The 56,992-nt window shown below is 51.9% G+C and carries 57 protein-coding genes and 1 tRNA gene (2 of these 58 only partly in view); 30 read left to right on the top strand and 28 right to left on the bottom strand.

Translation table 11 applies throughout. From position 1 onward, the window contains the following. Both J0X12_RS16780 and J0X12_RS16785 read right to left on the bottom strand, forming a co-directional pair. On the bottom strand, positions 1 to 17 hold the start of the coding sequence (locus J0X12_RS16780) for a CaiB/BaiF CoA transferase family protein (protein WP_207047596.1). Its footprint begins 1,126 nt before the window's first position; 17 of the gene's 1,143 nt are visible here — the first part of the coding sequence; it begins with the start codon at positions 15 to 17; its stop codon lies off the left edge, out of view. Between the two features lie 78 nt (positions 18 to 95). Continuing rightward, entirely contained in the window at positions 96 to 1,262 is a 1,167-nt protein-coding gene (locus J0X12_RS16785; protein WP_207047597.1) for an MFS transporter, read from the bottom strand. A 165-nt stretch (positions 1,263 to 1,427) separates the two neighbouring features. Here J0X12_RS16785 and J0X12_RS16790 point away from each other — a divergent pair, with 165 nt between their 5' ends. From J0X12_RS16790 to J0X12_RS16800, 3 genes are all read left to right on the top strand, one after another. Continuing rightward, positions 1,428 to 2,267, top strand: a complete 840-nt coding sequence (locus J0X12_RS16790) for an AsmA family protein (protein ID WP_207047598.1) — start codon at positions 1,428 to 1,430, stop codon at positions 2,265 to 2,267. Positions 2,268 to 2,292: 25 nt separating this feature from the next. Continuing rightward, the gene (locus J0X12_RS16795) at positions 2,293 to 3,165 is read left to right on the top strand and encodes a mechanosensitive ion channel family protein (RefSeq protein ID WP_207047599.1); all 873 of its coding nucleotides are present in this window, start codon (positions 2,293 to 2,295) and stop codon (positions 3,163 to 3,165) included. A 267-nt stretch (positions 3,166 to 3,432) separates the two neighbouring features. After that, a complete protein-coding gene (locus J0X12_RS16800) occupies positions 3,433 to 3,891 on the top strand; it encodes a DUF3237 domain-containing protein (RefSeq protein WP_207047600.1) in 459 nt (152 codons plus the stop codon). Positions 3,892 to 3,902: 11 nt separating this feature from the next. Here the strand turns inward: J0X12_RS16800 and J0X12_RS16805 are convergent, their stop codons facing one another. Continuing rightward, a complete protein-coding gene (locus tag J0X12_RS16805; RefSeq protein ID WP_207047601.1) occupies positions 3,903 to 4,526 on the bottom strand; it encodes a hypothetical protein in 624 nt (207 codons plus the stop codon). Positions 4,527 to 4,869: 343 nt separating this feature from the next. Between J0X12_RS16805 and J0X12_RS16810 the strand changes: the two genes are divergently transcribed. Next, entirely contained in the window at positions 4,870 to 5,412 is a 543-nt protein-coding gene (locus J0X12_RS16810) for a hypothetical protein (protein WP_207047602.1), read from the top strand. A 127-nt stretch (positions 5,413 to 5,539) separates the two neighbouring features. On the opposite strand, the gene J0X12_RS16815 is transcribed toward J0X12_RS16810, so the two are convergent. Further along, a tRNA-Val gene (locus J0X12_RS16815) sits at positions 5,540 to 5,616 on the bottom strand. A 108-nt stretch (positions 5,617 to 5,724) separates the two neighbouring features. Continuing rightward, positions 5,725 to 6,096: a response regulator gene (locus tag J0X12_RS16820; RefSeq protein ID WP_207047603.1), complete on the bottom strand. Its 372-nt coding sequence runs from the start codon at positions 6,094 to 6,096 to the stop codon at positions 5,725 to 5,727. A 121-nt stretch (positions 6,097 to 6,217) separates the two neighbouring features. Here J0X12_RS16820 and J0X12_RS16825 point away from each other — a divergent pair, with 121 nt between their 5' ends. From J0X12_RS16825 to J0X12_RS16835, 3 genes are read left to right on the top strand one after another with little or no spacing between them, the layout of a single operon-like run. Continuing rightward, entirely contained in the window at positions 6,218 to 7,093 is an 876-nt protein-coding gene (locus J0X12_RS16825; protein ID WP_237688211.1) for an N-formylglutamate amidohydrolase, read from the top strand. Between the two features lie 11 nt (positions 7,094 to 7,104). Then, the gene (locus tag J0X12_RS16830) at positions 7,105 to 7,617 is read left to right on the top strand and encodes a GNAT family N-acetyltransferase (protein ID WP_420497103.1); all 513 of its coding nucleotides are present in this window, start codon (positions 7,105 to 7,107) and stop codon (positions 7,615 to 7,617) included. A gap of 42 nt (positions 7,618 to 7,659) precedes the next feature. Further along, positions 7,660 to 8,361 carry a transglycosylase SLT domain-containing protein gene (locus tag J0X12_RS16835; RefSeq protein WP_207047606.1) on the top strand — a complete coding sequence of 234 codons (702 nt, stop codon included), beginning with the start codon at positions 7,660 to 7,662 and terminating at the stop codon, positions 8,359 to 8,361. A 6-nt stretch (positions 8,362 to 8,367) separates the two neighbouring features. On the opposite strand, the gene J0X12_RS16840 is transcribed toward J0X12_RS16835, so the two are convergent. After that, on the bottom strand, positions 8,368 to 9,426 hold the full coding sequence (locus J0X12_RS16840) for a bifunctional transcriptional activator/DNA repair enzyme AdaA (RefSeq protein WP_207047607.1): 1,059 nt from the start codon (positions 9,424 to 9,426) through the stop codon (positions 8,368 to 8,370). Positions 9,427 to 9,527: 101 nt separating this feature from the next. After that, positions 9,528 to 9,794: a hypothetical protein gene (locus J0X12_RS16845; protein WP_207047608.1), complete on the bottom strand. Its 267-nt coding sequence runs from the start codon at positions 9,792 to 9,794 to the stop codon at positions 9,528 to 9,530. A 122-nt stretch (positions 9,795 to 9,916) separates the two neighbouring features. On the opposite strand from J0X12_RS16845, the gene J0X12_RS16850 reads away from it, so the two are divergent. After that, complete coding sequence (locus J0X12_RS16850; RefSeq protein ID WP_207047609.1) at positions 9,917 to 10,783, top strand: hypothetical protein; 867 nt, start codon at positions 9,917 to 9,919, stop codon at positions 10,781 to 10,783. On the opposite strand, the gene J0X12_RS16855 is transcribed toward J0X12_RS16850, so the two are convergent. From J0X12_RS16855 to J0X12_RS16870, 4 genes are read right to left on the bottom strand one after another with little or no spacing between them, the layout of a single operon-like run. Next, positions 10,769 to 11,989, bottom strand: coding sequence for a CCA tRNA nucleotidyltransferase (locus J0X12_RS16855; RefSeq protein ID WP_207047610.1), 1,221 nt, complete (start codon positions 11,987 to 11,989; stop codon positions 10,769 to 10,771). The two genes, J0X12_RS16850 and J0X12_RS16855, sit on opposite strands and share 15 nt — an antisense overlap. A 7-nt stretch (positions 11,990 to 11,996) precedes the next feature. Beyond that, complete coding sequence (locus J0X12_RS16860; protein WP_207047611.1) at positions 11,997 to 12,278, bottom strand: DUF6111 family protein; 282 nt, start codon at positions 12,276 to 12,278, stop codon at positions 11,997 to 11,999. Beyond that, a complete protein-coding gene (locus J0X12_RS16865; RefSeq protein WP_207047612.1) occupies positions 12,275 to 12,928 on the bottom strand; it encodes a CoA pyrophosphatase in 654 nt (217 codons plus the stop codon). Before J0X12_RS16865 ends, J0X12_RS16860 begins: the two co-directional genes overlap by 4 nt. Beyond that, positions 12,909 to 13,493, bottom strand: coding sequence for a DUF1285 domain-containing protein (locus J0X12_RS16870; RefSeq protein ID WP_207047613.1), 585 nt, complete (start codon positions 13,491 to 13,493; stop codon positions 12,909 to 12,911). The genes J0X12_RS16865 and J0X12_RS16870 overlap by 20 nt, the downstream gene beginning before the upstream one ends. A gap of 110 nt (positions 13,494 to 13,603) precedes the next feature. Here J0X12_RS16870 and J0X12_RS16875 point away from each other — a divergent pair, with 110 nt between their 5' ends. From J0X12_RS16875 to J0X12_RS16890, 4 genes are read left to right on the top strand one after another with little or no spacing between them, the layout of a single operon-like run. Further along, positions 13,604 to 14,602 (top strand): AAA family ATPase, encoded by a 999-nt coding sequence (locus tag J0X12_RS16875; protein ID WP_207047614.1) that lies wholly within the window; start codon positions 13,604 to 13,606, stop codon positions 14,600 to 14,602. 3 nt (positions 14,603 to 14,605) lie between these two features. Continuing rightward, a complete protein-coding gene (locus J0X12_RS16880; RefSeq protein WP_207047615.1) occupies positions 14,606 to 15,511 on the top strand; it encodes a DUF58 domain-containing protein in 906 nt (301 codons plus the stop codon). Further along, positions 15,511 to 18,279 carry a DUF4159 domain-containing protein gene (locus tag J0X12_RS16885; protein ID WP_207047616.1) on the top strand — a complete coding sequence of 923 codons (2,769 nt, stop codon included), beginning with the start codon at positions 15,511 to 15,513 and terminating at the stop codon, positions 18,277 to 18,279. The genes J0X12_RS16880 and J0X12_RS16885 overlap by 1 nt, the downstream gene beginning before the upstream one ends. Beyond that, a complete protein-coding gene (locus tag J0X12_RS16890) occupies positions 18,276 to 20,366 on the top strand; it encodes a hypothetical protein (protein WP_207047617.1) in 2,091 nt (696 codons plus the stop codon). Before J0X12_RS16885 ends, J0X12_RS16890 begins: the two co-directional genes overlap by 4 nt. Here the strand turns inward: J0X12_RS16890 and J0X12_RS16895 are convergent. After that, positions 20,334 to 20,918: a GNAT family N-acetyltransferase gene (locus J0X12_RS16895; protein ID WP_207047618.1), complete on the bottom strand. Its 585-nt coding sequence runs from the start codon at positions 20,916 to 20,918 to the stop codon at positions 20,334 to 20,336. The genes J0X12_RS16890 and J0X12_RS16895 overlap by 33 nt on opposite strands. 295 nt (positions 20,919 to 21,213) lie before the next feature. Here J0X12_RS16895 and J0X12_RS16900 point away from each other — a divergent pair, with 295 nt between their 5' ends. Next, complete coding sequence (locus tag J0X12_RS16900) at positions 21,214 to 21,828, top strand: flavin reductase family protein (protein WP_207047619.1); 615 nt, start codon at positions 21,214 to 21,216, stop codon at positions 21,826 to 21,828. A 15-nt stretch (positions 21,829 to 21,843) separates the two neighbouring features. Here the strand turns inward: J0X12_RS16900 and J0X12_RS16905 are convergent, their stop codons facing one another. Next, a complete protein-coding gene (locus J0X12_RS16905) occupies positions 21,844 to 22,545 on the bottom strand; it encodes a DUF1194 domain-containing protein (RefSeq protein WP_207047620.1) in 702 nt (233 codons plus the stop codon). Between the two features lie 139 nt (positions 22,546 to 22,684). Between J0X12_RS16905 and J0X12_RS16910 the strand changes: the two genes are divergently transcribed. Then, the gene (locus tag J0X12_RS16910) at positions 22,685 to 24,697 is read left to right on the top strand and encodes an AsmA family protein (protein WP_207047621.1); all 2,013 of its coding nucleotides are present in this window, start codon (positions 22,685 to 22,687) and stop codon (positions 24,695 to 24,697) included. A gap of 37 nt (positions 24,698 to 24,734) precedes the next feature. On the opposite strand, the gene J0X12_RS16915 is transcribed toward J0X12_RS16910, so the two are convergent. Next, a complete protein-coding gene (locus J0X12_RS16915; RefSeq protein WP_420497104.1) occupies positions 24,735 to 25,139 on the bottom strand; it encodes a rhodanese-like domain-containing protein in 405 nt (134 codons plus the stop codon). A gap of 118 nt (positions 25,140 to 25,257) precedes the next feature. Here J0X12_RS16915 and J0X12_RS16920 point away from each other — a divergent pair, with 118 nt between their 5' ends. After that, positions 25,258 to 26,463, top strand: a complete 1,206-nt coding sequence (locus J0X12_RS16920; RefSeq protein WP_207047623.1) for an acyl-CoA dehydrogenase family protein — start codon at positions 25,258 to 25,260, stop codon at positions 26,461 to 26,463. A gap of 40 nt (positions 26,464 to 26,503) precedes the next feature. Then, entirely contained in the window at positions 26,504 to 27,250 is a 747-nt protein-coding gene (locus J0X12_RS16925) for a sulfotransferase-like domain-containing protein (protein WP_207047624.1), read from the top strand. On the opposite strand, the gene J0X12_RS16930 is transcribed toward J0X12_RS16925, so the two are convergent. Next, on the bottom strand, positions 27,247 to 27,696 hold the full coding sequence (locus J0X12_RS16930) for a DUF1499 domain-containing protein (RefSeq protein ID WP_207047625.1): 450 nt from the start codon (positions 27,694 to 27,696) through the stop codon (positions 27,247 to 27,249). The genes J0X12_RS16925 and J0X12_RS16930 overlap by 4 nt on opposite strands. Before the next feature lie 94 nt (positions 27,697 to 27,790). Here J0X12_RS16930 and J0X12_RS16935 point away from each other — a divergent pair, with 94 nt between their 5' ends. Beyond that, complete coding sequence (locus tag J0X12_RS16935) at positions 27,791 to 28,462, top strand: gamma-glutamylcyclotransferase (protein WP_207047626.1); 672 nt, start codon at positions 27,791 to 27,793, stop codon at positions 28,460 to 28,462. 39 nt (positions 28,463 to 28,501) lie between these two features. After that, positions 28,502 to 29,308 (top strand): glycosyltransferase family 25 protein, encoded by an 807-nt coding sequence (locus J0X12_RS16940; RefSeq protein WP_207047627.1) that lies wholly within the window; start codon positions 28,502 to 28,504, stop codon positions 29,306 to 29,308. Between the two features lie 45 nt (positions 29,309 to 29,353). Here J0X12_RS16940 and J0X12_RS16945 read toward each other — a convergent pair whose 3' ends face one another. From J0X12_RS16945 to J0X12_RS16955, 3 genes are all read right to left on the bottom strand, one after another. Continuing rightward, a complete protein-coding gene (locus J0X12_RS16945; RefSeq protein WP_207047628.1) occupies positions 29,354 to 30,583 on the bottom strand; it encodes an amino acid permease in 1,230 nt (409 codons plus the stop codon). A gap of 68 nt (positions 30,584 to 30,651) precedes the next feature. Beyond that, on the bottom strand, positions 30,652 to 31,509 hold the full coding sequence (locus tag J0X12_RS16950; RefSeq protein WP_207047629.1) for a universal stress protein: 858 nt from the start codon (positions 31,507 to 31,509) through the stop codon (positions 30,652 to 30,654). Beyond that, the gene (locus tag J0X12_RS16955; RefSeq protein ID WP_207047630.1) at positions 31,502 to 33,946 is read right to left on the bottom strand and encodes an AAA family ATPase; all 2,445 of its coding nucleotides are present in this window, start codon (positions 33,944 to 33,946) and stop codon (positions 31,502 to 31,504) included. Before J0X12_RS16955 ends, J0X12_RS16950 begins: the two co-directional genes overlap by 8 nt. 248 nt (positions 33,947 to 34,194) lie before the next feature. Between J0X12_RS16955 and J0X12_RS16960 the strand changes: the two genes are divergently transcribed. The 6 genes from J0X12_RS16960 (at position 34,195) to J0X12_RS16985 (ending at position 41,015) form a co-directional block, all read left to right on the top strand. Continuing rightward, positions 34,195 to 35,799 carry an ABC transporter substrate-binding protein gene (locus J0X12_RS16960; protein WP_207047631.1) on the top strand — a complete coding sequence of 535 codons (1,605 nt, stop codon included), beginning with the start codon at positions 34,195 to 34,197 and terminating at the stop codon, positions 35,797 to 35,799. A 110-nt stretch (positions 35,800 to 35,909) separates the two neighbouring features. Further along, positions 35,910 to 36,869 carry an ABC transporter permease gene (locus J0X12_RS16965; RefSeq protein WP_420497105.1) on the top strand — a complete coding sequence of 320 codons (960 nt, stop codon included), beginning with the start codon at positions 35,910 to 35,912 and terminating at the stop codon, positions 36,867 to 36,869. Next, entirely contained in the window at positions 36,866 to 37,801 is a 936-nt protein-coding gene (nikC, locus tag J0X12_RS16970; RefSeq protein WP_207047633.1) for a nickel transporter permease, read from the top strand. Before J0X12_RS16965 ends, nikC begins: the two co-directional genes overlap by 4 nt. Further along, entirely contained in the window at positions 37,798 to 38,652 is an 855-nt protein-coding gene (locus J0X12_RS16975; protein WP_207047634.1) for an ABC transporter ATP-binding protein, read from the top strand. The genes nikC and J0X12_RS16975 overlap by 4 nt, the downstream gene beginning before the upstream one ends. Further along, positions 38,649 to 39,410, top strand: a complete 762-nt coding sequence (locus tag J0X12_RS16980; protein ID WP_207047635.1) for an ATP-binding cassette domain-containing protein — start codon at positions 38,649 to 38,651, stop codon at positions 39,408 to 39,410. The genes J0X12_RS16975 and J0X12_RS16980 overlap by 4 nt, the downstream gene beginning before the upstream one ends. A 39-nt stretch (positions 39,411 to 39,449) precedes the next feature. Further along, on the top strand, positions 39,450 to 41,015 hold the full coding sequence (locus J0X12_RS16985; RefSeq protein ID WP_207047636.1) for a bifunctional aminoglycoside phosphotransferase/ATP-binding protein: 1,566 nt from the start codon (positions 39,450 to 39,452) through the stop codon (positions 41,013 to 41,015). 40 nt (positions 41,016 to 41,055) lie between these two features. Here J0X12_RS16985 and J0X12_RS16990 read toward each other — a convergent pair whose 3' ends face one another. The 6 genes from J0X12_RS16990 to J0X12_RS17015 all read right to left on the bottom strand — a co-directional run bounded on the left by J0X12_RS16990 (position 41,056) and on the right by J0X12_RS17015 (position 47,437). Further along, positions 41,056 to 42,342, bottom strand: coding sequence for an ABC transporter permease (locus tag J0X12_RS16990; protein ID WP_207047637.1), 1,287 nt, complete (start codon positions 42,340 to 42,342; stop codon positions 41,056 to 41,058). Then, complete coding sequence (locus J0X12_RS16995; RefSeq protein WP_420497100.1) at positions 42,339 to 43,271, bottom strand: ABC transporter permease; 933 nt, start codon at positions 43,269 to 43,271, stop codon at positions 42,339 to 42,341. Before J0X12_RS16995 ends, J0X12_RS16990 begins: the two co-directional genes overlap by 4 nt. Positions 43,272 to 43,277: 6 nt before the next feature. Then, positions 43,278 to 44,390, bottom strand: coding sequence for an ABC transporter ATP-binding protein (locus tag J0X12_RS17000; RefSeq protein WP_207047639.1), 1,113 nt, complete (start codon positions 44,388 to 44,390; stop codon positions 43,278 to 43,280). Positions 44,391 to 44,504: 114 nt separating this feature from the next. Further along, the gene (locus J0X12_RS17005; RefSeq protein WP_207047640.1) at positions 44,505 to 45,674 is read right to left on the bottom strand and encodes an extracellular solute-binding protein; all 1,170 of its coding nucleotides are present in this window, start codon (positions 45,672 to 45,674) and stop codon (positions 44,505 to 44,507) included. A 306-nt stretch (positions 45,675 to 45,980) separates the two neighbouring features. Further along, on the bottom strand, positions 45,981 to 46,973 hold the full coding sequence (locus J0X12_RS17010; RefSeq protein WP_207047641.1) for an LLM class flavin-dependent oxidoreductase: 993 nt from the start codon (positions 46,971 to 46,973) through the stop codon (positions 45,981 to 45,983). Next, complete coding sequence (locus J0X12_RS17015; RefSeq protein WP_207047642.1) at positions 46,970 to 47,437, bottom strand: Lrp/AsnC family transcriptional regulator; 468 nt, start codon at positions 47,435 to 47,437, stop codon at positions 46,970 to 46,972. Before J0X12_RS17015 ends, J0X12_RS17010 begins: the two co-directional genes overlap by 4 nt. A 130-nt stretch (positions 47,438 to 47,567) precedes the next feature. On the opposite strand from J0X12_RS17015, the gene rocF reads away from it, so the two are divergent. From rocF to J0X12_RS17045, 6 genes are all read left to right on the top strand, one after another. Continuing rightward, positions 47,568 to 48,497 carry an arginase gene (gene rocF / locus J0X12_RS17020; protein ID WP_420497106.1) on the top strand — a complete coding sequence of 310 codons (930 nt, stop codon included), beginning with the start codon at positions 47,568 to 47,570 and terminating at the stop codon, positions 48,495 to 48,497. Between the two features lie 2 nt (positions 48,498 to 48,499). Continuing rightward, complete coding sequence (locus tag J0X12_RS17025) at positions 48,500 to 49,558, top strand: ornithine cyclodeaminase (protein WP_207047644.1); 1,059 nt, start codon at positions 48,500 to 48,502, stop codon at positions 49,556 to 49,558. A 286-nt stretch (positions 49,559 to 49,844) separates the two neighbouring features. Continuing rightward, a complete protein-coding gene (locus J0X12_RS17030) occupies positions 49,845 to 50,732 on the top strand; it encodes a fatty acid desaturase (protein WP_207047645.1) in 888 nt (295 codons plus the stop codon). A 77-nt stretch (positions 50,733 to 50,809) separates the two neighbouring features. Beyond that, positions 50,810 to 51,253, top strand: coding sequence for a MarR family winged helix-turn-helix transcriptional regulator (locus tag J0X12_RS17035; RefSeq protein ID WP_207047646.1), 444 nt, complete (start codon positions 50,810 to 50,812; stop codon positions 51,251 to 51,253). Positions 51,254 to 51,304: 51 nt separating this feature from the next. Further along, complete coding sequence (locus tag J0X12_RS17040; protein WP_207047647.1) at positions 51,305 to 52,666, top strand: MATE family efflux transporter; 1,362 nt, start codon at positions 51,305 to 51,307, stop codon at positions 52,664 to 52,666. 59 nt (positions 52,667 to 52,725) lie between these two features. Beyond that, a complete protein-coding gene (locus J0X12_RS17045) occupies positions 52,726 to 53,316 on the top strand; it encodes a LysE family translocator (RefSeq protein WP_207047648.1) in 591 nt (196 codons plus the stop codon). Between the two features lie 24 nt (positions 53,317 to 53,340). Here J0X12_RS17045 and J0X12_RS17050 read toward each other — a convergent pair whose 3' ends face one another. The 4 genes from J0X12_RS17050 to J0X12_RS17065 form a co-directional block, all read right to left on the bottom strand. Further along, positions 53,341 to 54,627, bottom strand: coding sequence for a TRAP transporter large permease (locus tag J0X12_RS17050; RefSeq protein WP_207047649.1), 1,287 nt, complete (start codon positions 54,625 to 54,627; stop codon positions 53,341 to 53,343). Continuing rightward, a complete protein-coding gene (locus J0X12_RS17055) occupies positions 54,627 to 55,154 on the bottom strand; it encodes a TRAP transporter small permease (protein WP_207047650.1) in 528 nt (175 codons plus the stop codon). Before J0X12_RS17055 ends, J0X12_RS17050 begins: the two co-directional genes overlap by 1 nt. Before the next feature lie 27 nt (positions 55,155 to 55,181). Continuing rightward, on the bottom strand, positions 55,182 to 56,174 hold the full coding sequence (gene dctP / locus J0X12_RS17060; protein WP_207047651.1) for a TRAP transporter substrate-binding protein DctP: 993 nt from the start codon (positions 56,172 to 56,174) through the stop codon (positions 55,182 to 55,184). 76 nt (positions 56,175 to 56,250) lie between these two features. Beyond that, positions 56,251 to 56,992: the 3' portion of a CaiB/BaiF CoA transferase family protein gene (locus tag J0X12_RS17065; RefSeq protein WP_207047652.1), read on the bottom strand. The gene runs 401 nt beyond the window's last position; 742 of the gene's 1,143 nt are visible here — the last part of the coding sequence; its start codon lies off the right edge, out of view; it ends in the stop codon at positions 56,251 to 56,253.

Genomic DNA, 56,992 nt, shown 5'->3' on the forward strand with positions numbered 1-56,992 from the left:
CCAGATAATGGCCCCATTATTTTTTCCCTTTTTAATTATTATAGACCTAAGTGATTCCAGCTAATTTATACCGTTCCAGATTGAACTGTCATCCCTTAAAGTTGCAGAGACTCTGGCGCACGCCTCAAATACTGGCATATCAACAAGGCCATGGCGCAACTTCCCGCCATAAAGAAATAGGCCCCGACTGAAAAGCTTTCATAAAGATAGCCTGAGAAGAACAGGCCTCCGCCCATTATCAGCCCGAGAGATATGGCCGAATAAAGACCCTGTGCCCGCGCCGACATCTCAACAGGTATTTTTTCCGTGATAAACCGCATAGCACCCAGATGGGCTGCCGCAAAGGTTACGCCATGGAGCATTTGTATGAAAATTAAAACGGGAACATCCGGTGACAATCCCATTACTGTCCACCTTATCATGCCCGATATGCCGCCGAGGACAATAAGCTGTAGCGGGCTAAAGGATTTGAACAAATGTTTGGCAAAGGCGAACAGAATTATTTCGACGATCACCCCTTCCGCCCACAGAAATCCAATCGTTGCATCGCTAATTCCCTGCTTTTGCCAATGAAGGGTCCCGGCTGCGTACAGAATGGCATGACTTCCCTGAATTAACCCGGCGGCCAGGAGAAAGACAAGAAAGGGCGGGGATTTCAACAAGCGACGAAGGCCTTTTTTGCCTTGTTCACTGGGACTTATATGCACTTCGGGAAGCAGCAGACAGCACAGAAACAAAAGCAGAAAGGCGGCGGAGAGCATGACCGGGATGAAATCAGGAGTCCGTTCAGCCAGTAGCAGGCCACCAAAGAAGGACCCGCCAATAAAGGAAATCGACCCCCAAAGGCGAATGCGCGGATAGTCTATATTCCGAGTTCTCCCGAGAGTGAGAACCAGGTTGTCGCCAACGGCACTAAAGGAAGAAATTAGAATTCCGATAGACAAAGCCACCGCAAAAATCTGCAGAAACCCATCAACAACGAAATACAGCTGAAACAGTGCAAGAGAAAGCGCGGACATGATCACCAGTGGGGCACGCCGCCTGCCAAAATAATCCGCAAGGGAAGTAATCATCGGGGTGAACAGAATTTTGGACCACACGGGCGCAGAAAGAACAATGCCAATTTCTTCCGCTGATAGCCCCTTAAAGGAAAGCCAGACCGGCCAGAACGGTAATTGAAGCCCGACAATTAGAAATAGCGCGGCATAAAACGGCGCCAGCCGAATGGACAGGAAAAAATCGTTAGAAGTGAACGGAGGCACGTACGGCGTCTTTCTGATTACAGCGTCAAGTTATTCCTAGGGGAGTTAGACGATAGTGTAAAGCAGGCGTCATTTAGAGGGATAAATATTTGCCTATACAGATATTCTCTGGCTTAATCGGCCATCAAGAATTTGCATGAGATGAAGCAAAGGGGCGAGAGGGAAATGGGTAAAATAGTCGGCGGAATTGTAGTCGGTCTTATTGTTATCATAGCCGTCGCTGTTGGCGTCTTCTATTTCAACCTGGATAAAATGATTATTGCTGCGGTTGAAAAATATGGCTCTGAAGTCACGAAGACGGAGGTTGTCCTGAAAGAGGTTGATCTGGACCTGAAAAGCGGTAAGGGCGCACTCAAAGGCTTCAGCGTCGGCAATCCTGAAGGTTTCGACGAAGATCATTCCATTAAACTCGACAGCATCGCAGTGGAAGTTGACATTTCGGATACGAGCGAGGAAATTATTCATATCCGCGAGATCCGGGTCGAAAATCCCTCGATTATCTATGCCGTAAACCAGACCACCAATAACCTGGATGCCATTCGGAACAATGTCGACACCTTCCTGAAGGAAAAAGGCTTGTCGGGCGGCGATAAAAAAGATGAGGGCAGCGATGAAAGTGGTCCGAAACTCATCATTGATAATATATTCATCAATGGTGGACAGGTTTCCGTGATATCGCCCGTGCTTGCCGGCAAGAAAATCGACGGCAGGTTACCGAATATTCATATGACCAATATTGGTAAAGACGAAGGAGGGGCAACCCCCGGACAGGTTGCGGCAAAAGTTGTTAACGAGCTGACCGGCAAGGCCATGACGGTCATCACCGGCCTCGGGATCGGCAAAAACCTTGGTAGTTTGCTTGAAAACGCAGGCGACCTTGTCCTTAAGAAAGGCGTCGGAAAAGCCGCAGGCGAAGCCGGGGTGATCGCTGAGGACGCGGCCAAGGGCGCGGTCGATGCAGTAGAAGGCGCCGGCAAATCTATCAAGAAACTGTTTGGTGACTAGGACCTCCATTAACTAAGTAGAGATTATGGAAAAAGTAAACGAGAATATCGAGACTGTCTCGGTCTGGATTGAAATAGTGACCGACTTCGCGGTCGAGTATGGATTTCAAATATTAGGTGCCGTTGTATTCTTGCTGATCGGCCTGCTCGTCGCGAACTGGATTGGCAACAAGCTGATCGGTCTGGCGCAGGCAAAGAATATTGACGTCACCCTCTCCCAGTTTCTGGGAAGTGTTGTCAAGGCCGTGTTGATCGTTATCCTGATCATCATCACGCTCGGCAACTTCGGCGTAAGTATAGCGCCGCTGATTGCGCTCGCCGGTGCCGTTACGTTCGGCGCAACACTCGCCTTGCAGGGACCAATATCCAATTTCGGGGCAGGCATTGCGATTATCCTGACCCGACCTTTCGTGATCGGCAATGTCATTACTGTCCAGGGGGTAAGCGGGGTTGTTGACCGGATCACCCTGGGCATTACTTTCCTGACCGGAGAGGACGGGGAGCAGATCGCGGTGCCAAACAAGGAGATTGTCGGTCAGGTCATTGTCAATTCAATGGAAGTTCGGATAGTCGAGAGCAATTTCTGCGTTGCCGCCGATGTAGATCCAAAACAGATCGTCAAGCTGGTACAGGAAGCCCTCGCCAAGGTCGTGGTTGATGAGAATACCCCGCAGCCACAAGTCGGCATTCAGGATTTCACCTATGGCGGCCTTGTCATCGGCACACGTGTCTGGGTTCCGGGCCTTCAGTATTTTGAGGATAGATATGTCATTAACGCGGCGATATATGATTGTCTGCAGGAAAATGGCATCGAATTGATGAAGTTTGGGGGAACAAGTCTTGCCCTCCCCCGCCTTAATGAAGGTACAGGTCCGGCGAAACCACCGCCGATTTTATAACGGTCGCTGTGATATAGTTTTATGCATGACAACCAAATTTCCGATAACAATCATATCCGTTCCCAGATAGAATGGATGGCAACGGGAACAGGGATCAAATCAAATGAGATACGTTTTTATTGCAAGCACGGCACTCCTCCTTATGGGCTGCGCAAATTTTTCGGTCGATAACCCCAACCCCTACAGCACATATAACTACGAATATTTCGATTGCTGCCAGCAGGGCAATAGACAACGTCCATAAAAACAACAACAAAGGATAACGCCATGCCTGAAGTTAAGTTAACCCATGCGTTCGACATGCAACTCTCCGTTAAAACTCCAATTGCCAATCTCGGGAAAACCCCGCTCGGCGGACGGTTGATCGCGGATGTTACAGGCGGCGATGTCTCCGGCCCGATGCTTAGCGGTCGCATACTCGGCGGTGCGGACTGGCTTTTGATGCGCGAAGATGACGTCATGCAGCTTGACGTCCGCCTGACAATCGAGGCTGAAGACGGCGCTCTGATATACGCCCGCTACGAAGGGCTTCGCCATGGACCCAAGGAGGTCATGGACAAGATGGCGCGCGGAGAAGAAGTTGATCCCAGTCAGTTTTACTTTCGCGTTTCACCGCGCTTCGAGACCTCTTCCGCCTCGCATCTGTGGCTGAACAAGCACCTCTTTCTCGCTACCGGTGAACGTAACGCTCAAGGACCGAAATACAGCGTTTTCAAAGTAGAATAGGCTTAACCACCTTATTCACAGGATCCGTCCCAGGGAATACTGACAAATATTGTTTTCCCATTGACGCCCGGGAAGTCTTCGAACAACGCATCCAGAACCTCGTCGAACACTCCGGCAAGTGTCGGGCATCGACCGGCGGACTGCGCGCGTCCTTCGTAGATTCGAACTGGTGCCGATGAGCCCGCCGACTTGCCTTCGACAATATCTATTGCAATGAACCGATTATACTCAACCCAGGTTTGCGTGTTATAGGTCCGGCCAATCGAGCCACCGTAATATGGCCCGCTGCCTCCAAACACGCCTATCCCCATGGTTCCAAACATGGGGGAAGAGGAGGTTGAAGAACGCGGCTCCGTTCCGTCAACGCCATAGCTCACGTAAGCGATATAATCCGGATCGGGGAGATCTTCCCTTACGACAAAGCCAACCAGCCTAAGCTTGTCGGCAATTTTTGGGCGGTAATTCAGGAATTCAAGGCTCGATTCCTTGGCCTGCGGATGGGCCCGCACCACAATTGTCTTTCCATTGATGCCGGAAAGCTCTGGCGTGTAAAAGGCGGTTACATTTGCTTCCACCGTCGGGTTGGCACAACCTGCCAGCAGCATACCGGCAATGAATAGAATTAAGACCCTCATAAGTTCGCTCCAAAATCTTCCTGATCGGAATAGTCCTTTAACATTGTTCACGCGGGACCCGCAATCAACAAGAGGCTGCCCAAACAATTAGCTTTTTAACGGGGTTTACCCGAAATTGTGTTAACCATATCCGGCAATTATTTTTACTTTTCGACTAATTATCGATATAATTTTTTTGACAGGTTTTTTTGGGATATTTTCCCAATCGCGTGATCATAGCACCAAGACAATCGCGAATAGCAGCGTCGACTGTCACAACCGACGAAAAGGAGCTACAGTCGGACATTATTTTTAACCGATTGTTATATTATATAATTTTCGGCACAAGAGAGGCGGCATTAAAATGAATGTTGATGTAATTGGCAAACCCGCATTTCTGACAGACATTAAATACGGTGATTTTTTCTACACGCAGATTGGCGAGCGGATATATCCCTGCCTTAAAACCTTTATGGTCAAAAATGATACAGATATCATCGATTATGTGGTTTCTTTCATGCCTTCGGATAGAGACAGAACCCACCTTCCACGATTAATGGAAGAGCGTAATCTGACGGCCAAGACTGCCTACCGCGTCTCGTCTCCTGTCTTTCGCTCCCTCATCGTCGAGAGCTCGTTATTGATGGATATCGAGTATTGGCCCAAGCCGGGAATCGTCATTGAGAGCTCAGACGCGACCTATCTCACGATTAAGTCAGGTCCCATGCCGCACGGGCTGATGTATCTGAACATTAATACAGGCGAACTGGTCGCGTCATCGCCAAAAGCACCCTTCGTCTTTGTCATGGAATGGAAGATCGTTCTGCAGCAGGGCGGCGGTGAACAAACACTTATCCGTTTTCCTCTTGGAAGCCCGACTTTGCTGAAAAATACCGCGGTACAATAATGCTGAAATTACGCTGGAATTGATAGTGCGGTTACGGCACCGGATATGGCACCATATCTGAAACAACGAGCGGTCGGGACGAAAACTTCTACCGCTTTTTTTTGTGTCTAAATCAAAGTCTTGGGAATGGTGGGCGTAACAAGATTCGAACTTGTGACCTCTGCGATGTCAACACAGCGCTCTAACCAACTGAGCTATACGCCCCTATCTCCGCATCGTTTGCGGCGGGAATTCGCGACTTATAATGCGCCGGGAAGACCATTGCAAGCCCTAACTAATTCAGGCAGCGGATAAAGAAAGTTTCTAACTCAGTCAGGATATCGCCCGGTCATCCAGGGCGTTCCGCACAGCCTCTACCAAGGAATTGAGATGAAACGGCTTCGATAGAACTTTACTCACACCATTTATGGTATCAAGCGCCTCCATCGCCACCGCAGAAAAGCCTGTAATAAAGATGACTGGCAGGTTCGGATCTTTGTCCCGGGCATGTCGGGCAAGCTCAATTCCATTCATTCCCGGCATCACGAGATCAGAAATCAGGATATCGACATGACCGATCCCGAGTACTGGCAGTGCATCTTCCCCGTCACTGAAAGCGAGAACTTCATGTCCGGCATTTTCGAGACTTCGCGCCAGAAAGGGGCGGAGGTTTTCATCATCTTCTGCAAGCAAAATACGCGCCATGGCAAAATCTACATAATTGTCATTCAAATACAAACCGGAATTAGACTATACTATTCGAATGAGGCTGGCAAAATGAGCCGATATAAATTTTAAACTGGCACTATAGGTGAGCAACTCGATCATGGAGGCCTTTGCATCCCCAGTAAAGATTGATTGGCCCGCGGAATGGCGCATTCCCTTTGTGTTTTCGTCCCCCCATAGCGGTCGCAACTATCCGAAAGACTTTATCGACAGTGCAAGACTGGACTGCACAAAGCTGCGCCAGTCTGAGGATTTTCTTGTCGATGAGCTGTTTTCTTGCGCCCCTGTCTTTGGCGCACCGCTGCTTTCCGCGGATTTTCCACGCGCCTATTGCGACGCCAATCGTGAAGCCTTCGAGCTTGACCCGCTTATGTATAAAACGCCACTTCCTGACTATGTGATGACAACCAGCCCCCGGTTGGCCAGCGGGATAGGGACCATACCAAAAGTTGTTGGCGCCGGGCAGGAAATATATGGCGGCAAACTCGACTTCGAAGACGCACGCCAGCGCATCAATGATTGCTATTTTCCGTATCATCATGCACTTCGCCAACTGCTCGAGGCAGGCCGGAAAAAATTCGGCTATATCTATTTGCTCGATTGTCATTCCATGCCAACGGCCAACGCAACACGAGGCAGTTCACTATTCAGGACGACCAATCAGAGGCCCGATATAATCCTTGGAAACAGGTACGGCACCTCGTGCGGACCACAATTGTTTGAGGAGGTTTTTACTCGGCTGGAAGCACAAGGCTATCATGTCGGCCAGAATTCTCCTTATGCAGGCGGGTATATTACGGCCCACTATGGAAACCCGGAGAAGAATATCCATGCCCTGCAGATTGAGATTAACCGGGCGCTCTATATGGACCAGAAGAAACTGGAAACAACTGACGGATTTGAGAAACTCAAAAAAGCAATTGCCGGATTCGTACAGGACATGAGTACCGACTATAGCTCGTTGTTGACGGCGTAACGCGGATGAGCTTGCCGAATACAATAAATATCCGTCCCTCAATTTCCGAAGATATTGGCTCAATTACCGATATTTACGCGACAAGTGTTCTGACCGGCTTCGGCACTTTTGAAATTGACCCGCCCGATATGATGGAGATCACGGCACGCCGAAACGCGATTTTGGAGCAGCAACTCCCGTATCTGGTTGCTGAGCAGAACGGCGATGTGGTTGGTTTTGCATATGCCGGTGTATATAGGCCCCGTCCAGCCTATCGAAATACGGTAGAAAATTCCGTCTATGTTCGCGAAGACGGCCGGAAAAAAGGTGTTGGAAAGGCACTACTTTCCGCACTGATCGAGGAATGCCGGGAGGCCGGCAGGGTCCAGATGGTGGCGGTCATTGGTGATTCAGGCAATAAAAGTTCTATCAGCCTGCATCTCAGCCTCGGATTTCGACTCGTTGGAATTCTGGAGTCCGTTGGTTATAAGCATGATAGATGGCTCGATACCGTGATAATGCAAAAAAATCTGACTGAAGGATAAAACTGGCGCGGAATTTGCTCCTCTTAAGGCAGGAGGATGTAAATGCGTATATTAACCTGGTCACTTGCTTTAATTCTGTTTGCTCTGCAAACACCGGTATCCGAGGCGGCAAGCGTGATTGCCACTGAACCGCAATACGCAGAAACCTGCGGCAAAGCGGTAACTGCGGCTGAGCGCGCGCACCGCCTTCCCAAGCGGCTTCTGACTGCCGTTTCCCTAACTGAAAGCGGTCACTGGCACAAGGAGAAGCAGGAAATGATTGCCTGGCCCTGGACTGTTTATGCCGAGGGACGGGGGAGATATCTGCCGAGCAAGGCTGCTGCTATACAGGAAGTGAAGGCGCTAAAGGCGAAAGGCGTCAGGAATATAGATGTCGGTTGCATGCAGGTTAATCTCCACTATCATCCGGATGCGTTCGAGGATCTGGACGCCGCACTCGACCCCAAGCAGAATACGCTCTATGCCGCAAAACTACTGAAGAGTCTCAGAGAAGAAAGTCGTTCATGGAATACGGCAATCGCCCACTATCATTCCCGTACCCACAAATATAACGTTCCGTATCGGCAGAAAGTCCTGAAAATCTGGCAGAAGGAGCGGCGCAAAGACACGGAAGCCAGAATGGCGGCCGCACGCGAGGCTTACCAGCTTAAACGGGAACAGCTGGCCGAACGAATCAAGGAGGCGAGCCAGCGCCGCTTCACGCAGGAAAACAAGCAAAAGCTGGCGATGAGCCCGTCGTCGTAATCGACGTCACAGCTCCCCTTCCCAGTTACGTAAAGCCTCTTTCCGCTCAAGTCCCCATCGGTATCCATGCAGCTTGCCATCAGTGCCGATAACCCGATGGCAGGGAACAATGAGAGAAACCGGATTTGTGGCACAGGCACGTCCTACCGCCCGCGCCGATTTTGGTGCCCCCAAGTCCATTGCCAACTCGCGATATGTCTTCGTTTTACCGGGTCCGATCTGGAGGAGCGCCTGCCAGACACGTCGCTGAAACGCTGTACCGTACATATCAAGCGGGATCTCCGGTAGAGCGGCAGACTGCTCTTGCAGAAAATCAACGATTGCTTTGGTCCAGTCCGCAAGCTGCCCAACATCGACCGCGATTTCTGCCTTGGGAAACTCGCGCTCCAACTCGTCAAGAAGTTTAGCTTTGTCGTCGCCGAAATAGACAGCACAAACCCCCTGACGCGTACCGGCCACCAGCATCAGACCAAGAAAACATTCTGCAAATGCATAGGCGATTTCCGCCCCCGCACCGCCCTTGGCATAGGAGGCGGGTGTCATGCCAAGACGCGCATGCGCCTTTTCATACAGCCGGGACGCAGAGCCAAATCCAGCACCATAGGCAGCTTCGGAAACAGTTTCTCCGGCCTTTACATTTTCCTTGAACGCAATCGTCCGGCGATTGTCGTAATAGTCTATCGGGGAAATGCCGAGGATTTTCTTGAAACTACGGGAGAGATGGTCCTCGCTATATCCCGTCTCGTTCGCCAGCCAACCAAGCGTCAGCTTTTCGTTCGTATACTCGCGGATATGCCGCTCCACTAACTGACAGATCTGGCGGGTGAGCGACAATCCGGGATCAACGATTTTCACCAGATCCGGCCGACACCGACGACAGGCACGAAAGCCTTCGGCCTCCGCGAGCTCCGGCACGTCAAAAAACCGTACATTCTCCGGTTTGGGATTCCGTGCGGGACAGGAGGGCCGGCAGTAGATACCTGTCGACGTTACACCATAAACAAACCTGCCATCTTCATTCTTGTCGCGGATCATGACCGCGTTCAGTCTTGCTTCATTGGTCATTTTTTAAGCCCATCTCAATTACATTGAGAGGTAATTTAGACAATCCGGCAAATACAGACTATCCGATTCCCGCGATGATATCGCCCCTGCGATTCTTGAGATCAGGTTGCTGTTTCCTCCAACTTGGGCTCGCCCTCCGACTCATCCTTATCGGGGTTTTTCCGGCGAATAATGATATCCCCGTTTTCATTCATTGTCGGCGCTTCATACTGCGGTATTGATGAAATAAACGCCCCCAAGGCGTCCATGAGCTTAGTAATACCCTGAAGCGCCATATTTTCAGGATCATCCTTCTTTTCGTCCGCCAGAGCTGGCGGCGTGAAAATGAAAAAAGCAGTAACCGTTGAAGCCAAAATGACCCGTTTCATCGCAAAACCCTCCGGCGTGATTTGAATGCCCGATTTCTTTAATGTAGGGAATTCCATGGCAAATACACTGATTTATCATAATATAGTCTGCGCAAAGAGTATTAGAAGCATGAGAAGAAGGTTTGGCATTGTTTGACCTTGTCATCATGGTGGATTGGTCCGCCGCCGCCTCACCTGGTCCGGCAAAGCCATCTGCGGACAGATGCTGGCTCGCCTGGGGCGCAAAAGGTAATCTCTCAAACGCAGAATATTTTCGCACGCGATCCGCCTGCATGGAGCGCATCCATGAATTGCTCGTCGATTTTGATGGCTCCGCCTGCGTCGGTTTCGATTTTCCTTTCGGCTATCCGGCCGGCAGCGGCCTTGGCGGCGGACGCGCCGCGGCGGCTTATATTGCCCGCAACCTTACTTCCGATACATCAGACAAGAACAACCGGTTTGAAGTTGCCGCAAACTTCAATGAAACCATATCCGGTGGCGCAGGCCCCTTCTGGGGATGTCCGGCGTCTGCGGCATCGGAATATCTAACCGTCAAAAAGCCCGACTTCAACCATGATGAATTCACGGAATGGCGTATCGTGGAAAAATTTCTTCGGGATGAGAGAAGGGAAAATTCTATCTCCACTGTCTGGAAGCTGTACACCACCGGCTCGGTCGGAAGCCAGTCTCTCACCGGCCTTAAGGAACTGAATGATCTCGCACGTCAGCCTGACCTGGCTCACCGTATCAGGTTCTGGCCTTTCGAGACTAACTGGGAGGTGGATCTGGATGGCATCATCCTCACGGAAATCTGGCCCAGCCTGAATAGCCATACTTCCTATGACCACCCAATCAAAGATGCCCGCCAGGTCTTGGCCTGCCGGGACTGGCTGCTGGATAAGATCGCTTCAGGAGAGGCGCGAGAAGCTTTCTCGGCCCCTCGCTGGCTGGCATTGCCTGATGAAAGGAAATGCCGGATGGAGGAAGGATGGATCTTAGGCGTCCGGTAAAAAATCGCTGAGCAATTCGGCCTTTGTCCGCCTAAAGCCGGAGGCGATCCACCGTGATTCCATCTCCTTCAACATCCTGCCAAGCTTTTCCCCCTCGCCGATCCCGCGGCTCAATAGGTCCTGACCCGTGACCGGAAATTCCGGTGCGGTCCAACAGGACGCTTCCTCAAGATAGGCGTCCAACTTGTGATTTGGTCCGAGTGATGCCCAAAGCAGAAGCGTCTGTTCCAAAAATCCGGCCTTCCCGATTTTATACAAAGCTTCCTTCCGCGTAGATGCTGGCATGTCGGCAACAACATCTCCTGCACACATCACGGCCAGCCGGTCTTTCTGCTTGTTGGAAAAACGCAGTTTTGTCGCGAGGTGGAGTGCTCTTTCCTTATCGCCCCCAAGGAGTGCCGCGAACCGCAAAAGTCCATCACTCGGGACATCAAGAGATAACAGGGATTTCAATCGTCCTTTATCCGCCGGCCCGTCAATGATAGCCGCCAATACGCCGGTGTCGTCCATAAGCTCTAAGGCTGGGCCAGGATTTTCACTGTCGAGCAGCAGAAACAATTCTTTCTGTACCCGTTCCACCGATAATTGGCCAAGTTGACGCGCCGCCTTTGCGCAGGCACGCACGGCATGTTCATCCGGGTTATTAGCCCCAAACCGGGCGTAAAAACGAAAATAACGCAAGACACGTAACCGGTCTTCGCGGATACGGTCCTCCGCGTTGCCAATAAAGCGGACATGACGCACGGCAAGGTCAGCAAGACCGCCGACAGGATCAACCAATTCCCCTGCAGGATCGAGATAAAGCGCATTGAAGGTGAAATCCCTGCGTTCTGCGTCGCGTTCCCAATGCTGGGTAAAAGCAATTTCCGCATGCCGCCCGTGACTAACAACATCGACCCGCAACGTGGTGATCTCAAAATGCCGCTTGTTCAGAACGGCCGTGATGGTACCGTGATCAAGTCCCGTCGGAAGTGCCGTTATGCCTGCCCGTTCAAGCCCCTGAATAACGGTACCCGGCAGCAGATCAGTTGCGATGTCAATATCATCTGTCGCGAGGCCTAGCAGTGCGTCGCGAACGCATCCTCCAACGAAACGAACCGCCCCACCTTCATTTATCAAGGCATCTAGGACTGCCTGGGTTTCCGGCCATTTCCGCCAGGGCGGAGGATTCGAAAAAATATCAACGAGGTTTGCCTTGGATGGCATTGCGCCGTCACTCTTTTTTCTCGGCTGGCACTATCTGCGAATCGATTATCCGCCCATCCTCAAACCTGGGGGGCACATAGACCGTTCCTTCGCTCGGCTCCCCGCTCACCAATCCCAGCGCGATCAGGCTGGCGGCCATCAACAACAAACCGGATATCGTTGCAATGGCTAGGGATGTTTTTCCCCATGTTTTATCCCCGCCTGCACGCGAATTGAAATATAGATAAACGCCGTAAACCACAAAAGGAAGAATGAGTGGAATGATATGGAAAAGTATCGCTCTGATCATTTCAGCATTATCCGTTCCGATAAATCTTTTATCATGCCGGCAGTGGCACCCCAGATATAATAGTCACCGAATGGGATCGCATACCAGAACCTTTCCACCCCATTACGGAATCCGCTATGTTTTTTGCGGTTTGCCTGATCAAGCAGGAAATCGAGCGGTACTTCAAAAATCTCCGATACCTCTCCAGCTTCCGGTCGCAAATCGAATGCCGGCTCAACAAGCCCGACAACCGGCGTCACAGAGTATTGGGTCACGGTCACATATGTCGTCAAAGACCCGATTACTTCTACCAGGCCCGGATCGAGCGAGATCTCTTCCTGAGACTCGCGCAGCGCTGTTGCAACGGCATTCTCATCGCCCTCATCTGCCCGTCCGCCTGGAAAGCTGATCTGACCCGCATGCTTTGAAAGATGGGTTGCACGGCGGGTCAGAATGACTGTCGGGCCTTCCTTGCGCAAAACGATGGGAACCAATACAGCGGCGGGGGTGAAAGGTAGATCATGACTAGGGGCACTCGCCGGGTTCAAATCGTGATCACCGCGTAAATTATCGTTTAGGCTCAAGACGGACGGCACTTCAATCGGTACCGGCTCCAGGGATTTCCTCAATATTTCCGTCAGCTTCTGCTTCTCATTTATCAAAAATGTCATTCACCAATCCAAGCTCGAAAAACTGTCCACTACTCCAGAACCCGAAGCGGTCTTCCCCATCCATACTTTCTTCTCCGGCAAGATTTACAAGATCGTAGAAAACCGGGCGGTTGATCAATGCCTCCAGATTGGCGCGCACGCGCACATAGGGAGACGGCTCTTTGGTTTCCGGATCAATTTCGAGGCGAAACGGGTGATCCTCATCCATGATCACGAAATCGTCAACATTGGTGCGAAAGCTTATAATTCTCTCCCGCCCCTGACCCTCGACAAACATTTCAACTGCAACGAATGGTGCGTCTTCAACTGTAATGCCGATCTTCTCAACCGGTGTGACAAGGTAATATTTGTTGTCATCATCTAGCCGGATAACGCCGGAAAACAGCTTTACAAGCGGCTTTCGGCCGATGGGCGATCCAAGATAGAACCAGGTTCCATCCCGAGCGATCCGCATATCGAGATCACCGCAAAAATCGGGATTCCACAAATGAACAGGCGGGTGTTTCTGCCCTTCAATCTGTTTGATGATGGCGCCTAAGCCGTCTTTTGTCTCCGAAGTTGTCATAATTTTAGCCTTAAATGCTCATTTTTTGATACTATATTTAGGTTAGTTGTCGCTGGCTACCATATCACCAGTTCAGATTACTCATTTTTCATAGATGATGACAGGCTCACATGAACACAACTGGCAAAACCGAACGGGAAATACTCGAAAGAGTCGACAGCCTGTCTGAAAAATTCTCCAGTCTTAAAACTGGTATTGGGGAATTCATTTTCGGCCAGGATCAGGTAGTTGAACTTACATTAATTACCCTTCTCGCGCGAGGCCATGCCTTGCTGATAGGCGTTCCGGGCCTTGCAAAAACCCGACTCGTCGAGACTTTGGGTGGCGTACTTGGTCTGGATGACAAACGCGTCCAGTTCACCCCCGACTTAATGCCCGCCGACATTCTGGGGTCGGAAATTCTTGAAACGGCAGAAGACGGCAGTCGCCATTTCAAATTTCTGAAAGGTCCCATATTCGGGCAGATACTGATGGCTGACGAGATCAACCGCGCCAGCCCCCGCACCCAGTCTGCCCTGCTACAGGCAATGCAGGAAGAAATGGTGACGGTTGCGGGCCAGACTTACCCCCTGCCAAAACCGTTCCATGTGCTCGCCACTCAAAATCCAATTGAACAGGAAGGCACTTACCCCCTGCCAGAAGCGCAGCTCGACCGTTTCCTGATGCAGATCAATGTCGGATATCCTGACCGGGAGACAGAGCGCCGTATCCTGCTTGAAACCACGGTCAACGACGAAGCGGTTCCTGCACAGATTCTCTCACCTGCGGAATTGATGGAAGCGCAGCACCTGGTTCGTGAAATGCCGGTGAGCGATGCCGTTATCGACGCAATTCTGAAACTCGTGCGTGAAGGGCGACCGGGAGAGAGCGAAAACGAGCTGATCAATAAGTATGTTTCCTGGGGCCCAGGACCGCGGGCAAGCCAGGCGCTTATTTTAGCGGTGCGTGCGCGGGCACTATTGGAAAAAAGGCTGAGTCCGTCGATCGATGATGTCGTTGCTCTTGCCAGACCGGTGCTACGCCATCGCATGGCGCTTTCTTATGCCGCCCGGGCGGAGAATATAACGATGGAGGATATCATCGACTCGCTTACAGTTCCTTTGGAGTAAAATATGTTCAAACCACGTCGCGTTAATGCCCGGCAACTGGATGAAAGGGTTAAAGCTGAAAGGCTTGCGCAGACGTTACCACCGCTAATACTTGCCGCAGAAAATCTGGTGAATGCATTTGATATCGGCGTTCACGGCAGGCGACGCGCGGGCACCGGAGAGGATTTCTGGCAGTTCAAGCAATATGGTCCGGATGATCCGACGACCAGCATTGACTGGCGGCAAAGTGCCAAACGTGAACATATATATATCAGGCAGAAAGAGCAAGAAACAGCCGAAACAATCTGGATATGGCGGGACAGATCACACACGATGAATTTCGGCTCGGACCTGTCAGAACAGTCCAAGCTGGATCGCGCGACACTGCTCAGCTTGGCACTTGCCCTTTCCCTTTCAAAAAGCGGCGAAAAATTCGGCCTGATCGGACAGGCGGAAAAAGCTTCGACTGGCCAGACCGCCTTTAATCAGTTTGTCGGGCGTATCTCGGAAGATCAAAGCCCATCCTTGCCCGACCTTAAAGCTGTCGATCAACTGTCCAATAAATCTACCGTGGTACTAATCAGCGATTTTCTCATAGAGCCGTCGGAAATTACCAAGGTCATCCGTCACTTCGTCAATCTTGGCTGCCGCGGAATCCTGCTGCAAATCGCTGACCCCGTGGAGGTAGATCTTCCCTTCGAGGGACGCACCCGATTTCTGTCCATGACGGAAGAAGAGGATATCACCTTGGGCCGGGTTGAAGTTGTGCGCGAAGACTATAAATCCCTTTTCAACGCGCATCGTCAGGAAGTCCTCAACATCGCCAAGAATGTTTCCTGGGATTATAATTTCCACCGGACGGACGCTCCGGCGAGTGAGGCTTTCGCTGCGCTATACACCGCACTCAATATTCGGAGGGTCAAAACTTAATGGCGGCGTTTACTTCCCTCTCGTTTCTTTTCCCGTGGGTACTCGCCGCCCTCCTTACGTTGCCTCTGATCTGGTGGCTTCTGCGCATCGTTCCGCCGCGTCCTAAATCCGTCTTTTTTCCGGCAATCAGGTTTCTCTATCAGCTGAAAAAGGATGAGCAAACAGCGGCGACGACACCCTGGTGGCTTCTTCTTTTGAGGCTGACGATTGCGGCACTCATCATTATAGCCATAGCTGGACCTGTCCTAAACCTGCCCGAACAGCGCGACGACAAAGACGATGTAGTCTTGATCGTCGATGATGGCTGGACGGCGGCTGAAGCCTGGGATGATCTGAAAGCCACGCTAAACAAGCTGGTGAGAGATACAACCCGGCAGGAAAGACAGGTTTTTATTGTCACAACGGCTCGGCGGGTGGAAGGAAGACTGCCAACCATAACACCACTGGCTGAACAGGAGGCACTTGGAATTGCAGCCTCACTTGAGCCTAAACCATGGCCGTCACAATATGGCGACCTCTCTCAACTTTTGCCGCGCTTTGAAAATCTCAATAATCCGGAGTTTATCTGGCTTTCGAGCGGTATCCTGCAGAATTCAGGTATCTCCGATCTTAAGGATTTCCTGTCATCGCTATCGGATATCGGCCCCCTCACCATATTCCACGAAGAAAGCATCACCGCGGCCCCTGTTATTAGGGTTGCCAACATCAATAGCGAAACATTAAAGGTTCCGCTGAGCCTACCGGCAGGCGCAACTGGAAACAAAGGCGTGTTAACCGCGAAAGCGGACGGTGGCAAGATTATCGCCTCAGCCCCCTTCGCTTTTTCTGAGAGCGAGCAGTCCGCGATCGTTGATCTGAACATTCCCAACAAGGTCCGCAACGAAATCCGTCGCCTGGAAGTTGCCAATAACAGGAACGCCGGCTCAATCTTTCTGCTCGACCAGCGCTGGCAGCGGCGCCAGGTTGGCTTGGTCACAAGCGTGTCAGAACAGGTCGATCAACCTCTACTGGACGAAACACACTATTTAACCCAGGCTCTTATGCCCTTTTTCGATATTACGCGCGGGACGATTGAAGAACTTTTAGCGGAGGATCGAGCGCTTATCGTCCTTGGTGACGCGGCCAACTTACCGGAGGGCATTGAAAGAAAGCTTGTCGACTGGATCAGCAAGGGTGGGGTATTAATTCGATTTGCCGGGCCAAAGCTCGCAAACTCAAGCGGTGCGCTTGTGCCGGTTGACCTCAGGTCAGGCAATCGCAGCCTCCAGGGCGCGATGTCCTGGAACCAACCGGCCCCTCTGGGGCCTATTCCACAAGCCAGCCCATTCCATGGTCTCGACATTCCAGCAGACGTTACTGTTTACAAGCAGGTTCTGGCGAACCCGTCGCCGGAACTTCTGGATAAAACATGGGCTCAACTTGAGGATGGGACACCGCTGGTAACGGCCGGACGTCAGGGCGCCGGATGGCTCGTGCTGTTTCACACAACCGCGACGCCCGAATGGTCAAACCTCGCAATTTCCGGGCTCTTCGTTGAAATGCTCCGCGAAATCGGCAATCTCGGCCAACTGTCGAGCCAGAGCTTCACCGATCAACGGAGCCTGCCGCCGTTTCAGCTAATGGATGGGTTTGGCGATATTCGCAGCGAGACAGGTATCGCCGAACCGGTCAACACAGCCGAGATGGATAATCTGGTTCTGGACGCCAGCCATCCACCTGGCTACTACGGGGATGAAAACTTTAGTATTGCGATCAATATCGGTCAGTTTGAGACGGACTACACCCTGATTGATATGAGCCAGTTTTCAGCAACTATTCGATATTTCGACAGATCAACCACAATCGACTTGGTTCTCCCGATACTTCTCGCCGCGCTGCTTCTTGTCCTGGTCGACCAAATCATTTCGCTTCATTTGCAGGGCAAACTCCCTGCATTCAGAAATATAGCGCGCGCCTCCGTGGTCCTTCTCACCGTGAGCTTCAGCATGGCCCTAATACCTGCGGGATCCCAGGCACAGGAAGTAGATCTCGATGGCGACGGCAAGGCTCTGGCCGCCACCCTCGATACGCGGCTTGGTTATATCCGCACGCGCGACCCCGCTGTTGACAGGATGAGCCACAATGGCCTCGCCGGACTTAGCCGCCAACTCAGAAACAGGACGGCCGTTGAAGCCATGGATCCACTCCCTCTGGATATCGAGCGGGACGAGCTTATCTTCTATCCTTTGATCTATTGGCCTATCACGCCGGACTTCCCCGCCCTATCCGACAAGGCGATACTCAAGCTAAATGATTATTTCAGTGGCGGCGGGACAATCCTGTTTGATACCCGCAACCAGAATAGCGTCAGCCGCTATGGACCCGACCTGTACAACAGCCCGGAGAACATCCGACTTCGGCAACTCACGGCAAGACTGGACATTCCCAGAGTGCATCAGGTTCCCCCCGACCATGTAGTTACCCGCGCATTCTATCTGATGCAGACCTTCCCCGGTCGTTATGACGGCGGCGATGTCTGGATTGAAGATACAACAGGTATTCAGGGAAATGATGGCGTTGCTTCGGTTGTTATTGGCAGCAATGACTGGGCCGCCGCCTGGGCGATTGATGCTGATGGCCGCTATCAGGCCGCGACGATTCCCGGAAACGAGCGGCAACGAGAATTAGCGTATCGTTTCGGCATTAACCTCGTGATGTATACGCTTACCGGTAATTATAAGGCCGACCAGGTACATATTCCCGCTATTCTGGAAAGGCTTGGGCAATGAGAGAAGAAAGCTTTGTCTCTTCGCTCGATTTCAGCCCCTATTTGCCGATTGACTGGCTGCTCGTCCTCGCGGTGATCTGCATGGCTATTGCCTTTTTTGCCATATGGCGACGCGGACGCGGTTCCGTGCTGCGAAGCGCCCTTATGGCTCTGCTGTTGCTGATGCTCGCCAACCCGGTCTTATTGACGGAAAAGCGGAAATTTCTCGAGGATATTGCCGTAATTGTTCTCGATGAAACCAATAGCCAGAAAATAGGCCAGCGCAGCGAAACGGCGAGTGCGGCATATGACGATCTTAAAAACCGGCTTGAGGCCATCGAGAATCTCAAAATCGAGACGGTGAGCATCAAGAACGAGACAACTTCTCTCTTGGGAGAGGAAGATGGAACCCATGCATTTGATGCCCGCAAAGGCGCACTCAAGAACATTTCCCCGGACCGCGTAGCGGCCACAATCTTTATTACGGATGGTCAGATACATGACGTCCCCGAAAACGAAAATGCCCTCAGGAAAGCCGGACCTCTTCATTTTCTGCTGACCGGGGAACCGAACGAAAAGGATCGTGTCCTTCGTGTCGTAAAAGCTCCCACCTTCGGTATTGTCGACCAACCCTTACAATTTATCATCAAAATTGAAGATTTTGGTGTCGACGACCCCGTTCAGGCGGCCCGCGTGACAATTAGGCAGGACGGAGAAGAGAAGGCCGCGGATCTGGCCCAGATCGGGTCCGACCTAACACTCACTCTCACCCTGACACATGGTGGTGCCAATTTTTTCGAAATTTCTGTCGATCCGCTGAATGGAGAACTGACAGAGAAGAACAACAGCGCGTATATTTCAGTGAATGGCATCCGGGACAAGCTTCAGGTTCTGCTTGTCTCTGGCGAACCTCATATGGGAGAGCGGGGTTGGCGAAATATCCTTAAGTCCGACCCGTCAGTCGAACTTGTACATTTCACGATCCTGCGCCCCCCGGAAAAACAGGATGGCACGCCAATTACGGAACTCTCACTTATCCCCTTTCCGATCCGCGACCTGTTCGAGAAAAAACTCAATGATTTCGACCTAATAATTTTTGACCGGTACCGCCGACGCGGTGTCCTGCCATCCAGCTATCTTCATAATATTTCACGATATGTAAAAGAAGGCGGTGCCCTGCTGGAGGCCGCTGGTCCCGCCTTTGCGACGCCGCTCAGCTTGTACCAGACGCCCTTGTCAGAAGTGCTTCCCGGTCGACCCACTGGTTATGTTTTCTCTGAGGGCTACATTCCCGCGATCAGCGATATCGGGAAACGGCATCCGGTAACAAGCCTGCTGAAAGCAAATGCAAAGGAAACCGACCGCTGGGGCCGCTGGTTCCGAATGATCGAGGCAGAGGCTCTTGGAGGTGAAACCTTGATGACCGGCCCATCAGATCAGCCCCTTCTCATTCTCGAACGCAGTGGAGATGGGCGGGTCGCTCAGCTTCTATCCGACCATGCCTGGTTATGGGGAAGAGGATTTGAAGGCGGCGGCCCTCAATCCGAGCTTCTACGCCGTATTTCCCACTGGTTGATGAAGGAACCAGAACTCGAGGAAGAACAGCTAAAAGCCGTCGTGGCGGGGAACAGCCTACAAATCCGGAGGAATTCCCTCGACTCAGCGCCGGCGACTGTCACGGTGTCGGACCCGGACGGCAATGTCACACGTCTCGCTTTATCCGACGAGAAAAACGGTACACAAACTGGCACCCTTCCCTTGCGGACCAGCGGTCTTCATACATTGGAGGACGGCCAGCAGAAATCCTTGGTCGCTGTAGGCGCGCTCAACCCCAAGGAGCTACATGACATTCGTGCAAGTACGGACAAAATAGCGGAAATTGCAAAGATAACCGGTGGCGGGATACGCTGGCTGGAAACTGAGGGGCTCCCTGATTTCAGACGGACGAAACCGGACAATCGCCAGTCCGCGGATTACTGGTTCGGCCTGCGCGATAACGAAAATTACGAGATAACGGGCTATAATCGCCAGGCCATGTTGTCACCGCTTGTTGCCCTCATACTCGCGCTCGCGTTCTTATGCATCGGTTGGTGGCGCGAAGGCCGCTAGGCTTGCCACTATTTTATCCGTCTCTGCTTTAGTAGCGATCCGACCCGGTGATAAAGATTTTTCTGGCGCACCGGAAATTACCCCTGAAACATTCTTAAGGGCGCCGGGCATAAATTCTTTTACAAGGAGCCTGCGTTTCTCCACCGGGCCCGGCATCTCAAATCCGAGGACTGCCGCATTCTGAAATCCGAATTGGCTGTAGTATTCCGGATCCCCAACGAGAACGATGAGTCGATGACCCAGCGCTTTCGCAATTTTCAGTGTTTCCCGCATAAGGCCAACGCCAATTCCTTTTCCCTGTAGGTCCGGTTCGACAGCAATCGGCCCAAGGAGCAAGGCGGGCGTGACATCACCAATTAAAATCGGCCAGTAACGAATTGTCGCGAGGAGTTTGTCGCCTTCTACCGTGACAAAACTCAGTTCTGGCAAAGGTGTCGTGTTTTCACGAACTTTATAAGCGGTTTTCTTGAATCTATCAGGACCGAAGCACCGATCAAGCAGAGGTTCAATCTGCTCTGCATGTTCTGGCCGCTCGTGAATAATCTGGGGCATGACGGAATTCCAATAATTTACGGGGTAGACAAATTGCCTCTCAAAAGGAGCCCCGAACCGTCATGAAATCTTTTATGACCAAAGCAAAGGCTATTTAAGCGGCAGCACAAATAAGGGCAGCAGCCTGTCGTCGTCGCAATTTGGTCATCTGTTTGTTCATAAAGCGCAAATATCACAGGCATGGTTTTAAGGAAAGAAATAATTCATGCCTTGCCTGCTATAATATCAACGACTAGTTTCTAAATTCTTAAAAGAGTGGGCGCGCAACCCTCGCATTTTACCGGAGAATTTTCGAATGTTTTACAAACCATCCGAACCCCATGGTCTGAAACACGGTCCCTTTAAAGCCATTATAGCCCCGCGCCCGATTGGCTGGATCAGCACCCTTGCCACCGACGGTTCCGTCAATCTTGCCCCTTTTAGCTTTTTCAACGCGATGTCCGAGAATCCACCGATCGTTGCCATGGGGATCAATGGCAGTCACAGTGAAGGCGGTGCCAAAGATTCACTTGATAATATCGAGGCAACGAAGGAATTCGTTTGCAACATGGTCTCCTACAGCCTGCATGAAAAGATGAATTTAAGCTCGGCCATGCTGCCCCGGTCTATCGACGAATTTGACTATGCCGGGCTAACAAAAGAACCTTCCACCCTCGTCAAGCCCCCTCGCGTCAAGGAAAGCCTGGCCCATTTGGAATGTGTACTCTACAAAACCATTGTCCTGCCCTCTCACAACCCGAAAGTGGTAAATACGATGGTCCTGGGGGAAGTTGTCGGCATCCATATCAGCGATGAAATTATCGTCGACGGCATGATAGATATGAAAAAATACCAGCCGCTCGCACGCCTTGGATATATGGATTACTGCCATGTCGAAGACGTCTTTTCCATGAACCGCCCTGTCGTCTGAGGGATTAAACGGTAGCTAGACCCCCTGCCAGGTTCCCCTAATTTCCCGCGCCAGCTTTATCGCGATTGCGCGGGCGAAATCCTCATAACCTGTTGCCGGTTCTGTAAAGGCCCCGATGCCGCCGATCACCCTTTCCCGGTAATAGCGATCCAGTTCGGGCTCATCGTTGAGGATCGGAAGACCGTTTATAATAACGCCAGAAGCGACAATCCGATCCCGCGTTGTTTCGGGCGGACGACCGATGGAAACGACACCGTCTCCTGAAATATCGATTACCTTGCGTATTGAAATATTGCGGTCCCGGGAGAAAAGGGAGAACGCATGGTCCAACGCCCCGGCAATAGCGGTCCCACCATAGGGAAAAGTCCGCGGCACGTTATCCAGCTGTTTTGCGAACTCATGCGCATCTTCAGGAGTTGCGATGGTACGCCAATCGACAATCATTTTCTGTTCCCCAAGGCCCGCCCAATGGGTGGCGGCAATACTGATCATGCCTCTTGGACCCGCAGCAATTGCCTCGATCACAAGATCGTCGCGAAATGCGTTCGCAAAGCCGCGCATCTGCAGGTTATACTCATCATAATTGACGCTGGAGGAGACATCGATAGCGAGGACGAGTTGCATGTCCACTTCATCGGCGACAGCGTCCGTCTTCGGTACCAGCAGAAATACAAGCGCCGCCAGCAGGAAAGACCAGTTCATTGCAATATTACTCATGCGCCCCAGGTTAAAAAGGAGAGCATGAGTCTATCGTAATTCACGGCAAAAGTATGACCAATTTTCCAAAGGGTCATGACCCGGGTCGTCTTTTATGTCATTATCCGAGTAGAAAACGAATTTAAACAGAGAGTGGATCATGAAAAAAATCGTCATCGCAGTTATTGTGATTTTGGTTGTCATCGTTGGCCTGGTGGTAGCTCTTCCCTTCATTGTACCAACTGACCGGATCAAGCAGGAACTAATCCTGGCAACCAATGAGGCCACGGGCCGGGAACTAGCAATTGACGGTGATTTCAGCCTTTCCATTTTCCCGACATTGGGGGTAACCGCGACTTCTGTGTCCTTCTCCAACGCTGAAGGTGCAGCGGATCCTAATATGGCCTCGATCGACAGCCTCACGGTTAAGCTAGACCTTTTACCGCTGATAACCGGGAATGTGCAGGTTGATGAGTTTGTCCTGACGAACCCTGTCATCAATCTTGAAGTTGACAAGAATGGCAAAGGGAACTGGGAGTTTGATACCGCCAAGGCGGAAGCGCCGAAACCCGCGGAGACGAGCAGTGATGACGGTGGCGCACCGGATCTTGGCATATCTGGCCTTAATCTTGGGGATGTGCGTATCGTCGACGGCGTGGTCAATTTCATCGATCAGAAGGGCGGAACCAATATCAATCTCAGTGAGATCAACCTGGCAATTGAGCTGCTTGGGCTCGACCAGCCGTTCGAAGCAAAAGGAAGTGCCGTCTGGAATAGCGAAAAAACCGAACTTGATGTGAAAGTCGGCGCCCTTCAGAGTATTCTGGATAACATCGAGACAACAACGATGGTCAATCTCGCGTCCAAGAATATCAACCTCAATTTTGACGGCCAGATAAAAAGCACCAAGCCGCTGAACCTCGGCGGCACGACAACCCTGGATATACCGTCGGTACGTGAGTTGGCAGCCTGGACGGGCACCCCTCTGGAAGGCGTGTCGGACACCGGGTTTGGGCCACTCAAGATCAATGGCAAACTGGGAGTAGATGATACTAAGTACAGCTTCTCTGAAGCCAGCATCAGCTTCGATGAAATTGTCGGCGCTGGGGATTTCAGTATCGATCTCGGTGGCAAGGTCCCTAATATTGTTGGCAAGCTGGCACTGGAAACGCTGGATATTAACCCCTACCTCCCTGCCGAGCAAAACGGCACCAGTAAAGCGGCGGCGGCTCCAGCACAAAAAACATCTACGGAAAAATGGGATACAACTCCCATAGACCTTTCCGCATTGAAAAGCGTCAATGCCAAGTTCGACCTGTCGGTTCAGGAAATCCTGTTCCAGAAAATCAAGATTGGTGCCAGCGCTGTGGCAACCAATCTCAAGGATGGTATTCTCGATCTCGCCCTGACCGAGATGAATTTGTATGATGGCACAGGTAGGGCGACTGTACGGGTGAACGCACAGCAACCGACATTGAAGATTACCAATGCGATGACAATTGAGAACATCCAGTTGAACCCGCTGCTGACTGACGCCGCGGATTTCGAGAAGCTGGAAGGCAAGGGGATGTTCCAGACCGACCTTTCAACGAGTGGAAAATCACAGGCGGACATGGTCAGTGCGTTGAACGGGACTGGCCAGATACTTTTTGAAGACGGTTCAATCTCGGGCGTCAATCTGGCGGCAATGGCACGAAACATTTCGACTGCCTTTACCTCCAAAGGAGAAGAGCAGAAGACGGATTTTGCGGAGATTTCAGGAACTTATCAGATTGCGAACGGTATTCTGGCGAATAACGACCTGAAAATGCTGAACCCATTTATCCGGCTTACCGGTTCAGGAACTGTTGAACTTCCGCCGCAAACCGTCAATTACCGGATTGAGCCGAAATTGGTCGCGACGACTGAAGGACAGGGTGGCGGTGAAGCAACTGGAGTTGCTGTTCCTATCCTGGTCACCGGGTCATGGGATAATCTGAAGTATGCGCCCGATCTCGCTGGCGTACTCAAAAATGCCACGAACCCTGAAGGGGTAAAGAAACTTATTGAAGGGGCAAAAGGATCTGGCGACGGAGTCAAGGATACCCTGAAGGGCGTCAAGGAAAAGGATCCAGCCGCTGTAAAGAACCTCCTTGATGCCGCCGGAGGACTGCTCGGCGGCAAAAAGAACTAGATTAGGGAATACTATCTGTGAATGACCCGCGGGAAAGTTAGCTTTCCCGCGGTTTGCGTTCCTCTATAGCGCCGCCGGATTTCTTCCAGGCACCAAATCCACCTTCCATATGACACACGTTCGGCAACCCCATCTCCTGAACAGCCTTCGTTGCGAGCGCCGACCGCCAGGCTGACGCGCAATAGAACACGAAACGGTTGCCGTTGGCGAACAAATCACGGTGATACGGGCTATCGGGGTCAACCCAGAATTCCAGCATGCCGCGCGGCGCATGAACGGCGCCTGGCACCTGACCGTCCCGCTCCAATTCCCGAATATCGCGGATGTCGACAAAGGTTACATTTTCCTGACCATGGAGTGCGAGCGCCTCTTCAATCGAAACCGTTTCGATTTCGCTATTCGCCTCTTCAACAAGCTGTTTGACACCTTTTTTCATTATTATTGCTCCTTCTCGCTTCAAATGACGAAAACAACCTTGTCTTTCGCCCTATATATGGTGTTACTATTTACCATTACAGGACGCCACTAGCGTACGTCGAGATAAAAAAGAGAGAATGAGAATGGACCTTTCATTTACCAAGCAAGATAACGCTTTTCGTGACGAGGTACGCCAGTTTCTGGCAGAGGAATTCGACGAAGATCTCAAGCAGAAAATGGCGGAAAACCGGAACAACTACCTTCCGAAAGATGATCACGTCCGCTGGCAGGACGCACTGGCAAGGAAAGGCTGGCTCACTCCGGACTGGCCCGTGGAACATGGCGGGCCCGGTTGGACAACGACACAGAAATATATCTTCCAGACAGAAATGGCGAACGCCAATGCGCCGGGCGTCATTCCTTTCGGCATTAGCATGTGCGCGCCGGTTATCATGAAATTCGGCAGTGAGGAACAAAAGCAGCGTTTCCTCCCGGATATTCGCGACAACAAAGTATGGTGGTGCCAGGGTTATTCTGAACCAGGATCAGGATCCGACCTCGCCAGCCTGCAGATGAAGGCGGAAGACAAGGGCGATCATTTTCTCTGCAACGGTTCGAAAATATGGACGACCCTCGCGCAGTATGCCGACTGGATTTTCTGTCTCGTCAGAACCTCAAATGAGGGAAAACGCCAGGAAGGTATCTCGTTCCTGCTGATCGAAATGAAATCCGAAGGCATAACCGTTGATCCCATCCAAACCCTGGATATGCCGATCAAAGGTGCGCAGGAAGTCAATCAGGTTTTCTTCAACGATGTGAAGGTCCCTAAGGAAAACCTCATCGGAGAAGTCAACAAGGGTTGGACCTATGCAAAGTACCTGCTCGAGTTTGAGCGTGGCAACGCGTATGCCGGCCGCCTCAAGCGGGGCCTGGAGAAGGTTCGCGCGATCGCCGCGAAAGAGGTTGAAGGCAACATGCCGATGATTCAAAATGCTGCCTTCATCTCCAAGCTGGCCCACCTTGAAGTCGCCGTGCAGGCACTCGAGATGACGGAACTTCGAATTCTCAGCAAACTGAGTTCTGGCCAGAATATGGGGCCGGAGTCTTCGCTCATGAAATGCCGGGGAACGGACCTGTATCAGGAGGTCGTCGAGCTTGCACTTGAAGCCGTCGGCACGTACTCGATGCCCTTCACTCCGCTGTATCCGGGACAGAATGAAGAACCGATCGGTGCGGATTATGCCAGTGGTGTTGCACCGCGGTATTTCAACGCCCGAAAAGTCTCCATCTATGGCGGGTCAAACGAGATTCAGCGAAATATCATGGCGAAGCTTATCCTCGGTCTCTAGATCGCCGGATGGTTCGGGTTTATTTTAAGGAAAACGAACAATGAACCAGGGCACATCGAGTGAGGTGAAAACTACTCGGATCTCGATGTGGTCTGGGCCGCGCAATATTTCCACGGCCATGATGCGTTCCTTTGGAAGTCGCCCCGAATGTCAGGCGGTTGATGAACCCTTCTACGCCTATTACCTTGCCAAGACCGGATTACGCCATCCCATGTATAAGGAGGTGATCGCCAGTCAGCCCACTGACTGGCGGACTGTTGCAGCAAATCTGAATGTGGCACGCGCGTCCGGCAGCGAGCTTTATATCAAGCATATGACACACCATATGACGGAGGAAGTGGATCTCAGTTCATTTCGGGATCATCGCAACTGCTTCCTAATTCGCGACCCAAAAAGGGTGATTGCCTCCTATGCAGCCAAATGGGACCGGATCACCACCGACGATATCGGTATCAAACGACAGTTCGAAATATTCAGAACCCTTGAAAAACTTACCGGTCAAACACCTGTCGTTGTCGAGGCGGAGGATATCTTAAGACAACCCGAGGCAATGCTGAAAAAGCTGTGTCACGCCCTTGATATCCCCTGGCGGGAGGAAATGTTGTCCTGGAAAAAGGGCCGGCAGCCGGAAGACGGTGTCTGGGCCGCCCATTGGTACGCTTCCGTTGAAGAAACGACGGGCTTTGCCCCATATAAGGACCGCGAAATAAGCCTTAAGCCGGAGTTGACTGAATTAATGGCAGAACAAGTGCCTTATTTTGACGCCCTGCGCGCACACAAGATCTAGGCCTTGTTCGAGCCATTCTTGAGCGCCAGATCCAGTTTCCGCATCCAGTCTTTGATCCGCGCCTCGTTTACGCCGAAATCACGATAGCCGTAGTGGGCGCGACTGAACACCGCCAGGGTTGAACTCCCGTTTCCAAGATCAATGAAACGAACAGTAATCGTGTCCGGATAACCAATTAGCTTGGAATATTGCACATAGTCCACCTGCAGGTCTTTGCCGATTTCCCGGCTGCCGAGTTTTTCAGTTCTCGGTTCCGCCAGGGCAATCGCCTCGAAGGACTTGGCGAGTTCTGCCATGCTGACTTCGAAAATAGGGCTGATCGTTTTTGGAATATACTGACAATAATCCGGCGGTGACATAAGATAGGTATTAGGCTTGCGGGGTTTTTTCAGTGACGAAAAATCCAGCTCTGGCCTCTGGACATTTTTCAAAAGATTCTTCAACATTGATGAGACTCTCTTTGCATAAAACCCTGTATTCTCGAAAGAAAAATCCAGATTAGCGAATTATAATCAGAAAGTTCAAATAAATAATATGTTGGTGCGAGAAGAATTCAACCGGGAACGGGTAGAGGAACTCATTCGGGAGGCAAAGCGTCACGGGCCTTTTCATGCCCTGACCCATGAAGAGCGAGACGCAACCCGACATGAATTTCTCTCAAAAATCTCCAAGGAAGAGGGACTTTGGGTATTTGGGTATGGGTCCCTTCTGTGGAATCCAGCCTTTCATTTCACTGTATGGCAACCCGCCCGTCTCTACGGATTTCGGCGTCGGTTCTGTCTGCAAGCATCGATCGGACGGGGGAGTCCGGAAAAGCCGGGCCTGATGCTTGCTCTTGATCACGGCGGCTCCTGCAACGGGCGCGCTTTTCATATCGCCCCGGAAAAAATCGAAACTGAAACGGATATTCTTTGGATGCGGGAAATGATCTCGGGCGCCTATGATGCCCGCCATGTCCAAATTCGGCTGCCGGACAGGACCGTAAAAGGGCTGACATTTGTCATAAACAGGTCTCATCCCCGTTATATTGCTGAAATCAGCATGGAAGAAACAGTGCGCTTGCTTGCTACCGGAGAGGGACGTCTTGGCTCCTGTCGCGACTACCTCAATAACACCGTCGCGCATCTTGATGAAATGGATGTGAAGGATCGATATCTTCATGCGATTCAGCAAAAAATGAAGGAGCTTGATCATCGCGCCGACATCGCTTAACAATTCGCGGCCTATTTTTTACTACGCGAGTGATAAGCTTTGACAATCAAGCCGTCCAGCGACCTGCCCCCGATCTTTGTCATTAACCGGCCAAAAGATGGTCATCGCCGGGCGGATATGACGGAGCGACTTGCAAAAGTTGGATTGACCCCAATCTTTTTCGACGCCATCGACGGGTACCTGCTTGATATCCCAAATCTTGCCGATTATGACAGCGAGAGACGCCACCGCTATTTCGGCAAGGACCTAAAAGCGGGGGAAATAGGCTGCCTGCTCTCGCATCGAGCCATTTACGAGAAAATGGTGACGGAGAATATCCCGAAAGCGCTTGTGCTGGAAGACGACGTATTCCTCGCCGATGATTTCAGGGATGTCTTGCTCGACATACAAAATACGGCAGTTCCGTGGGACTTAATCCGCTTTGTTGGCCATGGCAAGGTATTCGAGACCGGATATCGATCCCTCGCTGCCTTAAACCATGGCTACAGTATCACGCGGGTGCCAACCTCCCCAAGCGGCGCCTATGCCTATCTTCTCACCCTGAAAGCGGCAAAACGATTGCTCCAATTTATGCAGCGGAACTGGGTGCCTGTTGACATCATCCACAGCCGGGCCTGGCAAACAAGGCTCGAAACACTGCTGATCCATCCCTCACCGGTTGCGCCCGACCTTGAAGGACCCTCCACTATCGGGGATGAGCGATTTGACAAATCGAAGCAAATCCGGGGACTAACGAAGCTGGTTCATCCATTTTACCGGTTCTGGTACAAGCTCAGCAACGGTGCGGGAAAGCGACTTGTCTATGCCCTGACGTGGTATCGGGATCGAAAAAACTCATCCAGCTAAACAAAGGAAACGCTTCGTGATTTTAGACGATCCAGAAGAGCTAACCTAGATCGGCAGAAATCCTGACATCAACAGGGCGATGCTAGAAACCAGTCCCATCACGGGAACCCAGAGCGGCACGACAAACACTCCGTCGGTAGGTTGCTGCCCTTTCATTTTAAGGCGGATCAAGGCAAGATTCACCAATGAAAAAACGATCAGGACTATCGTGGATGTCGCCTCCGCGAGCTGCGCGATCGGCAGAAGAGTAGCAAAAACCAGCACCAACACAACGATCAGGGCAGTCGCGGTCAGAGGCGTTCTTGTCACCGGGTTTACAACAGAGAGAAAGCCCGGCAGGCTTTTTTGTCTGGACAGGCCGTAAATTACCCGGGAGGCCATAATGATCTGGATCAGAACGCCATTTGTCGTCGCGACGATGGCAATCAGACGAAAGATGCCCGATGCAGTGCTTCCCGCCGACTCGAATACAAGGGCAAGTGGAGCGGCAGAACCGGCAAGTTCCTCCATCGGCACCACAAGGACGACGACAGAAACCACCAGAAAGTACAGTATCGTCGCGACCACAAGAGTGAGGATAATTCCTCGCGGCATGTTTTTATGGGGTTCGACAACCTCCTCCGCGACATTCGCGATATCTTCAAAGCCGACGAAGGCGAAAAAGGCGAGCAGGCTCGCGGAAATAATACCGCCCCAGACAACCCCCTCGAACGGGGGCAGCAAGGTATCGAATTTTGACAATATTTCCGGCTCAGCGCTTACCCCAAAATAAATGACGAGGCTCAAGCCTGCAATTTCGATGACCGTGAAAATGGCAGCGATCAACACGGATTCCAATATCCCCCATGCCGCAACAACGCCAACGATCAGAATAATCGCAATCGTCAGCAGTGTCGGGGAGAGCGAAACAACCTCACCTAGATAGGCCGCGGCTCCAATCGAAACCGCCGCCGAAGAGACGATGCCCGATAACGCGACTAGCAATCCGACTATTAAAGTCAGGGTATTCGATTTTAACCCTTCCCGCACATAGGCAGCTTCTCCTGCGCTTACAGGATGACGGGTTGAGAGCTCTGAATAGGTAAAGCCGGTAAACGCAACCACTGCGGCGGCTATTAAAAAGGAAATCGGGGCATACACCCCGGCCCGTGCCGCTGTTGTCCCGACAAGCACATAGATGCCGGCACCGATTGTCACGCCCAGACCATATAGGGTTAGCAGAGGCAGCGTAAGCTTTCGCTTCAAATCCACCGGTGTTACCGCAGCGTTGCTCACTTTTGTGTCCCGCATATCGCACCTTCATGATTTACAAGGCAGAATTGCCGATGCCCGGACTGGCAGAGTCATTGAATAAAAAACAATGGATGCCGGCTGGTAAGAAGTGGTTCCAGTTGTGCTGAGTTGTTCATAAATTTCCCGCCTGTCTTCATGACAACAACGCAGTTGTCGGGCGTTAGGATACTCAGAACGTTATTTCCATCGTCGTTAACCGGATCCATCATATGAATTCGGTCATTTTCGTTGGTTGCCTGGTCAGAGTCTTCAGAGAGCTTAGTCGCAAATCTTAATATCTCGGCTTGCTCTTGTTCAGACAGGCAAAAGGGTAAAAGCGTTATACTTTTCCACTGTGCACCAAGAAGCGCCCGGACCGCCTGTAACCCGTGATCCACAGAGTCAACTGAATCGCAGATGATTGTGACATAGGGCGCCAGGCGTTGGCCTCCCTTGAGCAACAGTGTCGGGCACTTCACTGCCAGAATGCCGCGGCGAGTGACGAGTTGACCCCGATAGTTACGGCTATGCAGCCAGCCCGTACTTTCAATGATCACCAGGTCGGCATCATCATGGGTTTCTTTCTCTAGCCGCCATAAGTCCCCCCGTACTGCCCGGAAACCGACCGTAACCTTGCGGTGGTTCCCTGCACGCTCAAGCTGTCGCTGAATACTTCTCGCCATTGCACGCAGCTGACCTTCAAGGGTAAGCCGGTCGAGTTGATGCGCAACCGGCGAAGAAAACCGGAATTCGCGGATAAAGTCCAGATCCCCCACGGTGACGAGATCCGCATCTTCGATAAACAGACCATGCAGCTCCCCACCAAGACGTGCCGCGATATCTATGGCCGCCCCGACGGTTTCCTCACAATGCGTCGCGGCGTCTATCTGGAGCAAAACACGGCGATGTCTTGTTGAGGACTCAACCATCGTCCACCCCTGACGCTTTGTCGTTGCTGCCGGATTTCACATATTGTCGCGCCGCTTCGGCAAATGCCTCAAGCCTCGCCTTGACGCGTGCGTTGATAGTCTCCGATGGATAATTTCCAGCGGTGTCGGGCTCACCACCCGGCATTCCCGTCAGTATCTCAATGCCCTGATCAATGTTCGTGACGGCATAAATGTGAAACAGGCCTTTCTCCGCCGCCTCCACGACGTCATCTTTCAACATGAGATGCTTGACGTTTGATTCCGGGATGAGCACCCCCTGATCACCGGTCAGTCCAAGGAAATTGCAAAGATCAAAGAATCCTTCAATCTTCTCATTTACGCCTCCAATAGCCTGCACCTCACCGAATTGATTGACCGACCCGGTCACGGCAAAGGATTGCTTTATCGGCACATCCGACAGTGCAGACAGCAGAGCATAAAGTTCTGTTGACGAGGCGCTATCCCCATCCACACCGCCATAGGACTGTTCAAACACCAGGCTCGCGGTCAAGGATAGCGGCTTGTTTTCAGTATAACGTGCCGCCAGGAAATTCGAGAGGATCAATACTCCCTTTGAGTGAAGCGGCCCTCCTAGTTCGACCTCGCGTTCGATATCGATGACCCGTCCTCGACCAAGATGGACCCTCGCCGTTATACGGCTTGGTCGGCCAAACGCGAAATCGCCGAGTTGCAAAACAGACAGCCCGTTGATTTGGCCGACTTTGGCACCGGAAGTATCCAGCATCATCGTTCCGCGTTGAAACTGTTCCTGAGTGCGTTCGCGCATCCGGTCTGACCGGTGAATATGAGCCTTCACTGCATGCTTTACATCTTGTGCTTCAATTCGCGACGCAGAGCGGGACGCAGCCCAATAGTCTGCTTCCGACAACAGATCGGAAAGTGAGCGTGTGTGGCTGGACAGGCGCTCCGTATCCGAGGTGAGACGGGTCATCCGCTCCATTACCTGTTCTACGGCACCACGATCCAGAGGCATTAGTTGCTTTTTCCGCGCCTCAGTTGCGATAAATTGGGCATATAAAGAAATCGCCTCGTCCGTAATGGGGACACGATCATCAAAATCAACCGGTACCTTGAAGAGATTATTGAAATCTCGATCATTCTGGCTGAGCATATAGTACAGGAGCGGATCCCCGATCAGGATGACTTTTATATCAAGCGGAATCGGTTCGGGCTGCAACGTCACCATGCTACCGAGAGACATCATTTGTGACAGCGTCTCAACCCTGATTTCCCGACTGCGTAGCTCGCGCTTCAACGTTTCCCATGCATAGGGTTGAAAGACCAGGCGACGAGCGTCAAGGATAAGGTAGCCCCCGTTTGCCCGATGCAGCGCACCGGGCTTTATCAGGCGAAAATCAGTTACCAGGGAGCCAAATTCGGAACGATGCTCGATCCGGCCAAGCAGATTTTCGACCGTTGGGTTATCTTCATAGACAACCGGTGCGCCACCATCGACCTTATGGCTTACGAGGACATTGACCTGGCAATTTCCAATTACGCGTTCCTGCTGCATCATAAAATCAGCGGCCATCCGGGCGGGAATAGTCTCCACCGCTTCGTCCTTGCTCAGACGGAATACATCGCTGTGATTGATGATATAGTCCTGGACTTCATCAAAAAATACGAGCACTGCCGTGCAGTCTCGCCATTTTTCCCGAATCTCGTCGATTAAATGATCGACTGTAAAACTGGTTACTTCCCGATTAAGCTTTACGATTTCCCGGCGCTGTTCACGCTCGAGCTCTGGCAGCATGCGGACTACGGCCTGGAGTTCTCCCTCAAGTTCGCCGATGTCTTTCTTGAATTGCTCCTGCTCTTCCGGAGACAACTTTGAGAATGCTTCGGGATTAAGCACCTTTCCGTCGCTCGATGGCGCCAAGGCAAGTCCCATGGGGGTTCTGACAATCGCAACATTCTTATCGCCCGCCTTCTTTTGCAAATTCTCGAAGGCTTCTTCCTGTTTGAGCTTGAACTGTTCAACAATGACATCGAGCCGGGTGCGGTAATCCTCGCTTTCATAGGCGGCGGAAATAACGACGCGGACTTCCGCCGTTAGATTTTCCATTTGCTTCGCCAGATCTTTTGCACGGCCAGCCGGAAGACGCAGCATCTTTGGATGATCCGGCGTCGTGAAATTATTCACATAGCACCAGTCGTCCGGTACAGGCTGGGCCGCAGCTTCGGGTTCAATATAGCGACGTATTATGTCGGTTTTACCTGATCCGGAGGGACCAAAGGCAAACATGTTAAAGCCCTGGTGGCGCACGCCAATGCCAAAGCGGATTGCGGCCACCGCACGATCCTGTCCGAGAGGTTCGTGCAGATCCTTCAACTCGGATGTATCCTTAAATCCAAGCGCCTTAAGGTCGTATTTGCGGCATAACCGTGAAGCTGACAACGCTTTACTACCGGTCATCAGATAATCCTTTATGACTTTCTAATATTTAATATTAGCACATTATCTGTAGCCCCAAATGAGGCAAATCAATTCATCCGGTAAAATCGGCGATTTCGGGCTGGCCTGATGATTTTGATTAACGAAAATACTCTCGACAGTCCGGATTTAAAGTGCGAACCTTTTCCGATGGCTTACCCTCACAGCATGAAGGTAAGCCATGGTCGCGGAAATACAGGATATTTCATAACGACAGGGAGGAAAACTATATGAAAAAATTGCAGAAACTTACGGCAGGCCTGATGTTTTGCGTTGCGGCAACGACTTTCGCCATACCCGCACCGCAGGCATTGGCCGAGACTCCGCCAGATATGCTGGTCATCGCAAACCGCATTGATGATATAACGACACTGGACCCCGCCGAATCCTTTGAATTCGCCGGTAGTGACGTCATTCGTAACGTCTATGGCCGATTGGTCAATTTTGACCCGCTCAATCTGGAAAAGGGCTATGAGCCCGACCTCGCGGAGAGTTGGACCGTTTCAGAAGACGGCAAAACCATTACCTTCACAATGCGCGAAGGCGTTAAATTTCATTCCGGAAATCCGGTGACGGCTGAAGATGTCGAATTTTCCCTACGCCGCGCCGTGATTCTTGCAAAAACACCGTCTTTTATCCTGACCCAGTTCGGCTTTACCCCGGAAAATGTCAATGAGACGATCGTCGCCGACGGAAATACAATCCGCATCACAACCGACAAAAAATATGCAACATCCTTTGTTCTTAACTGCCTGACAGCCACAATTGGCGGTATTGTTGATAAAAAGCTGGTGATGGAACATGAAAAGGACAACGACCTTGGCAATGAATGGCTGAAAACCAATTCCGCCGGTTCCGGTGCCTACAAAGTCGTTAGTTGGAAGCCGAGTGAGTCGGTCACCCTCCAGGCCAATGAGGATTTCTACCTCGGTGCGCCTGCCATGAAACGGGTGATTGTCCGCCATATACAGGAAAGCGCCACTCAGCGACTGCTCCTTGAAAAGGGAGACATTGATATCGCCCGCAATCTCAACCCGGAGGATATTGCCGGCATTTCAGGCAAGGAAGGTATCGCAGTTGATAGCGAACTTCGGGGACGCCTGATGTATGTTTCCCTCAATCAGAACCACCCCGTTCTGTCCAAGCCGAAAGTAGTTGAGGCGATCAAGTATCTTATTGACTATACGGGAATGCAGGACAGTTTCCTGAAGGGACAATATACCGTTCATCAGTCATTCCTGCCAAAGACTTACCTAGGAGCGATCGAGGATAAACCATATAGCTTTAACCTTGAAAAAGCGAAGGCGCTGCTGAAGGAAGCCGGCGTTGAAAATCTGGAAATCGAGGCAGGCGTTCGCGAGGCGCAGGAACGTGTCGAAATTGCCCAGTCCTTGCAGAACACCTTCGCCCAAGCCGGCATTAAGCTCAATATCACAATCGGTACCGGCAAGCAGACGCTTACCCGTTATCGCGCCCGCGATCTAGACGTTTATGTCGGGGCATGGGGCCCCGATTATCCGGATCCTCAGACAAATGCAGGTACGTTCGCCTACAATCCCGACAATTCCGAAGAGGCAAAAGCAACCGGCCTCCTTGCCTGGCGGAATGCCTGGGATCCGGGTGACCTGACGGCCAAGACCGAAGCCGCCGTCATCGAGGGGGATCGTGATGTCCGCAAGAAAATGTATGAGGATATCCAGCGGGAGTTCCAGGCCCGAGCTCCCTTCGCGATTATGTTCCAGAAGATTGAACAAACCGGTCGCAAGAGTAACGTGAAGAACCTCAATCTTGGCGGCGCAATCACGGCCGTCGCCTACTGGCCCGTTACCAAGTAACCGGATTATTGATGACGATACAAGCGGAACCAGGAAAAGGGCGGCGAAGGTCGCCCTTAACCTCCATCGCAATATCGACATTTAAAACGACCGGCACAATTCTGGCGACAATGCTTGGTTTGTTGTTCGTCACCTTTATCATCGGTCGAGTCATGCCGATTGACCCTGTCATCTCCATCGTTGGGGAGCGGGCAAGCAAGGAAACGTATGAAGCCGCTTACCAGGCAATGGGGCTTGATAAGCCCATCATCATCCAGTTTTTCTATTACATCTGGGATATCCTGCACGGTGACTTCGGTCAGTCTCTGCTGAACGCGAGACCGGTCGCTGAAGATATCAGACGCGTGTTCCCGGCAACTCTAGAACTGGCAACCCTTGGTACTTTTATCGGGGTTCTAATTGGCGTACCGCTCGGGGTACTCGCTGCGGTCCGCCGCGGCAGCTGGATTGACCAGATCGCCCGGTTTGTCGCGCTGATTGGCTACTCCATGCCCATTTTCTGGCTGGGTCTTGTAGGGCTACTTATATTTTACGGAATACTTGGCTGGGTTGGCGGTCCGGGCCGGGTCGGGATCTTCTATGTGGATGTCGTTCCCTCGGTTACCGGAATGATCCTTGTTGATAGCCTGCTTGACGGCAACTGGACGGTGTTCAAGGATGCCATGAGCCACATTATTCTGCCCGCGTCCCTGCTCGGATATTACAGCCTGGCGTATATCAGCCGAATGACACGCTCCTTCATGCTGGAACAGATGAATGCGGAATATATAACAACCGCACGCGTCAAAGGACTCTCCGAATGGACGGTTATCTGGCGCCATGCATTCGGCAATATCAAGGTGCAACTGATCACTGTAATTGCGTTAAGTTATGCTGGCCTTCTGGAAGGCTCGGTCCTGACCGAGATCATATTCGCCTGGCCCGGCATCGGTTCCTATATCACGACAGCGCTACTTTCTGCCGATATGAATGCAGTGCTCGGCGGAACGGTCGTCGTTGGCTTGGTGTTCGTGTGCCTGAATGTCTTCTCCGACCTTCTTTATAAATTCTTCGATCCGAGAGCAAAATGAGTCTCCTTAATACGCCCCAAGGAAATCAACCCCGTTGGCGCAGCTGGCTCCTGACGGATACCCCGACCTCACGGAACCATGCCCGCGTTGCCTCACTGTATCAGGGGTGGCTGTCCTTTCGCGGTAACTCCATGGCGATGTTCGGCCTGATCATTCTGGTCCTGTTGGTTTTGATTGCGATTTTTGCACCGCTCCTTGCACCTCATGATCCTTTCGTTCAGGATCTGGCGAACCGTCTTAAGCCGCTGGCAACGGACGGTCATATTCTGGGTACGGACTCACTTGGTCGTGATATATTGAGCCGCCTGATTTACGGCGCGCGGATCACCCTGTATATCGTTATCCTGGTTGCCCTGATTGCCCCGGTTGCGGGGTTGTTCGTTGGGACCGTTGCGGGCTATGTCGGTGGCTGGGTCGATACGATCCTGATGCGGATCACCGATATCTTCCTTGCCTTTCCGCGGCTGGTTCTGGCGCTCGCCTTCGTCGCAGCCCTTGGCGCCGGCATAGAAAATGCGGTTATTGCTATCTCCCTCACCGCCTGGCCGCCTTATGCGCGGATTGCCCGTGCGGAAACCCTTACCATCCGCAATTCCGACTATATCAGTGCCGTAAAACTACAGGGGGCTGGCCCATTCCGCATCATAACCCGTCATATATGGCCGCTCTGTATCTCTTCCCTGATTGTTCGGGTGACGCTTGATATGGCAGGAATCATTCTGGCCGCCGCGGGTCTGGGATTTCTTGGCCTTGGTGCACAGCCCCCGTCCCCTGAATGGGGCGCGATGATATCAGAAGGGCGCAAATTCATCCTGGATTACTGGTGGGTTGCCACTTTACCCGGGCTCGCGATTTTTCTGGTTAGTCTTGCCTTTAACCTGCTTGGCGATGGGTTACGTGATGTCCTTGACCCGAAGGATGATGGATCATGACACGGCTCGACGTGGAAAATCTCTGGGTGAAGTTCCCAACACGGAACGGCATATTCGATGCCGTGCGCGGCGTTTCCTTTTCTCTGGGTGAAGAGCGGCTTGGCATTGTCGGCGAGTCAGGCTCTGGCAAATCCATGACCGGGCGCGCCATTCTCCGGCTAATTCGCAAGCCGGGACAGGTAACCGCCAACCATATCTCCCTTGATGGGGAAGATCTTCTCAAACTGAGCGAACGGAAGATGCGAAGCGTGCGCGGACAGCATATTTCAATGATCATGCAGGACCCCAAATTTTCGCTCAACCCGGTGATGACAGTCGGGGAGCAAATGATGGAGTCCTATACTCTACAGGTAAAGGGTCCCCGGTTTCAGGCAAAGGATAAGGTGCTTGAAATGCTGGATGCCGTAGCGATCCGCGATCCGGGCAGGGTCTTTAACGCCTATCCGCACGAACTTTCCGGCGGCATGGGGCAGCGCGTTATGATCGCAATGATGCTCATTCCGGACCCGGATATCCTCATCGCGGATGAACCGACGTCCGCGCTTGATGTCTCCGTACAGATGCAGGTCCTCAACATACTCGACAAGCTCGTCCGGGATCGCGGAATGGGTCTGATATTCATCAGCCACGACCTTAATCTGGTCTCGTCCTTTTGCGATCGCGTATTGATCATGTATGCGGGCCGGATTGTCGAGGCCTGCGCAGCAGACAAGCTGCATGAGGCCAAGCATCCTTATACCCAAGGTCTTCTTAAGTCCCTGCCACGACTCGATTCACCGCAGGAACGCCTGGAGGTACTCGATCGTGATCCGGCATGGGCCGAAACAGATAGTGTGAGTGGTGTCACGTGAGTGGAATTATCCTTGAAAAGCTGAACGTCTGGTTCGATACACCGGAAACCCGCGTGGATGCCGTGAAGAACGTGAGCCTGCGCGTCGAACAGGGTGAAAGCGTTGGACTTGTCGGCGAAAGCGGATCAGGCAAATCGACAATCTTGAGGGCACTCACCGGCCTCGTCCCCACCTGGTCGGGAGCCATGGAAGTCGCCGGTGAGAAACTGGGCCGGCAGCGCAGCCGACATTTCTACAAGAAAGTCCAGATGGTGTTTCAGGATCCTTATGCCTCGCTCCATCCACGGCATTCCGTGGATCAAGTCTTGAGCGAGACGCTGCGTCTTCATGGGTTCAACGAAATTGATCGACGCATCAGCAATTTGTTGACTGATGTCGGGCTTGGACCCTCCTTTCGCTTTCGCTATCCCCATCAGCTTTCAGGGGGACAGCGGCAGCGCGTTGCCATTGCCCGTGCCCTTGCCCCGGAACCCGAGATACTGCTGCTTGACGAACCCACCTCTGCACTGGACGTCTCTGTGCAGGCGGAAATCCTGAATCTGCTGGTCGACCTCCGCCAAGAGCATCACCTTACCTATCTGATGGTGTCCCATGATCTCGCCGTTGTCGGCCATATGTGCCAGCAGATCGCCGTCATGCAGCTCGGTGAGATTGTCGAGATCATGCCTGTTGCAGAAATGAGAGAGCTAAAGCCCAAACATTCCTATTCCCGACATCTTCTGGAAAGTTCCCTCGGGTACAAACGTGCAGATGACTGATCGCGAAAGACGCTTCACCGACTTCGGGGAAATGGCCCAATGAGCAACGAAGTTCCGCGCATATCGCAACGAGAGGTAATCTCATTTCTTCAGAATCCTGAGAATTATCCGGCCGCAGTTGAAACTGTTGACATGCATGAAACCCATGGGGCGATAGTGTTTCTTGCTGGTGACAACGCTTACAAAATCAAGAAAGCCGTCAATTTTCCCTATTTGGACTTTTCGACTCTTGCTAAGCGACAGCATTTTTGTGAGCGGGAGATTGCACTCAATCAGCCCGCGGCCCCACAGATATATCTCGGTCTTATCGCCATCACCTTGGAAAAGGGAGGAAAATTGGCCTTTGACGGTTCGGGACCCACAGTCGAATGGGCCGTGAAAATGAAGCGCTTTGATCAGGAGATGATGCTCGATCATCTTCCGCACGCCAAAGTAACGAAAAAAGCCATGATCGAGAAATTGGCCAACTCGGTTTTTGACTATCACCAAAAGGCTTCGCGTGAAGAGGTTTCAGATGGTCCAAGACGCATACAAATATTAATTGATGAACTGACAGATAATTTTCGGGAGACCCCGAAGATTTTTCCGAAAAAAGAGGTGTCCGAGTTCGAGAGGCTGGCAAAAGAACAGGTTTCAGCCGTCCATTATTGCCTGCGATTTCGGGGACGCCGCGGATTTATCCGGCGTTGCCATGGTGACCTCCATCTTCGCAACATTGTCCTCATTGAGGAAACGCCGGTTCTTTTTGATGCCCTTGAGTTTGATGAGGAATTAGCGACAATTGATGTCCTCTATGATCTTGCCTTTCTGCTTATGGATCTAGATCAGCGGCGCATGAGTCCAAGCGCAAATCAGCTTCTCAACCGCTACCTTTATCGTTCCGGCCGCCTTGAGGATATTTACGGAATGAAAGCCATGCCGCTCTTCCTGGCTATCCGTGCCGGAATACGGGCCATGGTCGCGAACGATCATGCGCGACAGCTTTCGGGAACAACCGCGAAACAAGAAAGAGCGGCGGCGCGGGAGTATTTTTTCACCGCATTGCAGTATCTGTCCCCAAAAAAGCCGGTTCTGGTGGCTATTGGCGGCTTTTCGGGAACGGGGAAAACCACTCTTGCGTCCCTGCTTGCCTGCACACTGGAACATGCACCGGGATTTCTTCATTTCCGCACGGATTTGGAACGAAAGGCCCTTTTCAACGTGCCGGAGACAGAGCGGCTGGATCCGTCCAGCTATACTCTGGAAATTAACGACAAGGTATATTCGCGGCTGCTGCATAAAGCGCGGATTGGATTGAAATCAGGACAACGCGTCATAGTCGATGCGGTTTTTTCCAAGGAAATCGAACGAGCAGACATGGAAGCCCTCGCCAAAGAACTGGGCGTTCCCTTTATCGGTATATGGCTTGAAGCGAACGAGAAACTGATAACTGCTCGCGTGGAAGCCAGAAAGAGCGACGCATCCGACGCGACGCCGGACGTTGTACATCAGCAAGTCTCCCGCGGTATCTCCGGCCTTTCGTGGCACCGCGTTGATGCAGGTGGGACCGAGTTTGAGAGCCTGCGACAGATATTGGAAATTCCCGAATTATCCGAGATTGGTTGACTGAACTGAACAGGTCGCAAATTTCGCGCCCTGATTTACACTAATCTTCTTTCGGTGCTGCCTTGTCCAGGTTTTGCGGGGAAAACACATCGCCGAATGCCCCCTTACCCGGACTCGTGACAGGTTTTTCGGGCTTTGGTGCCGGAGCGCTCTTATCGAGATTCCCTGGGTCGAACACATTGCCGAACGCGCCCTTACCAGGACTTTGAGTTGCTGGCGCAGTTGATTTGCTACCGCCAAACACATCCGGTCCCTGATGCTGCTTTTGTTGTATGTTCAATTGACGCTTTTCGCGAATGGCCTTGATACGTTCTTCCTGTATAAGGCGCTTTTGCTCGCGGACGTCCATTTTACAACTATCCGGACTATAACTCTGGGCGAACCAAATGGTTGAGGCACCGCCAAGTGTCAACAAAATAAGAATAATGGCCGCTGGATTACCGCTTAGTATTTTTGGCAGCTGAAAACTGCCTGCAACGGCCGAAACAGGCGCACCATTTGCCAAGGCGAGCTGCTGTCGCCGGCGATAGATTTCATGAGCAAGCGCCCCGATAACTGTCAATACGATAATAATGAACGCAAGTGCAGAAATGGAGGGATTGATGCCATATCTGACCTTTTGCGCGAGCTCGATGGTCAATGTCGGATATTTGCCGAAGGTAAAGGTCGTCGTATTGTAGTTCTCAAATGATGCGAGGAAGGCGAGAACCGCCGCTGACCCTATTGCGGGTTTCATGAAGGGCAGCAGGATCTTTCGAAACGCCTGTACATGGGTCGCCCCAAGATCAAGCGCAGCCTCGGTCAGGCCGGTATCAAAACGCTGCAATCGGGCGATAAAGACGAGCATGCAGTAAGACGCGATAAAGGTGGACTGACCCAGAATGGTCAGGAAAATACCATTATGCAGAATGCCGCCCGTACTCATGCCAAGCATGATGCTGATCCGGTCCCAGAATACGAGCGTGGAAATACCGAGCACTACTCCCGGGATAAGAATTGGCGCAATCACGATGGTGTAATAGGTCGCTCTGAGTTTCGGCCAGATCTGGGTTAGCATCAGGGCCCCGGCGAGCCCCATAATCACCGAGAGAATAACAGTGCCAATGCCAATAATGATGCTGTTTTCAATACCGTTCAGAATACGCTCATCATTGGCAAGGACGTCGAACCATTCGAACGTCAAACATTCCCAGGGCGTCAGCTTTGGAAAAGAGGGGGAGTTAAAGGCCGTGAAGCTCATCACGATGAGCGGCCCCAGCAGATAGCCGAAAAAAACAACGAGATAGGCGCCCAGCAAAACTTTCAGGAGTAAGCTATTGGTCTTCATTTACCAATATCTCCTATCTTCACCTTAAACAGCCGCATCATACTGAGGACGATAATGATGCAAGCGACAAGCAGGACAACAGCGAAGGCCGCACCACGTGGCCAGTTGCCGCCCGTGTTGAACCACTGATAGATTATTTGCGTGAACCAGAGACTGGACGGACCGCCCAGAATCTGCGGTGCGGCCAGCGCACCGGCCGAAAGCATGAAAACCATTGTACAGCCTGATGAAATTCCCGGCTTGGCATAGGGAATAACCACCCGCCAATGAATACGCCACCAGGACGCACCCATGTCGCGCGCCGCCTCAATCTGATTGCGATCAAGACTCTCGATCACGTTATAAATCGGGAAAATCATCAGCAGGATATAGGCGTAGCCAAGCCCGGCATACAGCGCCACATTCGCACGGATGAAATCAACGGGATCACTGATCAGTCCCATGGTCAGCATCATCTCGTTGATCAGTCCGCTTTCACCGAAAATAATACGAAAGGCGAAGGCTCGCAGAATTTCGTTAATCCAGTATGGAATAATCAGGAGCAGCACCAGAATGCGAATAGCGCCACCGCCCCGCGATTGGCCGAGATAATATGCAAGAGGATAACACAGCACGAGATCCAGAATGGTCACGAAAAACGCGGCCAGCAACGTCCTGCCAAACACTCCGAGATCAACCACGTTATAGGAGGTATCCGCGCCCGGGGCACCGAGAACGAGGTATTTATAGTGTTCTATGGTATAGGTATCTTTTGGCCCCCCCATTTCTGGCGGTGGCAGATGATGACGGAATGAAAAATCGAGCATCGATAGCTGTGGCAGGACAATCAGGATCACGACCCAGAACAGCACAGCCACCAACAAGAAAGAGCCCAGACCCAGTCCGTTTTTTACAAAATAGTCCCGGATCAGTTGCGCAGCTTTCATCATTTCATCCTATTCGCTGGCAAGCTCGCCGGCCGGCAAGACAACGGCCTGCTCCGGCACATACTCTAGTGTCAGATTATTCCCCTCCGCCGATTGTCGTTGTTTTCCCACATTAACAAGAGACATCTTGATTTCCTTACCTTCCGATCCCTCCATGAAGACATTGTAAATTAGACCTTCAAATTCCTCATGCAGCACACTTGTTGTCAGGCGGTTTACTGCGGGAGAAGTGTCTGGCGCGATATTCAACACTTCTGGGCGAACGAACATCATCGCCGGATCGCCAACTTTCAACTTGCCCTGGGCCGTTGTCGCGATACGCGCCAACAACTCTCCCGTCCGATTGGTACTGACAAGCGCCATATTGCCATCAATCGACTTTACTTTGCCTCGAAAAACATTGTTTTCCCCAACGAAGGACGCCACAAAGGGGGTCGCCGGATCATTGTAGACTGCATGCCCGGAACCGATCTGATCGATGACACCCGCCCGCATGACGGCGACATTGTCGGACATCGTCAGGGCCTCGCCCTGATCATGCGTGATATAGATGAAGGTAATGCCAACTCGTTGCTGAATTTCTCTAAGTTCTGTCCGCATATGTTGCCGAAGCTTCAGGTCCAGCGCAGACAGAGGTTCATCGAGCAACAGTACGTCCGGCTCCGCACAGAGTGCACGCGCAATTGCGACACGCTGCTTCTGACCACCAGAAAGCTCGGAAGGGAGTTTCTCTCCTTGATCAGGCAAGGCAATCATATCGAGGAGTTCATCGGCCCGCTTACGCCGCTCTGCCTTGCTGGCACCTTTTACTTCCATGGAGAACGTAATATTCTCCCATACCTTCATAAGAGGAAAAAGTGCCAGGTTCTGGAAGATCAGGGCAGTTGGCCTCTTGTTAGGCCCGATCCCGGCCATATCCTTGCCGCCGATCCTGACCTTGCCGTCGCTTGGTTCAAGAAATCCCGATACAGAGCGCAGGATCGTGGTCTTGCCGCATCCTGATGGTCCAAGAAAAGAGAAAAATTCACCACCCTTAATATTGACATTAGCTTCACGAACAGCCACGAAATTACCGAACCTGATCCAGACATTTTCCAGATCAACGTCAACCCCTTTTGTCATGAATCATTCCCCAATCGGCACCCTTTTCCATCGAAACTCCCCCGATCCAAAGAAATTACACGGGAAGAAATACGCCGGACCAGCAATTGCGGATCCGGCGCGTCTCATCAAATCTTATGAACTCTTGAACTTGTTCACATATTCCGTACGGACAGCCGCATACCAAGGAGCCTGCGGAGGCCAGGGGTTTAAGTTGCTAAGTGAGTCACCCGGGTAAGCATCCGCGAAATTTTTCTTATACGCATCGCCCGCGAATTGATCAGCCCCGAGAACTGGTGAGTTATACCCGTGGGAGTCAATGGCCTTGCCGGCGTTCTTGGCGTCATAGGAGAATTTGATGAATTCATAGACCTGATCCATATTCTTTGCACCGATCGGCAACGACATGCCATCAACCCATGCCATCGCGCCTTCAACGGGCGCCTGATACATAACCGGATCACCTGCGGTTTTTAGCGACATTGGTGGACCATCCCAGGTCTGGCCGACAACAACACCTTCATTCAGCAGGCCATTTTTCTGGGTGTCCGCATCATTCCAAAGAAGCTTGATGTTCTTCTTGCGCGCGATACACCAATCCGTCACTTTTTCCCAGATCGGCCGCATGGTTTCTTCAGATTCATATGCTTTCCACATATCGCCCGGGTTAAGCTCACCGGTTGTCTCCATATACAAACCGGCGCACAGCATCATGGAGTGCGGGCGGCCCATGGTCTTGCCGGCATTCTCCTCAGCCCAGACATCCCCATAGCTCGGTGCGGCGCCAGCAGGTGCCCATTTATCCGTCCGCCAGGCAATGCCTTCCGTTCCCCAAATATGCGGGAGCCAGTGAGACCCTTTGCCTCCAAAATCCCAGTCCTTCGTCCCAATGGCGGCCATCGTCGGGTTGACCTTTTCAACCGGCACCCGGCCCATATCCCAGGGTTGCAGCAGTTCCAGCGGACCCCATTCCAGGCCCTGATTATTCGTCGGCGAAACAATGTCAAAACCCTGACCTTTGTTTGCCTTCATCTTGTTGATGATTTCCTCGTTCGAGCCAATGCCCGTATAATTGATTTTAATACCAGTTTCTTTTTCAAAGTCCGCAATGAATGGTTCCGGCAAATAATCTGACCACATCAGGATGTTAATTTCCCCGGAAGAGGAAAATGCATTTTTGACAATTGCGGGTCCGGCAACGGTAAATGCGCCAACGGCAGTCGCGGTTTTCAAGACATTCCGGCGGCTGACTGATTTTGCCGACTTTCCATTTGCCTGAGTGGGTTTCTGTGATTTCACGGTCATTCTATACTCCCTTATTTCATAAGCTTTAAGATCTTTAGTAAATGAACGGGTTTAGCGACGCTTTTATTACAAATGGATTACGACAGGAAACGTACGATTGGCTCCTTCATGGTCATGATAGCGGAAAACACAGTAATTAAAAATATTTTTGTCATATAGACACAAATATATTTTGCACTGCAGAAAACTAGATTTATTGCAATAAATTCAATTCTTTAATCTAAAGAAACATCTTAACCCAAAGGCGTGCCTAATGCTCCGCAGCAATGGCCTCCAAGACTGAGGAAACATTGGTTTTCGCCGATGCTAGATTAACTCGGACATTGCCTCCGCCGCGATTTCAAAGGCGCGAAGCCGCGCCTGATGATCAAAAATCTGCGCCGTCAATATAATCTCATCCGCGTCCGTTTCAGCTTTGAATTCCCGTAGCCGCTCCGACACATCTTTTGCGTCACCAAGCGCCGTGTAGGTCATAAAACGAGAGATCGCCGCCTTTTCCTGTAGCCCGAGTTGATCGGCAAATCCCTCTATCGGCGGCGGTAGCCTGATTGGCATACCCCGTGCCAGGCCCAATACACCCTGCATCAGGGAGGTAACAATAATATCCGCCTGTTCTCTCGTATCGGCAGCCTGCAGGTTCATCGCCGCCATGACATAGGGCCTGTCCAGCTGCGCAGAAGGTTTGAAGTTCTGCCGATAGACATGGAGCGCCTGCCTCAAATCGGTCGGCGCAAAGTGGGAAGCAAACGCGTAGGGTAATCCAAAATGCGCCGCCATTTCTGCACCATAAAGGCTGGAGCCGAGAATCCACAACGGCACTTTCAGTCCAGCGCCCGGAACCGCCTGGATCCTTTGGCCGGGTTCCGGATCGGCAAAATACTGCTGCAGCTCCAGGACATCCCGCGGAAATGTGTCCACGTTCGCGTTCAAGGAACGCCTTAACGCCTGCGCGGTCAGCCCGTCTGTTCCGGGGGCGCGACCGAGACCCAGATCGATTCGGTCCGGATAAAGTGAGGCGAGCGTTCCAAACTGTTCGGCGATGACCAAAGGCGCATGATTGGGCAACATGACCCCACCAGAGCCTATCCGTATCGTCTTCGTATGGGCGCCGACATGGGACAGCAGAACCGCGGTCGCGGCACTAGCGATACCGGGAATATTATGATGCTCCGCCAGCCAGTAGCGATTGTACCCCAGCCTCTCCGCCAGTTGCGCGATTTCCACGGAATTCCTGAACGATTGCGTCGCATCGCTGCCTTCAGTGATTGGGGCGAGATCCAGTACGGACAATAGAGTCATAACGACACACCGTTCTTGTTTTTCATGAGTTCTGCTGCTCGGTTGCTTCTATGGGTGGTTAGGTACAGGTTGGTTTCACTCGCGTTGATACCATCGATTCTTCGTATCTGTCTCAGTACCTGATCCAGGTCCGACAGGGTCTCCGCGCCAAATTCAACGATAAGGTCCCAGCGACCGTTTGTCGAATGGATCGTCTGGATTTCGGGAAAACCGCGCAAACGTGAGATTATGCGCTCATCCCCCTTGCCTTCAATTTCTATCAATGTGATGCCGCGCACCGGAATATCCGCGAGGTCTTCCTTAAGCACCACCGTAAAACCAAGTATTTCCTCGTCTGCGATCAGCCTGTCAAGCCGCGTGCGAACAGTCGCACGCGAGAGTTCCAGCCTTGAGGCCAGTTCGGAAATCGACGCGCGGGCATTCTGCCGGAGCACAGCGACCAGTTTTTGATCTGTTTCATCCATATTGAAAACTCTACATTACCAATTTGCATAATTCAATGTGCAAATATGTCAATATTTGCCGTTGTTTCCGCCAGTTATATGAATGAAGTTATCATTATGGCGAACAATTTGCCGGAAAGAAGTCAGAATGATGGAAAAATCTATTTTACTCATCGGCGTCCCGGCGGATCAAGGCAGTCGGCGCGCCGGTTGTCTTATGGGGCCGGATTCCCTAAGAACCGCAAATATCGCAAGGAGGCTTTCGCGCCTCGGATATGAGGTATTGGACGACGGAAATATTACCGCAGCTCCGGCGGACGAGATTCTTCATACAAATCCGAATATCCATCATCTGGCCGATTATGCGGCTCTAATTCACAAGCTGGACCAGTATTGCGCAACAACTCTTACGAACAATCATATTCCTGTTTTTATGGGCGGTGATCATTGCATCGCTGCCGGTATTTTACCTGCCTTAGCCCGGACCAGTGAAAACACAGGACAGGAGCAGTTCGTTCTTTGGCTCGATGCCCATACCGATTTCCAGACGCTGGAAAGTACAGATACGGGTAATTTGCATGGCACTCCTGTCACCTACATTATCGGGGACCCAAGCTTTGACGGTGTCATTCCAGGGCCATCCACAACCATTAAGCCCGAGAATATCTGCATGATGGGTATTCGTTCCGTCGATCCGGCCGAACAGGCACGTATCGCGCGCACCGGGATAGACATTCACGATATGCGCGCCATCGATGAGTTTGGCGTGGCCGCACCGCTCAGACGCTTTATCGATCGGGTGCGCCGCGCGAATGGTCGCCTCCATGTCAGTCTCGATGTTGACTTTCTGGATCCCGACATCGCTCCCGCAGTGGGAACAACGGTATCTGGCGGCGTCAGTCACCGTGAAGCGCATCTGATTATGGAAATTCTGTATGACAGCGGTCTGGTCACGTCGCTCGACATTGCAGAGCTCAATCCATTTCTCGATGTTCACGGCAAGACCAGCGAACTGATTGTCGACCTCGTCGCCAGCCTGTTCGGGCAACGTGTTTTGGATACTCAACGCAGGAGCATATAATTATGGCCATTCATCCGCCAAAAGACATCAATATCGTTCCCTTTGTCAGTGTCGATAATATGATGAAGCTGGTTCTTGATATTGGTATCGAAACATTCCTGGTCGAGCTTGCCGGATTTATTGAAGAGGATTTCAAGCGATGGGAACTTTTTGACAAGACGCCTCGCGTTGCCTCCCATTCACCGGAAGGCGTCATCGAGCTGATGCCGACCAGCGACGGCGAGGTATATGGCTTCAAATATGTCAACGGTCATCCGAAAAACACTCGAGACGGCCTGCAGACCGTCACCGGTTTCGGGATGCTCTCCAATGTCGACAATGGTTATCCGGTTCTGTTTTCTGAAATGACCATATTGACAGCCCTTCGTACCGCCGCGACCTCCGCCCTTGCCGCAAAATATCTGGCCCCCCAGAACGCCAACTGCATGGCAATTATCGGCAATGGCGCACAGTCTGAATTCCAGGCCATGGCCTTCAAGGCGCTTCTTAACGTGAATAAATTACGCCTTTTCGATATCGACCAGCAGGCAACCGAGAAATGCAGGCGCAATCTTTCCGGCATGGGATTTGACATTTCGTCTTGCCAAACGGCGGAAGAGGTCGTGGAGGGCGCACAGATAGTCACCACTGTCACTGCGGACAAGCAATATGCAACGATTCTGACAGACAACATGGTTGGTGCAGGCATTCACATAAATGCAGTTGGTGGCGACTGTCCCGGCAAAACGGAACTGCACCCAGATATCCTCCTACGCTCGGATATTTTTGTTGAATATCCCCCGCAAACTCGGATCGAGGGGGAAATCCAGCAGCTATCCAAAGATCATCCCGTAACGGAACTCTGGCGTGTTTTCGCGGGGAAGGAAAAGGGGCGGCAACGTCCGGATCAGACAACGCTGTTCGACTCGGTCGGGTTCGCCACGGAGGATTTCTCTGCCCTTCGGTATGTGCGCAGCAAACTCCCCGGCACGAGCTATTTCGACAGCCTAGATATGCTGGCCGATCCAGATGATCCGCACGACCTTTTTGGCATGATCCTGCGGGCCGCCAAGGCCGCCTGACGCAAAAGTGTTATGGAGTGATCCGTTTCGCCTTGTATTCTGAGGCATTGAGAGATACTGTCTGTCCAACTTTTTTTACTAGGATATTACGACTATTTCCAGATTATCAGAGTCGGCTCAGGCCTCACAGCCTTCAGCCGACAAATTGCACGCGGATATTGCCTCTACAAGAAAATACGATAACAATTGGGCAAAAGTAGCTCGAACCTACGCCAATCCGGACGCAAAGCGCAGCATTCTACAATTACTGACCACACTCGTTCCACTAGTCATTCTCTGGGCTAGCATGATTGTCGTTGTGGACGATGTGTATTGGGTGGCGCTATTGCTTTCCATTCCAGCGGCGGCGTTCACCGTCCGACTTTTCATAATTCAGCATGATTGCGGGCATCATTCTTTTTTCCGGTCACCGCGCCTTAACGACCTGGTTGGTCGGTTAATTGGCGTCATTACGCTCACCCCCCATGAATATTGGCGGCGTTCCCATAACACCCATCACGCGACCTGTGGCAATTTGGAGAAGCGGGGAATCGGAGATATCAGTGTACTGACTGTTGCCGAATACCAGGCATTAAGTCGTTGGCGGCGTTTCCTGTACCGTATTTACCGGATGCCCGCAGTGATGTTGGGTATCGGCCCCCTGTATCTTTTCGTAATCAAGTACAGGTTTCCGCTTGATTTGGTCCGGCAACGGCCTGCCCTGCTGATCGGCATTATGGGGACAAATATCGGGATTGTGGCGCTCACTCTGGTCCTCGGCTTCAGTTTCGGATTCATCGATATCCTGAAGGTGCAGCTGCCCATCGTGCTGCTATCTTCTACGGCAGGTGTCTGGCTTTTCTATGTGCAGCATCAGTTTGAAGATACCTATTGGCGGAAAAAGGAGAACTGGAACATCCACGAAGCCTCAGTGATGGCGAGCAGCTATTATGATCTCCCTCAGCCTCTTCGTTGGTTTTCCGGCAACATTGGAATTCACCACATCCATCACCTTTCCTGCCGCATCCCGAACTACCGTCTCGGAGCGTGCCTGGCGGAATTGCCCGCGCTGAAATCTCTAAACCGTATCAGCCTGCGAGAAAGCTTTGCCTGCTTGCGACTCGCACTCTGGGATGAAAATACTCAGCGCCTGGTTTCCTTTAAGTGCGTTCGAAAACTTTCGACCTCGTCATAAGCGGCGATCGACCTCCCTTTTGAACAACGCCAAAAATACCCATTGAAATTATCTGCATATGCAGATATATAGTCGGTATGACCGAAAATACGGACCGTGAATTCAAGTCTACCTGCAGCGCGTCGCTCTTTCGTAAAGCCGCGCGCCGCATTACGCAGATTTACGATCAACTGCTGGAACCTTATGGCTTAACGATTACACAGTATGGGTTGCTTGGTCACCTGAAACATTTCGACGGCATCAGTGTTGGCGCTCTTGCCGAAAAGCTCGTGATGGATCCAACTACTCTAACCCGGAACTTACGGCCGCTTGAAAGAAAAGGATATGTCACGCTCACCCAGGACGACAAGGATCGACGCAGCCGCAATTTGAACCTTACAGACTCTGGACGGAAGATATTTTCCGCCGCGCGACCGGGATGGGAAGCTGCGCAGGAGAGAATAGAAAATGTTCTTGGATCGGAAGACAGCCGCCTGTTGGCCACGAAAATAGATCGCATGATCGAAGATCTTAGGGAATGAATTTTTTTAGCCGTATATCTGCATATACAGCCATTATAGAAAGAGTCACCGATGACAACTGAAACCTCATCTCCTGCTGTTGCGGCCAGCCCCAATGCTCTGTTGACGGCGCCAATCCTTGGCACTTTGGCGCGACTTAGTGTTCCGAATATTCTAGCGATGTCAGCCGCAGCGGTTGTTGCTATCGCGGAAACCGCTTACGCTGGGCAGCTCGGTATTTCCGCTTTGGCGGGACTTGCGCTCGTATTTCCGATGGTCATGCTTCAGCAGATGATGTCTGCAGGCGCGATGGGAGGGGGCGTTTCCTCCGCCATCAGCCGGGCTCTCGGTGCAAACGATGACCGGCGCGCCGAGCAACTTGCCTTTCATGCAGTAATCATTGGCGCGATGGCTGGCCTCCTTTTCGGTGTCTTTTTTCTGTTATGTGGCGAGTATGTCTATCGGCTCCTTGGGGGATATGGTGTGGTTATCACCGAGGCGCTGGCTTATTCCAATATCGTTTTCCTTGGGGCGATTGGTCTCTGGTTGACCAATACGCTTGCGTCCATCATTCGCGGCAGCGGGGACATGAAAATTCCGTCTATTACCTTGCTAGCGGTTGCTTTATCGCAGTTTATATTAGCAGGTGCATTCGGGCTGGGCTGGGGCCCATTTCCGGCTCTTGGAATGGTGGGCATTGGTCTTGGCCTGGTTATCGCCTTCAGCGTCTCTACCCTTTTCTTATTGTGGTATCTGGTCTCCGGTCGGGCGCGCGTTAAACTGACGGTAAGAGGCATCAAGCTTAAGACGGAGATGTTTCAGGATATACTCAAAGTGGGTGCAATTTCTTGTATCTCTCCCTTGCAAACCGTCCTCACTGTCCTCATCCTGACCCGGCTAATCTCGGAATTCGGTGTAGAGGCTCTGGCGGGATACGGAATCGGTGCTAGGCTGGAATTCCTGTTGGTCCCAATCGCCTTTGCAATAGGTGTTGCCTGTGTCCCAATGGTCGGCATGGCCATTGGCGCAAATAATGTCGCCCGGGCGCGGAAGGTGGCATGGACTGGTGGCATTTGCGCCGGAATATTGATTGGGTCTATTGGCTTCTTGGTCGCCCTTTTTCCCGATATCTGGACAGGAATGTTCACGGATGTTCAACCTGTCATGAAATCTGCGGGGCTGTATTTTGCCTGGGTCGGTCCTTTCTATGGTCTGTTTGGTCTCGGGTTGTGCCTTTACTTTTCCTCGCAAGGCGCGGGTAAGGTCCTCGGCCCCGTTATCGCCGGCACAATTCGCCTTGTCGTTGTTGCGCTGGGCGGCTGGATTCTGGCAACAAACGCCATGCCCGAATGGACAATCTTTGCGCTGATTGGGGGTGCGATGGCAATTTATGGTGCGGCAACCGCGCTGGCTGTATATGTTGTACGCTGGTAACCCTAAAAACAATTTGTGATACGTCCGGCTGATCCTGCCGACGTTGCGGGACAGTTTGCATGATTTCATTTTTCCTGGCCGTTTTCTTTCTGGTCATAACTCCCGGACCGGGTGTTCTTTCAACCGCCGGGGTTGGCTCTGCTTTTGGGCGCACGGCGGGCCTTCGTTATGTGACTGGCCTTTTTGTTGGTAATAACCTCGTGGCTCTTGCCGTTGTGTCTGGCCTGGCGGCAATCGTTCTTGCCGTACCGGTCGTCCGGAATATCCTGCTGGTGCTGTCCCTCGTTTATCTTCTTTATCTCGCTTTCAGGATTGCCACGGCAGGCGCAAAAATTGCCTTTATCGAGTCAGCCCGTGAGCCGGGAATTTTTGCTGGTATCGCGCTACAGCTGATTAACCCCAAGGCCTATGCCGTCAACACGACCCTGTTTACCGGATTCCCATTTTTTGCCGATGCGTTGGCGTGGGAAACAATCTTAAAATTCGCGCTTCTCAATGTTATTTGGGTTCCAGTCCATTTATTGTGGCTGACGGCGGGGATCATGATCAAACGATTGGAATTATCCCCGCGGATCCAGTTTCGGATTAACCTTATGATGGCGGTCGCGATGCTTGCTGTTGTCACCCTTGCCCTGTTTGCCAATTTCTAGGCGTTTAATCGGATAGTTTCAGCGTTACCGGCCAAAGCCAGCAAGGTCAGGAAGCCAAAGCGCAAGTCCGGGAATCAGAATTACCAACGCGAGCCCCCCGAGAAGTAGAAGTACATAGGGTACAGAGCCAAGAATCACGTCAATTAGCGGCGCATTGGCAATTCCCTTTATCACAAAGAGGTTCATCCCGACCGGCGGCGTGATCAGCGCAAGTTCCAGATTAATCATGAGCAGAACGCCATACCAGATCAGATTGACATCAAGCTGAACCAGGATCGGGAGCACAATCGGCGTCGTAATCAAAATGATAGAGATTGTCTCCAGAAACATGCCCAGAATGAGAATGACGAACATGACGACTAGGATAAATCCAAGCGGCGACAGCCCAAGTGTCACCACTCCCTCCATCAATTCGATGGGCAGGCGGATAATCGTGACAGCCCGACTGAATAACGCAGCAGAACCAAGGATCATGAAGAGCATGGTTGTCGTTCGGACGGTCTCATAAGCGGTCTCCGCAAGTTCCTTCAGACCGAAATTGCGATAGACGAGCGCACCGACAAGAAGGGCGTAGATACATCCAATTGAAGCGGCTTCAGAAGCTGTGAAAATACCAAGATATATCCCGCCCAGAACCAGCGGGGGCATGGAAAGTGACCAGAAGGATTTCCCTACCGCCTTTATAGCTTTTTTCCAGCCAACCCAGTCGGCTCCCTTAGTGTCACCCCGATAATATGCCTGTGAAATGCAAAAGATGGCGAATATCACCGCCATCAGGATCCCCGGAATAAAGCCCGCCATGAAAAGCGCGCCGATCGACGTCTCCGACACAATGGCATACAGGATCAAGGGGCCTGAGGGGGGAATTAGGATACCAAGGGTGCCCCCAGCCACGATAACGCCATAGGCATCGCGGGCACGGTAACCAAAACGGCGCATCTGGGGAATGGCACTGGAACCTATTGTGAGGGCCGTCGCCACGGAGGACCCGGAAATAGCCGCGAATATTGTACAGGAGAGTACGGTTGCCACCCCCAATCCGCCCTTGAAATGCCCGACCAGAGTATTTGCCGCGTCATAAAGGTCGTCCACGACCTTCGACTTGATCATCACATGCGCCATAAAAGCAAACATGGGAATGGCCGTAAGAATGCCGTTATCAAGTTTCGCAAAGAATGTATCCGCTACACTGGAGATACTCCCTTCCGTCAGGAGCATTATTATGACGGACGCTACACCCAGCCCGACAAAAATTGGAATACCTGTCAGCAGCAAAAGGACGAGGAGGAGCAGAACGAGAAACGTCGACACTAGTCGTCTCCCCGTTTAAACAAACTTTCCCCGCCACGAGCGACAGAGATTAAGAACAAGAGACCCGCGCCAAAAAGCAAAAATGACTGGGGTATCCAGAGAGGTGCTTCAAGATATCCACTTGAGTAAACACCGATCGTATAGGAGAACTTCACCGCCTCCCATGTGCTGATGAAGATAATGGCCGCCAGAAATGCGGTCGCAATGTAGCTCCATAATCCAAGCGCCTTCTTACGTTTTCCCGTCGCTTTTGAGGTAAGTAAATCGACGCTGATATGTTCTCCGCGCCGAAGGGTTTCCGCAGCCCCCAGCATGACAATAGCGACCACCAGAAAGCCGGACATTTCATCGGTCCAGGTCAGGGGCGTTCCCAGCACATAACGCTGAAATACGCTATAGCCCGTCATCAACAGCGTGAAGACAACCAGCACCGCGCTGAATACAGCGGCACCAAAGGAAAGATACTCAATGACGCGGATAAATACGGAAGAGGAGTATGCCACCTCTTCCGAAGTATTGTCCTTCATATCCATAACGGACGCAGCAACTTCAGGCTAGTTCAACAGGTCGAGAAGTTTCTTGCCGTCCGCTCCTGATGCGTCGCTAAACGCCTCATAAAACGCCGGAGCCATGACGGCCTTCAAAACCTCGATATCCTCATCTGTTGCAATATGGACCTTCATCCCCTTTGCCGCCAATTCGTCCGGGGCGCTGGCAGCTGACGCTTCCGAGGCTTCAATTGCCCAGACCGCCGCTTTCTTGCCGGCTTCATCCACTGCCATCTTGCCCTTATCGGATAGGCCATCATACCAAGCAGGATTGACATAGCCGTGGAAGTAGATGCTGAAAAGCGGAAGGATGGTCACATGATCCTGCACTTCGTAATATTTACGGGATACTGCCGCCGATACATCCGTAAGCCCGGCATCAATTACCCCTGTTGACAACGCCTGGTAGACCTTGCTTCCTGACATCGCGGACGGTGCTGCCCCCATCGCAACAAACCCTGCATCCGGGACTGGCCCCAAACCACGAATTTTAACGCCTTCGAAATCCGCCGGCTTGATCAGTGGCTTACCGTTTGACGTGATGGCCGTGCTGCGTGTTGTGAAAAGCCAGACAACGTTCTTCACACCCTTTGTCAGCAGTTTCTCTTCCAGGAAGTTGGCCGCCTCTGATCCATCCCACTTTTGAAGTGCTTCCAGGCTGCTGACCGCAAACGGGCCAAGCGTCACATTCATCAGCGGCAGGGTCTTGCCCCATTGCGGGTTAATTGAAAAAGCGCAATCGATATCTCCCTTGGCAACGGCTGTCGCATTTTCCTTAGCGCCAGTCAGACTGTTGGCACCGAATACCTGAACGTCTATTTCCCCGTCCGACAGGGTTTCGATTTCCGCTGCCCACTGGTCGATAACTTTAGCAATGTGATGTGCAGGCGGTAATTGGTGGCTGCACCGCATCTCAGTCGCGGCCACAGCCGCATTCATTCCACTGAACGTGCCGAGCACAGCCGTAAACACTACTGCCAAATTGAATAATTTTCTCATAACTCCCTCCCTCAAGGTTATTATCTTTGTATCTTCTCTCACTATTACGCAATTGTTCGTCAAAAAACAGCCTGTTTTATTTTTGGGAAAGTCCCAATTCTTTCAGGATGTCATCTGTATCCGCACCAAGGGCTGGTACATGCAAACCCTCTCCAAGCGCCTCTCCATCCAGCTCCAGTGGCAATGTCGGCGCACGGTATGTCTTTCCGTCGCTGTCCTCGAAATGCACAAGACCGCCGTCGCGCAGGACATGCGGATCATTAAACAGGTCTTCCGGGCTGTTGATCGGGGCGAAGGGGATACTGAGATGATCGAGTTTCGTGCTTAACGCCTCCATGGAAAAATTCCGAATTTTCTCGGCTACTTTCGGGATTGTCCAGGAACGTGCCTCGATGCGGTCCGTCGCTGTGCCAAGACGGTCATCCGATAGAAACTCTGCAAGATCATATGTTTCACAAAATGCTTTCCAGTGACCATCGGTGACAACCGCGATAAAAATTTTCTGACCATCGCTGGTATCAAATATATCATAGACCGGCCAGGCGTGTGTCCGCTCCGGCATGGGTGTCGACGGCACACCTGTCATCTCGAATTGCACCATATGCTGGGCAACAGAGAAAAGGCTGTTTTCAAAAAGCCCGATGCGGATATTCTTGCCGCGCGCTGTCTTGTCTCGTTCACGCAAGGCAGCCAGGATGCCTATGACACCGAACATGCCGCCCATAATATCATTAACCGAAGAGCCAACACGCAGCGGACGCGCCCGGGTTCCGGTCATCATGGCAAGCCCTGACATCATCTGTACCACCTCATCAAGG

Origin of the sequence: Sneathiella sedimenti, assembly GCF_017313765.1 — a bacterium.
GTDB classification, from domain to species: domain Bacteria; phylum Pseudomonadota; class Alphaproteobacteria; order Sneathiellales; family Sneathiellaceae; genus Sneathiella; species Sneathiella sedimenti.

What these genes read in the sequence shown, in the direction of transcription:
- J0X12_RS16920 (WP_207047623.1), top strand. Translation starts at nt 25,258, where the DNA reads ATGGACCTTTCATTTACCAAGCAAGATAACGCTTTTCGTGACGAGGTA.
- J0X12_RS16870 (WP_207047613.1), bottom strand. Translation starts at nt 13,493, where the DNA reads ATGACAACTTCGGAGACAAAAGACGGCTTAGGCGCCATCATCAAACAG.
- J0X12_RS16995 (WP_420497100.1), bottom strand. Translation starts at nt 43,271, where the DNA reads ATGATGAAAGCTGCGCAACTGATCCGGGACTATTTTGTAAAAAACGGA.
- dctP (WP_207047651.1), bottom strand. Translation starts at nt 56,174, where the DNA reads ATGAGAAAATTATTCAATTTGGCAGTAGTGTTTACGGCTGTGCTCGGC.
- J0X12_RS17025 (WP_207047644.1), top strand. Translation starts at nt 48,500, where the DNA reads ATGGCCATTCATCCGCCAAAAGACATCAATATCGTTCCCTTTGTCAGT.
- J0X12_RS16790 (WP_207047598.1), top strand. Translation starts at nt 1,428, where the DNA reads ATGGGTAAAATAGTCGGCGGAATTGTAGTCGGTCTTATTGTTATCATA.
- J0X12_RS17045 (WP_207047648.1), top strand. Translation starts at nt 52,726, where the DNA reads ATGATTTCATTTTTCCTGGCCGTTTTCTTTCTGGTCATAACTCCCGGA.
- J0X12_RS16835 (WP_207047606.1), top strand. Translation starts at nt 7,660, where the DNA reads ATGCGTATATTAACCTGGTCACTTGCTTTAATTCTGTTTGCTCTGCAA.
- J0X12_RS16895 (WP_207047618.1), bottom strand. Translation starts at nt 20,918, where the DNA reads ATGCCCCAGATTATTCACGAGCGGCCAGAACATGCAGAGCAGATTGAA.
- J0X12_RS17030 (WP_207047645.1), top strand. Translation starts at nt 49,845, where the DNA reads ATGATTGTCGTTGTGGACGATGTGTATTGGGTGGCGCTATTGCTTTCC.
- J0X12_RS16985 (WP_207047636.1), top strand. Translation starts at nt 39,450, where the DNA reads ATGAGCAACGAAGTTCCGCGCATATCGCAACGAGAGGTAATCTCATTT.
- J0X12_RS17015 (WP_207047642.1), bottom strand. Translation starts at nt 47,437, where the DNA reads ATGGATGAAACAGATCAAAAACTGGTCGCTGTGCTCCGGCAGAATGCC.
- J0X12_RS17035 (WP_207047646.1), top strand. Translation starts at nt 50,810, where the DNA reads ATGACCGAAAATACGGACCGTGAATTCAAGTCTACCTGCAGCGCGTCG.
- J0X12_RS16950 (WP_207047629.1), bottom strand. Translation starts at nt 31,509, where the DNA reads ATGGTTGAGTCCTCAACAAGACATCGCCGTGTTTTGCTCCAGATAGAC.
- rocF (WP_420497106.1), top strand. Translation starts at nt 47,568, where the DNA reads ATGGAAAAATCTATTTTACTCATCGGCGTCCCGGCGGATCAAGGCAGT.
- J0X12_RS16890 (WP_207047617.1), top strand. Translation starts at nt 18,276, where the DNA reads ATGAGAGAAGAAAGCTTTGTCTCTTCGCTCGATTTCAGCCCCTATTTG.
- J0X12_RS16990 (WP_207047637.1), bottom strand. Translation starts at nt 42,342, where the DNA reads ATGAAGACCAATAGCTTACTCCTGAAAGTTTTGCTGGGCGCCTATCTC.
- J0X12_RS16825 (WP_237688211.1), top strand. Translation starts at nt 6,218, where the DNA reads ATGGAGGCCTTTGCATCCCCAGTAAAGATTGATTGGCCCGCGGAATGG.
- J0X12_RS16955 (WP_207047630.1), bottom strand. Translation starts at nt 33,946, where the DNA reads ATGACCGGTAGTAAAGCGTTGTCAGCTTCACGGTTATGCCGCAAATAC.
- J0X12_RS16965 (WP_420497105.1), top strand. Translation starts at nt 35,910, where the DNA reads ATGCTTGGTTTGTTGTTCGTCACCTTTATCATCGGTCGAGTCATGCCG.
- J0X12_RS16930 (WP_207047625.1), bottom strand. Translation starts at nt 27,696, where the DNA reads ATGTTGAAGAATCTTTTGAAAAATGTCCAGAGGCCAGAGCTGGATTTT.
- J0X12_RS17005 (WP_207047640.1), bottom strand. Translation starts at nt 45,674, where the DNA reads ATGACCGTGAAATCACAGAAACCCACTCAGGCAAATGGAAAGTCGGCA.
- J0X12_RS16810 (WP_207047602.1), top strand. Translation starts at nt 4,870, where the DNA reads ATGAATGTTGATGTAATTGGCAAACCCGCATTTCTGACAGACATTAAA.
- J0X12_RS16820 (WP_207047603.1), bottom strand. Translation starts at nt 6,096, where the DNA reads ATGGCGCGTATTTTGCTTGCAGAAGATGATGAAAACCTCCGCCCCTTT.
- J0X12_RS16880 (WP_207047615.1), top strand. Translation starts at nt 14,606, where the DNA reads ATGTTCAAACCACGTCGCGTTAATGCCCGGCAACTGGATGAAAGGGTT.
- J0X12_RS16845 (WP_207047608.1), bottom strand. Translation starts at nt 9,794, where the DNA reads ATGAAACGGGTCATTTTGGCTTCAACGGTTACTGCTTTTTTCATTTTC.
- J0X12_RS16860 (WP_207047611.1), bottom strand. Translation starts at nt 12,278, where the DNA reads ATGATCAGAGCGATACTTTTCCATATCATTCCACTCATTCTTCCTTTT.
- J0X12_RS16900 (WP_207047619.1), top strand. Translation starts at nt 21,214, where the DNA reads ATGTTTTACAAACCATCCGAACCCCATGGTCTGAAACACGGTCCCTTT.
- nikC (WP_207047633.1), top strand. Translation starts at nt 36,866, where the DNA reads ATGAGTCTCCTTAATACGCCCCAAGGAAATCAACCCCGTTGGCGCAGC.
- J0X12_RS16960 (WP_207047631.1), top strand. Translation starts at nt 34,195, where the DNA reads ATGAAAAAATTGCAGAAACTTACGGCAGGCCTGATGTTTTGCGTTGCG.
- J0X12_RS16855 (WP_207047610.1), bottom strand. Translation starts at nt 11,989, where the DNA reads ATGCCATCCAAGGCAAACCTCGTTGATATTTTTTCGAATCCTCCGCCC.
- J0X12_RS16840 (WP_207047607.1), bottom strand. Translation starts at nt 9,426, where the DNA reads ATGACCAATGAAGCAAGACTGAACGCGGTCATGATCCGCGACAAGAAT.
- J0X12_RS16910 (WP_207047621.1), top strand. Translation starts at nt 22,685, where the DNA reads ATGAAAAAAATCGTCATCGCAGTTATTGTGATTTTGGTTGTCATCGTT.
- J0X12_RS16795 (WP_207047599.1), top strand. Translation starts at nt 2,293, where the DNA reads ATGGAAAAAGTAAACGAGAATATCGAGACTGTCTCGGTCTGGATTGAA.
- J0X12_RS16805 (WP_207047601.1), bottom strand. Translation starts at nt 4,526, where the DNA reads ATGAGGGTCTTAATTCTATTCATTGCCGGTATGCTGCTGGCAGGTTGT.
- J0X12_RS16865 (WP_207047612.1), bottom strand. Translation starts at nt 12,928, where the DNA reads ATGACATTTTTGATAAATGAGAAGCAGAAGCTGACGGAAATATTGAGG.
- J0X12_RS16925 (WP_207047624.1), top strand. Translation starts at nt 26,504, where the DNA reads ATGAACCAGGGCACATCGAGTGAGGTGAAAACTACTCGGATCTCGATG.
- J0X12_RS16885 (WP_207047616.1), top strand. Translation starts at nt 15,511, where the DNA reads ATGGCGGCGTTTACTTCCCTCTCGTTTCTTTTCCCGTGGGTACTCGCC.
- J0X12_RS17010 (WP_207047641.1), bottom strand. Translation starts at nt 46,973, where the DNA reads ATGACTCTATTGTCCGTACTGGATCTCGCCCCAATCACTGAAGGCAGC.
- J0X12_RS16875 (WP_207047614.1), top strand. Translation starts at nt 13,604, where the DNA reads ATGAACACAACTGGCAAAACCGAACGGGAAATACTCGAAAGAGTCGAC.
- J0X12_RS17000 (WP_207047639.1), bottom strand. Translation starts at nt 44,390, where the DNA reads ATGACAAAAGGGGTTGACGTTGATCTGGAAAATGTCTGGATCAGGTTC.
- J0X12_RS16975 (WP_207047634.1), top strand. Translation starts at nt 37,798, where the DNA reads ATGACACGGCTCGACGTGGAAAATCTCTGGGTGAAGTTCCCAACACGG.
- J0X12_RS17040 (WP_207047647.1), top strand. Translation starts at nt 51,305, where the DNA reads ATGACAACTGAAACCTCATCTCCTGCTGTTGCGGCCAGCCCCAATGCT.
- J0X12_RS17055 (WP_207047650.1), bottom strand. Translation starts at nt 55,154, where the DNA reads ATGAAGGACAATACTTCGGAAGAGGTGGCATACTCCTCTTCCGTATTT.
- J0X12_RS16905 (WP_207047620.1), bottom strand. Translation starts at nt 22,545, where the DNA reads ATGAGTAATATTGCAATGAACTGGTCTTTCCTGCTGGCGGCGCTTGTA.
- J0X12_RS16800 (WP_207047600.1), top strand. Translation starts at nt 3,433, where the DNA reads ATGCCTGAAGTTAAGTTAACCCATGCGTTCGACATGCAACTCTCCGTT.